Source organism: Alcanivorax sp., from assembly GCF_040118815.1.
In the GTDB taxonomy this organism is placed as follows: domain Bacteria; phylum Pseudomonadota; class Gammaproteobacteria; order Pseudomonadales; family Alcanivoracaceae; genus Alcanivorax.
Genome location: NZ_JBEDTC010000019.1, coordinates 172,592 through 229,016, shown reverse-complemented (window position 1 = coordinate 229,016; position 56,425 = coordinate 172,592). Strand labels below are relative to the sequence as shown.

Annotated in this window: 54 protein-coding genes (2 of these 54 cut by a window edge); 24 read left to right on the top strand and 30 right to left on the bottom strand. The window is 57.6% G+C overall.

All coding sequences use genetic code 11. The features are described from left to right. Both ABNH18_RS14925 and ABNH18_RS14920 read left to right on the top strand, forming a co-directional pair. Positions 1-381, top strand: partial view of an ATP-binding protein gene (locus tag ABNH18_RS14925; protein ID WP_349383600.1) — the 3' end only. 939 nt of this gene lie to the left of the window's left edge; only the last 381 of its 1,320 coding nucleotides appear in the window; its start codon lies beyond the left edge, outside the window; its stop codon occupies positions 379-381. 653 nt (positions 382-1,034) lie between these two features. After that, positions 1,035-1,607, top strand: coding sequence for an outer membrane beta-barrel protein (locus tag ABNH18_RS14920; protein WP_349383599.1), 573 nt, complete (start codon positions 1,035-1,037; stop codon positions 1,605-1,607). Here ABNH18_RS14920 and ABNH18_RS14915 read toward each other — a convergent pair. Together ABNH18_RS14915 and ABNH18_RS14910 are read right to left on the bottom strand one after the other, a co-directional pair. After that, positions 1,601-2,803: an MFS transporter gene (locus ABNH18_RS14915; protein ID WP_349383598.1), complete on the bottom strand. Its 1,203-nt coding sequence runs from the start codon at positions 2,801-2,803 to the stop codon at positions 1,601-1,603. The two genes, ABNH18_RS14920 and ABNH18_RS14915, sit on opposite strands and share 7 nt — an antisense overlap. 304 nt (positions 2,804-3,107) lie before the next feature. Then, the gene (locus ABNH18_RS14910; protein WP_349383597.1) at positions 3,108-5,078 is read right to left on the bottom strand and encodes a CocE/NonD family hydrolase; all 1,971 of its coding nucleotides are present in this window, start codon (positions 5,076-5,078) and stop codon (positions 3,108-3,110) included. Positions 5,079-5,371: 293 nt separating this feature from the next. On the opposite strand from ABNH18_RS14910, the gene ABNH18_RS14905 reads away from it, so the two are divergent. Then, positions 5,372-8,125 carry a hypothetical protein gene (locus tag ABNH18_RS14905; protein WP_349383596.1) on the top strand — a complete coding sequence of 918 codons (2,754 nt, stop codon included), beginning with the start codon at positions 5,372-5,374 and terminating at the stop codon, positions 8,123-8,125. Between the two features lie 131 nt (positions 8,126-8,256). Here the strand turns inward: ABNH18_RS14905 and ABNH18_RS14900 are convergent, their stop codons facing one another. The 4 genes from ABNH18_RS14900 to ABNH18_RS14890 form a co-directional block, all read right to left on the bottom strand. Further along, the gene (locus ABNH18_RS14900; RefSeq protein WP_349383595.1) at positions 8,257-9,492 is read right to left on the bottom strand and encodes a PQQ-dependent sugar dehydrogenase; all 1,236 of its coding nucleotides are present in this window, start codon (positions 9,490-9,492) and stop codon (positions 8,257-8,259) included. A 134-nt stretch (positions 9,493-9,626) separates the two neighbouring features. After that, positions 9,627-9,854, bottom strand: coding sequence for a TMEM175 family protein (locus ABNH18_RS16935; protein WP_502876791.1), 228 nt, complete (start codon positions 9,852-9,854; stop codon positions 9,627-9,629). Between the two features lie 116 nt (positions 9,855-9,970). Beyond that, on the bottom strand, positions 9,971-10,225 hold the full coding sequence (locus tag ABNH18_RS14895) for a hypothetical protein (RefSeq protein WP_349383594.1): 255 nt from the start codon (positions 10,223-10,225) through the stop codon (positions 9,971-9,973). A gap of 77 nt (positions 10,226-10,302) precedes the next feature. After that, positions 10,303-11,058 carry an SDR family oxidoreductase gene (locus ABNH18_RS14890; protein ID WP_349383593.1) on the bottom strand — a complete coding sequence of 252 codons (756 nt, stop codon included), beginning with the start codon at positions 11,056-11,058 and terminating at the stop codon, positions 10,303-10,305. Between the two features lie 110 nt (positions 11,059-11,168). Here ABNH18_RS14890 and ABNH18_RS14885 point away from each other — a divergent pair, with 110 nt between their 5' ends. Both ABNH18_RS14885 and ABNH18_RS14880 read left to right on the top strand, forming a co-directional pair. Continuing rightward, positions 11,169-11,285, top strand: a complete 117-nt coding sequence (locus ABNH18_RS14885; RefSeq protein ID WP_349383592.1) for a helix-turn-helix domain-containing protein — start codon at positions 11,169-11,171, stop codon at positions 11,283-11,285. A gap of 12 nt (positions 11,286-11,297) precedes the next feature. Further along, the gene (locus ABNH18_RS14880) at positions 11,298-12,080 is read left to right on the top strand and encodes a LysR substrate-binding domain-containing protein (RefSeq protein ID WP_349383591.1); all 783 of its coding nucleotides are present in this window, start codon (positions 11,298-11,300) and stop codon (positions 12,078-12,080) included. A 15-nt stretch (positions 12,081-12,095) separates the two neighbouring features. Here the strand turns inward: ABNH18_RS14880 and ABNH18_RS14875 are convergent, their stop codons facing one another. Beyond that, a complete protein-coding gene (locus ABNH18_RS14875; protein WP_349383590.1) occupies positions 12,096-12,533 on the bottom strand; it encodes a carboxymuconolactone decarboxylase family protein in 438 nt (145 codons plus the stop codon). A 162-nt stretch (positions 12,534-12,695) separates the two neighbouring features. Then, positions 12,696-13,397: a DJ-1/PfpI family protein gene (locus ABNH18_RS14870; RefSeq protein ID WP_349383589.1), complete on the bottom strand. Its 702-nt coding sequence runs from the start codon at positions 13,395-13,397 to the stop codon at positions 12,696-12,698. 208 nt (positions 13,398-13,605) lie between these two features. On the opposite strand from ABNH18_RS14870, the gene pdxR reads away from it, so the two are divergent. Continuing rightward, the gene (gene pdxR, locus ABNH18_RS14865) at positions 13,606-14,997 is read left to right on the top strand and encodes a MocR-like pyridoxine biosynthesis transcription factor PdxR (protein WP_349383588.1); all 1,392 of its coding nucleotides are present in this window, start codon (positions 13,606-13,608) and stop codon (positions 14,995-14,997) included. A 149-nt stretch (positions 14,998-15,146) separates the two neighbouring features. Here pdxR and ABNH18_RS14860 read toward each other — a convergent pair whose 3' ends face one another. From ABNH18_RS14860 to yrfG, 8 genes are all read right to left on the bottom strand, one after another. After that, positions 15,147-16,343, bottom strand: a complete 1,197-nt coding sequence (locus ABNH18_RS14860; protein WP_349383587.1) for a lytic murein transglycosylase — start codon at positions 16,341-16,343, stop codon at positions 15,147-15,149. A gap of 135 nt (positions 16,344-16,478) precedes the next feature. Continuing rightward, on the bottom strand, positions 16,479-17,396 hold the full coding sequence (locus ABNH18_RS14855; protein ID WP_502876790.1) for a YihY/virulence factor BrkB family protein: 918 nt from the start codon (positions 17,394-17,396) through the stop codon (positions 16,479-16,481). A 63-nt stretch (positions 17,397-17,459) separates the two neighbouring features. Then, the gene (locus ABNH18_RS14850; RefSeq protein WP_349383586.1) at positions 17,460-17,855 is read right to left on the bottom strand and encodes a 3D domain-containing protein; all 396 of its coding nucleotides are present in this window, start codon (positions 17,853-17,855) and stop codon (positions 17,460-17,462) included. A gap of 192 nt (positions 17,856-18,047) precedes the next feature. Beyond that, a complete protein-coding gene (locus tag ABNH18_RS14845; RefSeq protein WP_349383585.1) occupies positions 18,048-19,340 on the bottom strand; it encodes an NAD(P)/FAD-dependent oxidoreductase in 1,293 nt (430 codons plus the stop codon). 217 nt (positions 19,341-19,557) lie between these two features. Beyond that, the gene (locus tag ABNH18_RS14840; RefSeq protein WP_349383584.1) at positions 19,558-21,102 is read right to left on the bottom strand and encodes a phosphoenolpyruvate carboxykinase; all 1,545 of its coding nucleotides are present in this window, start codon (positions 21,100-21,102) and stop codon (positions 19,558-19,560) included. A gap of 278 nt (positions 21,103-21,380) precedes the next feature. Continuing rightward, positions 21,381-22,235, bottom strand: a complete 855-nt coding sequence (hslO, locus tag ABNH18_RS14835; protein ID WP_349383583.1) for an Hsp33 family molecular chaperone HslO — start codon at positions 22,233-22,235, stop codon at positions 21,381-21,383. 68 nt (positions 22,236-22,303) lie between these two features. Then, positions 22,304-22,690 carry an RNA-binding S4 domain-containing protein gene (locus tag ABNH18_RS14830; RefSeq protein ID WP_349383582.1) on the bottom strand — a complete coding sequence of 129 codons (387 nt, stop codon included), beginning with the start codon at positions 22,688-22,690 and terminating at the stop codon, positions 22,304-22,306. Between the two features lie 21 nt (positions 22,691-22,711). Further along, a complete protein-coding gene (yrfG, locus tag ABNH18_RS14825; RefSeq protein WP_349383581.1) occupies positions 22,712-23,365 on the bottom strand; it encodes a GMP/IMP nucleotidase in 654 nt (217 codons plus the stop codon). Positions 23,366-23,421: 56 nt separating this feature from the next. Between yrfG and nudE the strand changes: the two genes are divergently transcribed. From nudE to ABNH18_RS14810, 3 genes are all read left to right on the top strand, one after another. Continuing rightward, complete coding sequence (nudE, locus tag ABNH18_RS14820; protein ID WP_349383580.1) at positions 23,422-23,967, top strand: ADP compounds hydrolase NudE; 546 nt, start codon at positions 23,422-23,424, stop codon at positions 23,965-23,967. A 197-nt stretch (positions 23,968-24,164) separates the two neighbouring features. After that, positions 24,165-24,980, top strand: a complete 816-nt coding sequence (cysQ, locus tag ABNH18_RS14815) for a 3'(2'),5'-bisphosphate nucleotidase CysQ (protein WP_349383579.1) — start codon at positions 24,165-24,167, stop codon at positions 24,978-24,980. Positions 24,981-25,129: 149 nt separating this feature from the next. Then, complete coding sequence (locus tag ABNH18_RS14810) at positions 25,130-26,014, top strand: alpha/beta hydrolase (RefSeq protein ID WP_349383578.1); 885 nt, start codon at positions 25,130-25,132, stop codon at positions 26,012-26,014. An 87-nt stretch (positions 26,015-26,101) separates the two neighbouring features. Here the strand turns inward: ABNH18_RS14810 and ABNH18_RS14805 are convergent, their stop codons facing one another. After that, positions 26,102-26,344 (bottom strand): hypothetical protein, encoded by a 243-nt coding sequence (locus tag ABNH18_RS14805; protein ID WP_349383577.1) that lies wholly within the window; start codon positions 26,342-26,344, stop codon positions 26,102-26,104. A 194-nt stretch (positions 26,345-26,538) separates the two neighbouring features. On the opposite strand from ABNH18_RS14805, the gene ABNH18_RS14800 reads away from it, so the two are divergent. Then, positions 26,539-26,919, top strand: coding sequence for a hypothetical protein (locus ABNH18_RS14800; protein ID WP_349383576.1), 381 nt, complete (start codon positions 26,539-26,541; stop codon positions 26,917-26,919). A gap of 236 nt (positions 26,920-27,155) precedes the next feature. Continuing rightward, entirely contained in the window at positions 27,156-28,655 is a 1,500-nt protein-coding gene (locus tag ABNH18_RS14795) for a flavin-containing monooxygenase (RefSeq protein WP_349383575.1), read from the top strand. A 195-nt stretch (positions 28,656-28,850) separates the two neighbouring features. On the opposite strand, the gene ABNH18_RS14790 is transcribed toward ABNH18_RS14795, so the two are convergent. The 3 genes from ABNH18_RS14790 to ABNH18_RS14780 all read right to left on the bottom strand — a co-directional run bounded on the left by ABNH18_RS14790 (position 28,851) and on the right by ABNH18_RS14780 (position 31,170). Next, complete coding sequence (locus ABNH18_RS14790; protein WP_349383574.1) at positions 28,851-29,816, bottom strand: NAD(P)H-dependent flavin oxidoreductase; 966 nt, start codon at positions 29,814-29,816, stop codon at positions 28,851-28,853. Between the two features lie 126 nt (positions 29,817-29,942). Next, positions 29,943-30,431 (bottom strand): DUF4282 domain-containing protein, encoded by a 489-nt coding sequence (locus ABNH18_RS14785; RefSeq protein ID WP_349383573.1) that lies wholly within the window; start codon positions 30,429-30,431, stop codon positions 29,943-29,945. A gap of 124 nt (positions 30,432-30,555) precedes the next feature. Further along, complete coding sequence (locus tag ABNH18_RS14780; RefSeq protein ID WP_349383572.1) at positions 30,556-31,170, bottom strand: TetR/AcrR family transcriptional regulator; 615 nt, start codon at positions 31,168-31,170, stop codon at positions 30,556-30,558. Between the two features lie 185 nt (positions 31,171-31,355). Between ABNH18_RS14780 and ABNH18_RS14775 the strand changes: the two genes are divergently transcribed. From ABNH18_RS14775 to ABNH18_RS14765, 3 genes are all read left to right on the top strand, one after another. Continuing rightward, positions 31,356-32,282 (top strand): ferritin-like domain-containing protein, encoded by a 927-nt coding sequence (locus ABNH18_RS14775; protein ID WP_349383571.1) that lies wholly within the window; start codon positions 31,356-31,358, stop codon positions 32,280-32,282. 73 nt (positions 32,283-32,355) lie between these two features. Next, positions 32,356-33,924, top strand: a complete 1,569-nt coding sequence (locus tag ABNH18_RS14770; RefSeq protein ID WP_349383570.1) for a flavin-containing monooxygenase — start codon at positions 32,356-32,358, stop codon at positions 33,922-33,924. Positions 33,925-34,105: 181 nt separating this feature from the next. After that, positions 34,106-36,010 (top strand): choice-of-anchor I family protein, encoded by a 1,905-nt coding sequence (locus tag ABNH18_RS14765; protein WP_349383569.1) that lies wholly within the window; start codon positions 34,106-34,108, stop codon positions 36,008-36,010. Between the two features lie 146 nt (positions 36,011-36,156). On the opposite strand, the gene ABNH18_RS14760 is transcribed toward ABNH18_RS14765, so the two are convergent. Together ABNH18_RS14760 and ABNH18_RS14755 are read right to left on the bottom strand one after the other, a co-directional pair. Beyond that, positions 36,157-36,465 carry a DUF1244 domain-containing protein gene (locus tag ABNH18_RS14760; RefSeq protein ID WP_349383568.1) on the bottom strand — a complete coding sequence of 103 codons (309 nt, stop codon included), beginning with the start codon at positions 36,463-36,465 and terminating at the stop codon, positions 36,157-36,159. A 197-nt stretch (positions 36,466-36,662) separates the two neighbouring features. Continuing rightward, the gene (locus ABNH18_RS14755; RefSeq protein ID WP_349383567.1) at positions 36,663-38,246 is read right to left on the bottom strand and encodes an ABC-F family ATPase; all 1,584 of its coding nucleotides are present in this window, start codon (positions 38,244-38,246) and stop codon (positions 36,663-36,665) included. Between the two features lie 200 nt (positions 38,247-38,446). Between ABNH18_RS14755 and ABNH18_RS14750 the strand changes: the two genes are divergently transcribed. The 4 genes from ABNH18_RS14750 (at position 38,447) to ABNH18_RS14735 (ending at position 42,756) form a co-directional block, all read left to right on the top strand. Beyond that, the gene (locus ABNH18_RS14750; RefSeq protein ID WP_349383566.1) at positions 38,447-39,220 is read left to right on the top strand and encodes a hypothetical protein; all 774 of its coding nucleotides are present in this window, start codon (positions 38,447-38,449) and stop codon (positions 39,218-39,220) included. 114 nt (positions 39,221-39,334) lie between these two features. Next, complete coding sequence (locus ABNH18_RS14745) at positions 39,335-39,739, top strand: acyl-CoA thioesterase (protein WP_349383565.1); 405 nt, start codon at positions 39,335-39,337, stop codon at positions 39,737-39,739. Positions 39,740-39,828: 89 nt separating this feature from the next. After that, positions 39,829-40,848 (top strand): ferrochelatase, encoded by a 1,020-nt coding sequence (hemH, locus tag ABNH18_RS14740; RefSeq protein WP_349383564.1) that lies wholly within the window; start codon positions 39,829-39,831, stop codon positions 40,846-40,848. A 462-nt stretch (positions 40,849-41,310) separates the two neighbouring features. After that, complete coding sequence (locus ABNH18_RS14735) at positions 41,311-42,756, top strand: MORN repeat-containing protein (protein ID WP_349383563.1); 1,446 nt, start codon at positions 41,311-41,313, stop codon at positions 42,754-42,756. Positions 42,757-42,856: 100 nt separating this feature from the next. Here the strand turns inward: ABNH18_RS14735 and ABNH18_RS14730 are convergent, their stop codons facing one another. Next, a complete protein-coding gene (locus ABNH18_RS14730; protein WP_349383562.1) occupies positions 42,857-43,873 on the bottom strand; it encodes an isocitrate dehydrogenase in 1,017 nt (338 codons plus the stop codon). Positions 43,874-44,202: 329 nt separating this feature from the next. On the opposite strand from ABNH18_RS14730, the gene ABNH18_RS14725 reads away from it, so the two are divergent. Both ABNH18_RS14725 and ABNH18_RS14720 read left to right on the top strand, forming a co-directional pair. Further along, entirely contained in the window at positions 44,203-45,174 is a 972-nt protein-coding gene (locus tag ABNH18_RS14725) for an ABC transporter ATP-binding protein (protein ID WP_349383561.1), read from the top strand. After that, entirely contained in the window at positions 45,171-45,932 is a 762-nt protein-coding gene (locus ABNH18_RS14720; protein ID WP_349383560.1) for an ABC transporter permease, read from the top strand. Before ABNH18_RS14725 ends, ABNH18_RS14720 begins: the two co-directional genes overlap by 4 nt. An 83-nt stretch (positions 45,933-46,015) precedes the next feature. Here ABNH18_RS14720 and ABNH18_RS14715 read toward each other — a convergent pair whose 3' ends face one another. Further along, positions 46,016-47,245, bottom strand: coding sequence for a saccharopine dehydrogenase family protein (locus ABNH18_RS14715; RefSeq protein ID WP_349383559.1), 1,230 nt, complete (start codon positions 47,243-47,245; stop codon positions 46,016-46,018). Between the two features lie 164 nt (positions 47,246-47,409). Beyond that, positions 47,410-48,609: an alkane 1-monooxygenase gene (locus tag ABNH18_RS14710; RefSeq protein WP_349383558.1), complete on the bottom strand. Its 1,200-nt coding sequence runs from the start codon at positions 48,607-48,609 to the stop codon at positions 47,410-47,412. A 167-nt stretch (positions 48,610-48,776) separates the two neighbouring features. Here ABNH18_RS14710 and ABNH18_RS14705 point away from each other — a divergent pair, with 167 nt between their 5' ends. Beyond that, positions 48,777-49,859, top strand: coding sequence for an AraC family transcriptional regulator (locus ABNH18_RS14705; protein ID WP_349383557.1), 1,083 nt, complete (start codon positions 48,777-48,779; stop codon positions 49,857-49,859). 151 nt (positions 49,860-50,010) lie between these two features. On the opposite strand, the gene ABNH18_RS14700 is transcribed toward ABNH18_RS14705, so the two are convergent. The 3 genes from ABNH18_RS14700 to ABNH18_RS14690 form a co-directional block, all read right to left on the bottom strand. Then, a complete protein-coding gene (locus ABNH18_RS14700) occupies positions 50,011-51,432 on the bottom strand; it encodes a fatty acid desaturase (RefSeq protein ID WP_349383556.1) in 1,422 nt (473 codons plus the stop codon). Between the two features lie 125 nt (positions 51,433-51,557). Next, positions 51,558-52,010, bottom strand: coding sequence for a YchJ family protein (locus tag ABNH18_RS14695; protein WP_349383555.1), 453 nt, complete (start codon positions 52,008-52,010; stop codon positions 51,558-51,560). Further along, positions 52,007-52,591 carry a TetR/AcrR family transcriptional regulator gene (locus tag ABNH18_RS14690; RefSeq protein ID WP_349383554.1) on the bottom strand — a complete coding sequence of 195 codons (585 nt, stop codon included), beginning with the start codon at positions 52,589-52,591 and terminating at the stop codon, positions 52,007-52,009. The genes ABNH18_RS14695 and ABNH18_RS14690 overlap by 4 nt, the downstream gene beginning before the upstream one ends. 93 nt (positions 52,592-52,684) lie before the next feature. Between ABNH18_RS14690 and ABNH18_RS14685 the strand changes: the two genes are divergently transcribed. Beyond that, entirely contained in the window at positions 52,685-53,122 is a 438-nt protein-coding gene (locus ABNH18_RS14685) for a VOC family protein (RefSeq protein ID WP_349383553.1), read from the top strand. Between the two features lie 5 nt (positions 53,123-53,127). Here the strand turns inward: ABNH18_RS14685 and ABNH18_RS14680 are convergent, their stop codons facing one another. Further along, positions 53,128-53,715 (bottom strand): gamma-glutamylcyclotransferase, encoded by a 588-nt coding sequence (locus ABNH18_RS14680; protein ID WP_349383552.1) that lies wholly within the window; start codon positions 53,713-53,715, stop codon positions 53,128-53,130. A gap of 110 nt (positions 53,716-53,825) precedes the next feature. On the opposite strand from ABNH18_RS14680, the gene pdxH reads away from it, so the two are divergent. Both pdxH and ABNH18_RS14670 read left to right on the top strand, forming a co-directional pair. Beyond that, a complete protein-coding gene (gene pdxH / locus ABNH18_RS14675; protein ID WP_349383551.1) occupies positions 53,826-54,455 on the top strand; it encodes a pyridoxamine 5'-phosphate oxidase in 630 nt (209 codons plus the stop codon). Between the two features lie 151 nt (positions 54,456-54,606). Further along, positions 54,607-55,218 (top strand): response regulator transcription factor, encoded by a 612-nt coding sequence (locus ABNH18_RS14670; RefSeq protein ID WP_349383550.1) that lies wholly within the window; start codon positions 54,607-54,609, stop codon positions 55,216-55,218. Here ABNH18_RS14670 and ABNH18_RS14665 read toward each other — a convergent pair. Continuing rightward, positions 55,215-56,425 carry the 3' portion of an ATP-binding response regulator gene (locus ABNH18_RS14665; RefSeq protein WP_349383549.1) on the bottom strand. 529 nt of this gene lie beyond the right edge of the window, so only the last 1,211 of its 1,740 coding nucleotides appear in the window; its start codon lies beyond the right edge, outside the window; its stop codon occupies positions 55,215-55,217. The genes ABNH18_RS14670 and ABNH18_RS14665 overlap by 4 nt on opposite strands.

Here is a 56,425-nt window from a genome sequence, read left to right as displayed (position 1 = left end):
CCCCGGTTGATGCTCAAACGGCTGACGGTAAAGCGGATGTTGGCCAACCTGGTGGGCAATGCCTTGAAATATGGCGCCTCACCGGTGGAGATTCGCACCGTGGTTGCCGAAAACAAGGTGGTGCTGACAGTGCGTGATCACGGCCGCGGTGTGCGTGAAGAAGATATCCCGTTGCTGTTGCAGCCGTTTTCCCGGGGGGAAAAGGCGCGCACCCTTAGTGGCAGTGGCCTGGGCTTGGCCATCGTGAAACGGATTGTGGATATGCACCATGGTGAAATTGAGTTGGCGAATCACCCGCACGGTGGGCTGTTGGTTGAGGTGCGTTTTCCGGTAACCGGTAAATTTGTGCAACCCGAGCCCTTATCCGCCGGTGTGAGATAGACCCGACGGTAACAAAAAACCACATTCTGTGGGCTGGAATGTGCGCTGGCGCAAGGTTTGCGGCGTGGGGGGGCGGTGCATGCTAGTACGCAGTTACTGGCATGGGTAACTGGCACAAAGAACGACAGACAGCGAACAATAACGATGAAAAACTGAGTCCTGTTGCGAGATATGCTGTTGATGCCATTGCCAACCTGTTTAAGGAACACAACCGTGAGCAGGTGAATGGGACAAGAAGCGGGCACGACATGCATGCAGCGGGGCCAACCAAATGGACTTGGGAGAGCGCCTTATGAATATCCTCACCGCGTGGCGGCCGCCACGATGACCTGTATTTCCAGTCAGATGCTATCCGCTGATTCTCACGCGTGTTAACCGTGCTCGGTTAATGTTTGTGTGGTGAATGCCGATAACCTGTCGCTGCCTATGTGCCGCGAGGGGTTTTGGGCCGTACGCCTGTGCGGCCCTTTTTTCGTTTGGGAGGTCCTGTTGGATGCCAGACGCCAGACGCTTCATGCTCGACGCCAGAAAGAAAATGCCTGAAGCCGGAAGCGATATCATCGCTGCTCTTTTTGCGGTTTTGATCTAAGCTTTCAGGCGTGAGGCGTCTAACTTCTAGCGTCGGGCGTCCAGCGTTAATCCAGGGAGCGGTAATGACAACAAACAAACGAAGAGTCTTCGGAGTGCGCATGGGGATGGCCATGCTGGGCGCAATGGGTGTCATTGTCAGTGCGCCGCTGCGGGCCAGTGATGATCCGTTGCGAACCGGCTATGTGGGCGTGCAGTACAACCTGCTCGACCAGCAGATCGCCACCGGTGACGATGCGCAGCCACGCAGTGCGCAGGCGGTGTGGGGCTGGCAGTACAGTACCTTGATCGCGCTGGAGGCGCGTCTCGGTTATGGCATCAGCGATGATGAAGGCGGCCGTGATGGCGCCCGGGTAACGGTAGACCCACAGTGGCTGGTGGGGGGGTATCTGAAAATGGGGCTAAGCTACCGTTTGCCGGTGTCCCCCTATGTGTTGCTGGGGCACTCCTCGGTGAAGCGGGAGATTACCGTGGCCGGCGGCGACACTGAAGAAGACACCGCCAGCGATCCGTCCTACGGCATGGGGGCGTCCATCAAGCTCAATGAGCGCAATGCGCTGACCGTGGAATGGCTGCAGCTGGATGACGACGACAATGACCTGACCACCGTTAACGTGGGTTACCTGTTCCGTTATTGAGCGTCAGTCTGCGTCGGCAGCCCGGTAGCGTCGGCATGACGTTTTTCCAGGCTGCGGCCGGCCAGAAAAATCAGTAATCCGCCGATGGCCAGGGCGGCCCCTACCAGGCCGGTGGCGGACCACTGTGCGCCCATTTTGATGGTGACGCCGGCCAGCCAGGCGCCCAGCGCATTAGCCAGGTTGAACGCGGCATGATTCATGGAGGCGGCCATGGTCTGGGCGTCTTCGGCAACATCCATCAATCGGGTCTGCAATGCCGGGCCCAGCGCCATGCTGGTGCCTACCAGCCCCACGAAGAGGATAGCGGGCAAGGGCCAATCAGCGGCAAAGTAGAAGCCGGCCTGAATCAGCGCACACCAGATCAGAATGCGCGGTATGGCGCGCAGCAGATTGCCGTCCGCGGCGCGGGCGCCGGCAAAGTTACCGATGATCGTACCGATGCCGAAAATCATCAGCACCATGGGGCCCCAGCTTTCCGCCATGCCGGATTGTTCGGTGAGGGTCGGCATCACATAACTGAATACCGAGAACATGCCCCCGAAACCGATGCTGGCAACCCCCAGTGTGAACAGCACCCGCTGCTTGACCAGGGCGGAGAGCTCGCGGCGCGGGCTGGCGTTCGGGTCCGGCGCCTGGGCGGGCACCCACAGGCGGATGAGCAGGGCGGTACACAGGGCAATCACACCCACACCGATAAAAGCCACTTCCCAGCCGAACAGGTTGCCCGCCCAGGTGGCGAGTGGGGCGCCGACCACGATGGCGATGGTCAGCCCGCTCATTACCCGGGCCACTGCCCGGGCGCGCATGTGATACGGCACCGCCGAGGCGGCTACCAGTGCCGCCACGCCAAAGTAGGCGCCATGGGGCAGCCCGGCGAGAAAGCGCAGGCCCACGAAGGCCCAGAAATCGGTGGCCAGGGCGCTGGCCATGTTGCCCACGGCAAACACCACCATCAGGACAATTAATAGACCTCGTCGGGGCACTCGTGCGGCCAGGGCGGAAATTAACGGGGCGCCAACCACCACTCCCAGTGCATAGCTGCTGATGGCGTAACCCACATCGGGTACCGGCACGTGCAGGTCGGTGGCGACGCGCTGCATTAACCCCATGATGACGAACTCACCGCTGCCAATACCGAAACCGCCCAGGGCGAGAGCGAGAGACAGGCGAAGCAGGCGACCAGAGTCGGAGGGCATACAAGTATCCTGGAAATGAAAGCGTGGCTGGAGACGAATGGGTAGGCTGAGACTGTCGAATTTGAACAGGGTTCATTCTAGCATGGCAGGAAACAGCTCAGGGACCGGAGTGCGAATAAAAAGGGTTCTTCGCGGATTTGAGGGAATATCACGTTTCCAGCAGTTGACCTGGTTTGTCGCGCATGCCTCGCACGTTGCCGTACGCTGGACGCCGAATGCCTGCCTGCAAGCCTGCAGGCAGGCTTGCCGTGCAATCCGGTTTTGAATGAAAGCGTCAGGCGTTAGGCATTTTGCGTCCAGCAGCTTAGAGCACGCTTGCCGGCACCAGCGGAATATTCACCCGCGATGGCATGGCGGGGGCGCTGTAGACGGTCATGACGCCCAGCAGGCTGGTGAGCAGATCCGGGATCGGGCTCAGGCCATGGGGCAGGTCGCTGGTCCCCACGCTGATGCGCAGCTTTTCCCCGGCCTTGATCAGGGCGCTGGTGGGGAACACTTCCACATCGGCCCGGAAGGCGGTCAGCGGGGAGATGCTGCGCTTGGATTCGGCGGTGAACGGGTGCCAGGGCTGGATCAGCTTGCCGTTCATGAAGCGGGATTTGTTGGCATCAAAGGCACTCATGGAGGCCATTTGAATGCCGTGGGTCAGCGGCCGGGCAATGCCGTTGTCACCCACCACGCTGACGCGCACGGTGACATTGGTATCCAGCGCCGTGGTGGACGCCCAGATCTGCCCGGTGATCGGCCCATTGATGGCCATGTCTTCTTCCAGCGGTTCGCTGGTGTACACCGCTTCCAGCAGGTTGACCACGTTGTCTTGTGCTGAACAGGGCGGCAGGATCAGGCCGAGCACGCCGGCAGTCCACTGGCTGGCGCTGGCGGAACACAAGCCGTTAACCGGGGTTTGCAGCAGGCTGGTCTGTTTATTGGTGGTTGGTGCGCTGTGCGAAATGCTGCCGAACAAGGGGGCGCCGGGCTGGCCGTGGAGATAAAAGGTTTCCGCTTGCGCGTCCGGATGCGGCCAGTCGGCGGCGGTGACGAAGCGTTCTTCGCCGGTGTAGTACTGGGTCACCGGCGGGTAATCCCCCGCGCCGGTGTCCATGCCTTTCAGGTACTGATCAAACCAGGCCAGGCGGATAGGGCCCAGAGCCGGCACACCATCGGCGGGCAAGCCGGCACCGGAGGAGCCATCCAGATGTTCCCAGGGGCCGATCAGCAGCTTGGCGGTGGTGTGGTCTTTCAGGCCTTCATAAATCAGAGGCTCGCCGCGCTGGAAAATATCATTCAACCCGCCCACCACAAAGGTCGGCGCGGTGATCTTGTCGATCTGTTCCAGCGGTGAGCGAATGCGCCAGAATTCGGTGTCGTATTTGTTTTCGTCGCCGATTAGTGCACCGCCCACCACGGGGACCTGAAAGTCCGTGACCGCCCCCTGCAGATGTTGCAGCAGTGTGGTCAGGTAATAGCCCGGTTCGCCGTTATCCAGGCCGGCGGGGGTGGGGATAATGCCCAGCCCGGTGACCAGGGTAACCCACAGGGGAATAAAGCCTGCGTTGATCTGCCCGCCAGTGAAGACGATATCCCGGTAAGCATCGCCCATGGGCACGATGGCAAAAATGGCTTTCACCGCCGGGTCTTCCTGGGCGCCGGCCAGCAGGCCGGTGATGCCCATGTAAGACGCGCCGTTCATGCCAATGCTGCCATTGCTCCAGGGCTGCACCTTGATGTAGTCCAGCAACTCACCGATATCGTCCTGGTCAATCTGGCTGAATGCCTGCCAGCTGCCTTCCGCTGCCCCGGTGCCACGCAGATCCACAATGATGTAGGCGTAACCTCTTTTCACCAGCGCCGGGTCGGCGGCGCCGATGGCCCCCAGGGCCTGGTTATAACCGGTGAAGGTGGCGACCACCGGAAATGGGCCGTCGATGGCATTGCCGTTTTCGTCCGCGGGCAGGGTGACGGTGGCGGCCAGACGAATGCCGTCGCGCATGGTGATCAGCTGCTGGGGCAGGTTGACGGTGTTCGGGTATTCCTCGTCGCGCTGGTAGGGCTCGCTCCAGGCCAGGTTCACCGGTGTGCTCTCCTCCTCGCCAGCATCGTTACCGGTATCGTCATCGCTGTTGCCGCCCGTGTTGGCGTTGGGGGTGTTGGGCGTATTGGCAACGGTCGGGGCGCTGCCGCTTCCTCCGCCGCAAGCGGTCAGCTGCAGTGTCAGGCCAAGGAGAATAACGATCAGGGTGCGGCCATTCAGGCGTGCTGAGGGTGAAGCGGGCATGGTGCGGTCCCTGTGTTGTTATGATGGTGGCTCGCCACGGAGCGAGACATTTTTTTATAGGTGTATCAGAGTAAGCGGGACGGCAGTGCAAATCTGTGGGTGCCTTGGTGCCCAAGCGTGAAAGAAACTGGGGCTTTTGTGACGGACTGTAATCGGGCTTGCCTGTGGTGCCGCGGGGTGATTCGTTTGCGGTGCGGTGCGTGACGGGGGTGCTGGTGAAGAGGAAGACAAGCCGGGCACAATGGCAAGGCGAATAACAACCAGACTGGCGATAACAACAGGGAAGAGCGTTGATGAACAAGCGGGGCGAGTGGTGGTTGGTTGGGGTGGTTGTCGGGGCGGCCATGTCAGCAGGGGCCGTGGCGGAACCACTGGTACAGCGTAACCCCACGGTGGTTCCTCATGATCAGCCTTACTACAAGGCGTCGGTGCGTAATACCGAACTGATTTTCACCGAAAAAAATCAGGCGTTTGCCGAACACGTCGCCGGTGTGGAGCGGCAACTGCAACCACAATATGAAGCCAGCTTTGGCTATCGGATGGATGCGCCCTTGTATGTGGGGCTGATCTCCGACAACAATCAAATCGCCAACGGTTTCTCCACCCAGTTTCCTCTTAATCGCCAGATCAACTATGTGGGCGGCGCGTCTGCCGTGGATTATTTTTCTACCACCTCCTGGCTCGATACCTTGCTGTTTCACGAGACTGCGCATAACTACCAGCTCAACGCCAAGGACAACCGGGTGTCCAGCGCGCTGCATTCGGTGCTGGGCAATGGCACCCTGGTGACGCCCTTTTTTCCGGCGATTGTCCCTAATGTGTTCGAGTCATCGTTCATGCTGGAAGGCAATGCGGTGCTTAATGAGTCCCGTCATGGTAATGGCGGGCGTCTCTACAGTGGCCGGTTTGATGCGTTGGTCCTTGCCCAGGCAAAAGCCGGGTACCTGACCCCGGAACGGGCCTATAACCAGACGCTGTATTTCCCCTATGGCGAAAGCAGCTATGTGCTGGGCGGCCACTACCAGTATTTCCTCGCCGATCAGTACGGACTGGATGCCACCAACCGGTACTTCAAGGCGCGCTCGCGGTACTGGTACTTTCCCTTCGTCACCAATGCGCCGCTGCAAAAGGCCATCGGTAACAATTTCGACAACACCTTTGCTGACTGGGCAGAGCATGAGGCGCAGCAGGCAGACAGGGCAGTCATGTCCGCGGGCGAGCCTTTGCTGACCTCGAAATATTTTACGGCGCTGAACAGTGACGATAACGATATATTTTTTCTAGCGAGCCCGCAGGATGTTCGGGCTCCACACCATGTGGTGCTGGATCGAGAGACAGGCGAAGTAGACAAGCAGCGTTCTACCTTTCGAGGCGGCGAACTGTTTCGCCGCGACGGCGAGACCTGGTCCATGGCGAGTGCCTACAGCACACCGTGGCGAATCTACCAGGGGCTCTACAGTGAAAGTGCCCACCTGAAAGAGGACACCCGTGGCCGGATTGTTCAGGGTTTTATGTCATCCGGAGAGCCGGTGTATTTTGATGTGGCCAGCTCCTATGACCAGCCGCAACTCTATGTAGGCGATGATTTTTATGGCCAGGTGAACTCCTCCGTGGAGGTTCACGGAGACGATCTTTATTACTTCGTGCAGGAAGGGGCGAAACGTATTCTCTATCGCAATCGCACGGCGCTGTATCGTTATCCGGGGTACTACGGCGTGGTGGCGGATGTGGACAGCCAGGGGCGCGTGTTGTTCGTGGCCAACAGTGAGCATGGCTCTGCCCTCTACCGCACGCAAGCGGGAGGCGGGGTTAGCCGGGTGCTGGCGGAAGATGACATCGTGGCGGCACGGTTGCTGGATGATGAGCGGGTGCTGGCGGCGGTCATTCAGGCGGACCATTACGGCTATTACCTGAAGCCGTTGCAACCTCGCTCCGGTGAGCCTCATGTGCGCCAGTTACGTTGGGACTTGCCCGCTGGGCAGGCCGATAACCTGGCCACTAACAGTGAGCCTCAATCGTTGTCGCTGGATCGCCCTTATCACTCCTGGAGTGCCATGCGCTATAGCGGCACGGATCTGTCACTGTCGTTTCTGTCTGAGGACGACGACTCAGGGGAAGACGAAACGCAGTTGCACACCCTGTACAACGTGCAGGTCCGTTTTAGCGATCCGCTGGAGCAGAACGAAGTGTCACTGTTCAGCTACCGCGATCAAGACCTGAGCGAACTGGCGGGGCTGGGGTATAGCAACAACCAGTTTTTCCTTATCGGTGGGGTGAAACAATACTGGGTGCTGGATGATCAGCTGGATCGGGACACGCCCACGCAGGAAACACGAAACCACGGACTGAGTGCCGAGCTGCGTCTGCCCTTGTTGCAGTCCGGCTATTGGTACAGCGAACTGGCAAGTACCTGGTATCAGGACTATCAGCTGGATGAGCGTGAGCCCCTGGCCGGGCAGTGGAGCCTGAGTCGCACCACTCGTTTTGGCAACAGTTTCCTGCCCAACAAGCATGTGGGCATCAGCGGTTATCAGGTGGGGGATCGTGATGACACCAGCTATGGCGGCACCTTGAGCGTGATGACGGATCTGCCCGCGGAATTTTATCTGGGTGCCCGTGGCCAGTTCTCGCGCAGTGATGCTGCGGTGAATCAGGGAATGCGGCGCGGGGTAGAGCTGGAAGAGGCGCAGGATTTTATCGCCAACGACCCGTCGCGGATCGTGATTCCGGCCCTGGATAATAGCTACTATGCGCAACAAGTGACCGCGGGCGAAGCCAGTGTGTCAAAGGTGATCAACCTGCCGTGGTATTCCTTCAAGGTGCCGCTGTCTCTGCGCCGTGAGGCGTTGCACCTGCGCTATCGTCGTTACGATATCGACTTCGGTGCCGCCGAGCTGGAACTGAATCAGGCCATTGTCGGCATGGATCTGGAATTGCTGTTGTTCCACCGTGCGCCGCTGCGTTTCGCCTTTGAATATGCCTACACCGATGATGACCGCATCACCAGTGAACACAGTTTTCAGGCGGTAACGTCGCTGGCTTTTTAGTGGGGTGCAGGAAAGCCGGACGCTGGACGCTCCACGCCTGATGCAACAGGGGTGGGGCAGGCTGCGTGGTGTTTAGCGTCAGGCGTACAACTCCGGCCTGGGCATGTTTTACCCTGATGGGCGAGGTGTCGTTATTCTGCCGGGTTTAGCTTCAACAGCTGTCCATCATTGCTGTCAGTGAGTAGATACAGGTAGCCGTCTGGCCCTTGGCGCACATCGCGGATGCGCTGCTCGCGGTCCCCGAGTAGCCGGGTTTCGCTGACCGGTTTTTCCCCGTCAAATGCCACCAAGTTCAGGTGCTGAAGCTTGAGCGCCCCGTTTGCCGTGTGACCTCTCCAGCCGGGGTAGCGGTCGCTGGTAATGAAGGCCATGCCGGCAGGAGCGATGGAAGGCGTCCAGTGCAGCAGCGGTTGGGCGTAGCCTTGTTTCTCGGTGTCACCAATACCGGGGCCGTAATATTCCCGCCCGTAGGTGATCACCGGCCAGCCGTAATTGATGCCCGGTTTCACCGCATTGATTTCGTCACCACCGCGGGGGCCGTGCTCGTTCAGCCAGGGGCTGCCAGTTTGCGGATGCAGGGTCAGTCCTTGGGGGTTGCGGTGGCCCCAGCTCCAGATTTCGGTGGCCTTGTCAGCTTGGCCAACCAGTGGGTTGTCTTCCGGGATGCGGCCATCGTCGTGCAGGCGCACGACGCTACCAGCGGGGTCCTGCGTATTCTGGGCGCGCTCGCGCTCACCGCGGTCGCCAATGGTGAGAAACAGGTAGCCGTCGTTATCGAACAAGATGCGGCCACCAAAATGCTTGGCAGTATTGGTGCAGGATTTCTCTGCCACATACACCGCACGGAAGTCGCTCAGGGTGCCGGCTTTGTAGGTGCCGTAGCCCACGGCGGTGGTGCCCCCCTCGTCGCCACAGGGTTTGGCATAGCTCAGGTATAACCGCTGGTTCTGGGCAAAGTCCGGGTGGGGGAGTACATCGAACAACCCACCCTGACCGGAGGCCACGACTTTCGGTACACCGTCCACGGGGGTGTCTTGCAGCTCGCCTTCCACAACCCGCTGCAGGGTGCCGCGCCGTTCCGTAATCAGCCATTCGTCGTCAGACACAAAGGCCAGCGACCAAGGGTGGTTCAGGCCGCTGGTGATTTCGGTGGCGGTAATACGGCTGTTAACTTGAGGTTCCAGGGTGGCGGCGGTGTCAGCGCAGGCAGTAAGGACAAGGCTGGACAGAACGGCGGTAGTGGCAGGGCGCATGGCGGCAGGCTCCGGGTTGAGTATGCTCCAAAGCATGCCATGGGGCTGTGACAGATAAAACCGGCAGTGGTCCGGCCGGACACTGGCACGGTCCAGTGTGGTGATGTCCGCCACCGCCTCGTCGGGCTGAATAATGCGTTGGCTCCAGAGCCGGAATGCTGCCTGAGCGGGGCAGAGTCTGGATAGGTGGCTAGCATACAGCGCAGCAGAAGAATGTAGGCAACGGCGGCCATGAATAACACGAAACCCTAAGTCGCGGAGGCTGGGCTGGCAAAGTGACTGATACCAAGCCAATCCGTTGCTAGCGGACGCAGCGACAGCCGGAACAGTAGGTGCATGCTTGGCCCACACACGGGGGCTGTGACCCTTCGGCAGACCATGAAAAGATGGTGGTGGTTATTCCAGTGAATTTCCAGATAAATAAAGCTGAGGATATAGGAGAGAAAGATTGGAGCAACGGAAAGTAAGCCCGCCAAGCCAGGTTAGTCTGGGGTTTTTAGCTCCAACACCATGATGGTAACGTAATGGCAATGGCCAGTACGCCATCGCTCAGGGTTTCAAGCCGATGTGTATCTATGGCGAATATTTCGCCTCAGGGCAGTTTTCTTTTTATCAGGCCGGCGACAATCACCGGCACCAGGAACACCACAAAAAAGATTGGTAGCTCAGCCATAAATGAATAGCCGGCATGGGCAATGCCGACGCCCATGTTAATGGCTGCCCCGACAAACCAAAGGACAGTAAAAGCAAAAAAATAATGGGGGCGGAGCGGCTCTATTTTTCTGGTCATGAGAGCCAGAATGGCAAAAAGGATCAGGCCGGCAGTAATGATCATCACTGTATGCATATGAACCTCGTCTAGGGTATTTTCTAGCACTTGAATATCATTGCATGGGCGACTGGCATAGGCCAGCCGCCCATGGGTTATCGGGTGGTATAGCCGCCATTGGCGAAGATGGTCTGGCCGGTGATCCACCAGCCGTCTGTTGCCAGAAAACGGATAATGGGGGCAATGTCCTCGATTTTAGTCAGGTCCCCGTTCATGGCTTGGGATTTGTGGAATTCCACTCGCTCCGGGGTTTCCTGGCCGTAGAAGAACGGCGTATCCATGGGGCCCGGGCCCACGGCTGTCACGGAAATGCCTCGCTCGGCGAATTCCTTGGCGGCTGCTCGAGTGAAGTGCTCTACCGGTGATTTCCCGCCTGCGTAGGTAGAGTAGCCATCGGTAAAGGCTGCCAGCAGGGCGGTGACAACGGTGACGATCTTGCCGTTGTCGTTCAAATGTTGGCCGGCTTCCTTGATAAAGAAATAGGCTGATTTGGCGTTGATGTCGAACATGGAATCGTATTCATCTTCACTGGTTTCCACGATCGGTTTGCGTAACACTTTGCCCACGGTATTGATGGCGATATCAATGCCGCCGAATTTTTCTTTGGCTTCCAGAAAAAGTGCTTCCACATTGGCTGGTCGGGTTAGGTCACCCTGGGTCATGTAAGCATCGCCGCCCAGATCTTTCACCGCCTTGACGGTGTCTTCTGCATCGGAACGGGTGGCATCGCTGTTGTAGTGCACCACCACTTTGGCCCCTTCGCGGCCGACTTCCCGGCTCAACAGGCCGCCCAGGTTCTTGGCCCCGCCGGCAATCAGCACTACCTTGTCCTTGAATCTGTAGTCCGTCATCAGTCTTGCTCCTGTTTGTTTAGGGTCCGGGTATTGTCGGCAGGTTCTGCTGCGGCATAAACCGGTGTAATCTGACAGCATATGTCGAAAATAACGAACAATAGGAAGTTATGGATCGTCTCGAAAGACTGAATATTTTCGTCCGGGTAGTGGATTGCATGAGCTTTACCCGGGCAGCGGGAAGCCTGGAAATTCCCCGTTCTACGGTGTCTACGGCCATCAAGTAGCTGGAGGTCGAGATGGGTGCGCGGCTGTTGAACCGCACCACTCGGGCAATCAAGGTCACTGAGGAGGGCCGTTTCCTGTACCAGAAGGGCCTGTCACTGTTGCAGGATTATGAACAGTTGCAGGGGGCATTTGTGGCCAACGATCGTCGCCCTCAAGGCAAGTTGCGGGTCAATGTGCCTGGGCGTCTGGGGCGGCGTATTCTGGCCCCGGCGTTGCCGGATTTCCTGGATCGTTACCCGGATATTGATATCCAGATGGGGGCCACCGACCGCGCAGTGGATCTGGTAAGCGAGGGTGTGGATTGTGTGATTCGGGTGGGGGAGCTGACGGACAGCAACCTGATTGCCCGCCCGCTGGGGAGTTTGTCATTGTGCAATTGCGCCAGCCCGGCCTACCTGGCCCGTTATGGCCGACCGGCAACGATAAAGGATCTGTCATCCCAACCCATAGTGGCGTTTGCGTCGTCAATGACAGGCAGGGTGGAGAGCTGGGAATGCCGCAAGGGAGAGCAGTTGGATAGCCTGGCACTCCCCGCCCGTGTCACGGTGAATACGGCGGAGGGCATGATTGCCTGTGCACTGGCTGGACTGGGGATGATTCAGGTGCCGCACTACGATGTGCGCCACCATCTGGATTCAGGGCGCCTGGTCAGCGTGCTGCCGGATACTGTGCCGCCACCTATGCCCATTACTCTGCTGTATCCCCACCGCGAACATATGACCCGGCGTCTGGAGGTTTTTATCGACTGGATCATCCCGGTGCTGGAAGACAAGGTGTTGGGCATGGCGCAGTGAGCCCGGCGCTGCCGTTTACTCCGGGTGCGTCTGGAAGCCGACGCTGAAACGGTTCCACATATTGATCACGCCGATGACGTAGCTCAGGTCGCTGCGTTCTTTCTCACTGAAGTGTTCCGCCAGGGCCTCATAGGCGGCGTCGCCATCGCCGCCCTGGCTGAGGCGGGTCAGGTATTCGGTCCAGCCCAGCGCAGCCTGCTCCTGTTCGCTGAACCAGTCGGTGTCCCGCCAGCCAGCGACAGTATCAATGCGTGCGTTGTCCTCCCCCAGTTTACGTGCCTGGGCGGCGTGCATGTGCATGCAAAAGGCACAGCCGTTGATCTGCGAAGCCCGCAGTTCCACCAGGGCAATCAGTCGCTTGTCGAGCCCGGTGGCGTCGATGACCGCCTGGGTGTTGAACATGGCTTTCATGGTGTCCGGTGAGGCGGTGTAGTAATTGAATCGGGCTTTCATGATGATGCAGTCCTTTTGTCAATGTTCCGACTCGGGAACGGTCGGCGTCATGTGCTCTGTGCCGTCGTAAAGGCGTGGCGGCGGGAGACGTGTTTCGGGCAGCCATGTGCTGGGAGGCGGGCACGCTGCAATTCGATGACAAGGCCCCGTCACAAGACAGGGTCACTCTTCAGGTAAATATTGGGTTATGTCGGTCCACGGGATCAGGCGGTTCAACTGGATGGTTTCAAAGACTTCCTTGGCCTTTCTCTTGCTGCTCATTTGAGCCAGCAAGACTAGCGCGCCCTGGTAGGATGGGACGCCTCCATTGCTGGATACCCTGTTGCGGTCAACGACAACATTGCGATCTTCGATCACATTGATCCTGGGGAACTCTCGCTGTAACTGGGGCTCGCCACCTGCCCAAGTGGTAGCGGTGTAGCCATCAAGCAAGCCTGCGTGGGCGTACAAAAAAGCCCCGGAGCAATTGCTGGCCAGCCATGACGCGGTTTTTGCCTGTTCCGTAAGAAATGTTGTTAGATCAGCGTTTTTAAACAGCGAATCCATGACATAGGAGCTGGTTACGATTAGTGCATCCAGTTTGGGGCTGTCGTAAATGGTGTTGTCGACCGTCAAGCGTATCCCTTCCTCGGTAGTGACAACGGTTGCGTCTTTCTCTACGCCAATCAAAAGTACCTCATAGTTTGAAAACCACGACTTTCTCGTCGCGACACCAAACACTTCCGCTGGTGCCGTGACATCACTCGTTAGCACCTTGTCATAAACCAGAATCCCAATTCGCTGGTCTGCGGCAATGGAGGGTAATGAATACAGCGCCACGACAATCAGTATCGTGATTCTCACTATTCGCTTTTTGCTATTCATTGGGTTTGCCTTTTGATGGAAACAGTTCATTCGTATTCGTCAATATTGATGATGGCATGATGGCATGATGGCATGATGGCACGATGGCACGATGGCTAAACGGGCGAGGCCGTAGCGCAAAGTCGATGAGTCGTGTTCATCCTGATGCTAATCTACCGCCATATGGTTTGGTAAAAAGGACCAGTTTTCTATTATTAAGGAGACCAATTTGCAGCTGCATCTGGTGCTGAATGGCGAAGGGTCGTTGCAGACTCAGCTTTACCGTGAGCTGCGCCAGGCTATGCAGGATGGCCGCTTGCAGGTGGGGGAGCGGATGCCGCCAAGCCGGGTGTTGTCCCGTGAACTGGCGTTGTCGCGGCAACTGGTGGTGGTGGCGTATGAACGGCTGATCGCAGAAGGCTTTCTTTGCGCGCGGCCGGGTAGCGGTACCTTTGTTGCCTGTTTGCCTGCCAGTGAAGCGGTGGCGAGATTGCCGGCAGGCGTGAGCCCTGGACCCCACTGGGTGATGCATCCGGTGTGGGGGAACGCGCGCCCTCGGCGTTTCAATTTTGCGGGTGGGGTGACCGAGCGGGAACAGCTTCCGTGGCAGGCGTGGCGGCGCTGTCTGAACCGGGCGGTACGGGATCAGCAGGCGGAGACTTTGCTTTATGGCGAGGTGCAGGGGGATCTGCGTCTGCGCCTGGGGCTGGTCGATTATCTGCGCTACAGCCGTGGGCTGCCATGCAGCGTGGATCAATTGCTGATTACGCAAGGCGCGCAGCAGGGACTGGATCTGTTGGCGCGGGTGCGCCTGGCCCCGGGGGATTGCGTGGCGATGGAAGAGCCGGGCTATCCTCCTGCCCGGGCAGTGTTCGAGGCCGTTGGGGCAAAAGTGATACCTGTGCCGGTGGATGAGGAGGGGCTGTGTGTTGATCGCATTCCAGATCAGGCACGCCTGGTCTATTTGACCCCATCCCATCAGTTTCCGTTGGGCATGCCGATGAGCCTTTCCCGGCGTTTGGCATTACTGGAGCGGGCCCGTGCTACCGAGATGTTGATAGTGGAAGATGACTACGACGGCGAGTTTCGTTTTGAAGGGCGACCACTGGAGGCGCTCAAACGGTTGGATCATCATCAGCAGGTGGCGTATCTGGGCAGCTTTTCAAAAGTGCTCCATGCCAGTTTTCGTATGGGGTACATAGTGATGCCGGGCGGTTTGCAGGCTGCGTTGTTGCAGGCCAAGTCGCTGACCGACTCGAGCAGTAACGACCTGACCCAGCGTGCGTTGGGCTATCTGATTGAGCAGGGTGACTTTGCCCGTCACTTGAAGCGGATGCAGCGCCGCTACGCATCACGCCGTGAAAAACTGCTTGCTGCATTGCGGGGGCAATCGGCGCTGACGGTTCTGCCACAGATGGCCGGGTTGCATATTGCAGTGCGCACGCCGCCGGTGAGGGACTTGGCTGACGCCTTGATCAGAGAGGGCGTTACCGCCATGTCGCTGGAGAGTTTATATATGGCAGAACCGGCGATGCCGGGCGTGCTGCTGGGGTTCGGTGCCTTGCCGGACGACACCATCGAGGATGGGGTCAGTGCCCTGGCCCGGGCACTGGCCCGATAAAATTGTTTCGAGGTACGAGTTTCGCGTTATGAAAACCTGACATTTTCGCTCTTTCAGGTTTTGCCTTTCGAAACTCGCTTCTCGCGGCTGCGGTTGTTTCGCCGCCGGCGACGTCTTCGCTGTGCCGCTTCTGTGGCAGAGCTGACCGGTTAAGGTAGAACGCCGATGTGGGTGAGCACTTCCTGATCCGGGAAACCGTCCGCCACCATGCCGTTGGCCTGCTGGTAACGGGCCAGGGCCTGGCGGGTGCCGGGGCCGAGCAGGCCGTCTTCCGCGCCCGCATCATGACCCTGTTCATTCAGTGTCTGCTGAAGCCGGGTGACCTGCTCGCGATTCAGTTTGGGGGCAGGAACGGGCGCCTGGTGAAGCGCTCCGCCGCCGGCAATGCGGTCCGCCAGCCGACCCACCGCAATGGCGTAGGATTCTGACCGGTTCCAGCCCATGATCACGCGGAAATTCTGGTAGGCGAGAAAGGCCGGGCCGTTATGGCCGGACGGGACCACCAGTGCCGCTTCCATGTCTGCCTGGGGCAGGGGCTGACCATTGGGCATGCGCACACCCAGCTTGGCCCAGTCGCTGAGGCTGCGCTGATGGGTGAAACCGGTGAGCTGGAAATCGAAATTGTCAGGCAGCGTGACTTCCCTTCCCCAGCGCTGTTCCCGTTGCCAGCCCAGCCCTTGCAGGAAATTGGCTGCGGAGGCGAGAGCGTCGTCCTCGCTTTTCCACAGATTGCGGCGGCCGTCACCATCGTGATCGATCGCGTACTTGAGAAAGATGGCGGGCATGAACTGGGTCTGGCCCATGGCGCCGGCCCAGGAGCCTTCCATCTGGCTGGCCTCCACATCGCCGGACTGAATGATGCGCAGGGCGTTCATCAGCTCGCCGGAAAAATATTCTCCACGACGTCCTTCGCAGGCCAGGGTGCTGAGTGCATCCAGCACCGGGATGCTGCCCAGGAAACCGCCGTAGTTGGTTTCCAGTCCCCAGAAGGCGACCAGGTAATGACCAGGGATGCCGTACTCGCGGGTGAGTGCCTGCAGCAGAGGTTGCTGTTCGCGGTATTTTTTACGGCCGGTTTCGATGCGGGTTTCGCTGACCCGGCGGGTGTAGTAATCAGAAAAGCTGCTGGTGAATTCCGGCTGGCTGCGATCCAGTTCGATGACTCGCTCGTTCAGTTTAACGGTATTCAGGCTGCGGCTGATTACCTGGGCCGGGATGTCGGCCTCAGCGGCCTGCGCGCGTAATTGCGCCATGCACTGTTCGAACTCGGCATTATCCAGAGCATAACTGGTGTGGCTGGCAAGCAGAATGACACTGGCAAACAGGGTGGCGCGAATCGAGGGCATGAGGTCTCCACCGTCATAGGGAATCAGTCAGGATAATGCGTCATAAAGCATAACGTTGTTGTTGCAGACGTGTCGCAAAAAAATCGCAAAAAAGAGCAAAACGCCGCTTTTATTATCAGGGTTATCCGTAGTGGGTTATTGGGCGGGCAGATCGATCTGCTGGCGCTTTACCCGAATGGCGCTGCTACGCGCGACGATTATCATGCCTCGAGCTTCGCAATGGGCGCGGGTGAAAGCTGCGCCGAACAGCAGAATCATGGAAGAGTAGTACACCCACATCAGCAGCACTACCAAAGAGCCGGCCGCACCATAAGTGGAGGCGGTGGCCGTGTGGGCAAGGTACAAACCGATCAGGGCGCGGCCCACGGAGAACAGAATAGCGGTGACCAGTGCGGCGGGCATTACCGCTTTCCAATTGAGTACCACATCGGGGAGCACCCGGAACATGGTGCCGAACAGCAGTCCGATTACCACCAGCGAGACTCCCATTTCAATCACCACCACCACGGCGCCGTTAATCGGCAGCCAGCTTTCCGCATAAACAATAATCGCCTGTACTACCACGTTCAAAAGCAGCGATACCAGTAGTACGAAGCCCAGAGCAAGCACCACTGTCAGTGAAAGCAGACGGCTCTTTATTAGTGCGGCGATGGTGTTGCGAGAGGGTCGGGGCATTACTTCCCAGATGGCATTCATGGAGCGTTGCATCTGGGCAAAGACAGTGGTCGCGCCAATGATCATCACTAGCAAGCTAAGCATGCCGGCAAGGAGGCCCTTGCTGGGTGCTTGAGTGTTGGCGATGGCATTGCGGATTTCGTTGACGGCCTCAGGCCCCACGGTGGACTCCAGTTGGCCTAATATTTCTGCCATGGCCGCCTCGCTGGTCATCACCAGGGATATCACTTTTACGGCCAGAATGATGACGGGGGCTAGAGAGAACAAGGTGAAAAAAGCGAGAGAGCCGGCGTAGCTTGCAGCGTTGCCGTCCAGCCATAGCCGCACCGTGTTTTTTAGAATGCCAAACCAGTAGAGTGCGGTCGCTTTCATTGTCATCCCGGCGTCAGTGTCCTTTCGGCAGTGTAACGGCTGGTGTCGTGGCTGGCGAATGTTGAGGGTTTATTCAGCGGGAACCTCCCAGGAAATAGTGACCCCTTGCCTGCCCCAGCTTCGAGCTGCCTGCGGGTCTTCCATCAGAATATCGATATGATCGGTCCAGCGTTTATTCATTTTATCGAGTACGAGATAAGTGCCGGGCAGGCCTTCAATGCGAACTTCCGTTTCGTGGGTGAGGCCTGCTTTGATCAGGTCCCGGGAGACGGCAATGGCTTTCATGCCGGGTTCGAGTTGATCGCCCCAGGCGGCGAGTCCTACGTTCCCTTTTTTTGTTTCGGATTCGGCAATGGTGTACGCAGAGGCGCTGACTTCACGGGTGACTTCGGTGGTGTTATCGCAACCGATTAACATCAGTGACAGGCTGCCTAGCAGTGTGATGGAAGAGAGTGTTTGGTGCATGCTTTCCCCATTTCAGTGTCGTCTCAAACACCTTCGCAGGGCGCGTGTGAAAATGCCATCAAAGGGGGGGGGATGGTGAATTGAGGCTAGAAGGGCCTTCTCGTCATGCATTCTCCCATCTGCGTAGCGGCTTGAAGGGAGTGGACAGGGCGCCGGCGGCGGGCGCCCTGAAGAGGGGTTGAGGCGCTCGTGTTAGTGCAACTTGAGTCGCGGGCGTACCAGCTTGTTAAAACGACCGGCGATGAGCAGCATGATGGTGCGTGGCCAGCCGTAGAGCGCGGCCTGGTGCATGCGATACAGGCTGATGTACATCATCCGGGCTAGCCAGCCTTCGACAAAGAAGTTGCCGCCTTTCAAGTTGCCCATCAGCATGCCCACCGAGCTGTAGTTGGATAGTGATACCAGTGAGCCGTGGTCCTTGTATTCGAAGGGTTTCGGCTCGCGATTCATCAGCAGCCGTTGCAGGCTGCGGGCAGTGTGCTGCGCCATTTGCTGGGCGGACTGGGCCCGCGGCGGGATCGGACGTTCCGCGCCTTCCGGGATCAGGAAGGCCGCATCACCGATGATGAAGACATTCTTTTGGCCCTTGGCCTGCAGGGTCGGCTCCACTTCTACCTGGTTGATACGGTTGGTGGTCAGTCCGTCGATCTGACTCAGCCATTCCGGGCATTTCACCCCGGCGGCCCAGACCAGCAGGTCGGCCTTGATGGGATCGCCATCTTTGGGTACCAACGCGTCGGGCGTGGCTTCGGCCACCATAACGCCGGTGCGCACTTTCACGCCCAAGCCTTCCAGGCGCTTGGTGGCGGTGGCGGAGACCCGCTCACTGAGTACCGGCAGGATGCGCGGTGCGGCTTCAATGATATCCACCTGCAAGTGTTTGCGATCCAGATGCTCATGGCCATAGAAATTGAGCATGCTCACGGCATGGTGCAATTCCGCCGCTAGCTCAACCCCGGTGGCGCCGCCGCCGACGATGGCCACGGAGACCGGTTTGTTTTCGTAGTTGGCGTGCAGGCAAGCGTTAAGGAAGCGTTCGCGAAAACGTTCCGCCTGGGCGCGGCTGTCCATGAATAGGCAGTTGTCGCGCACGCCGGGGGTGCCGAAGTCGTTGCTCTGGCTGCCGGTGGCCAGTACCAGGTAGTCGTAGCTCAGCTGGCGTTCCGGGAGCACTTCACTGCCGTGGGCATCGTGCAGGGGCGCCAGCGTCAGGGTCTTTGCGGTGGTGTCTACCTGGGTCATGGTGCCCGGTTCAAACCGGTAATGGTTGAGTTGGGCGTGGGCGCGGTAATCCACCGCATCCAGGTCAGCATCAATGGCGCCGGTGGCCACTTCGTGAAAGCGCGGTTTCCAGACGTGGATGCTGGACGAGTCCACCAGGGTGATATCGGCATTGCCGTACTTGCCTAGCTTGGCGCCGAGTTTGGTCACCAGTGGAAGACCACCGGCCCCACCGCCGACAACAACAATTCTGGGTTTGCTCATGGGAAGTCCTTTATCTAAGACGGCAAGTCTAGCCTTTGGACATGTCATGTCCAATTGTCGCATGGTATTACGACTTGTCGGGGGCAGAGCGGTACTTCTGTCTGCTTTTTCGGCGAATGTGTAAGAGCGCGGGCGTTGCTATCGCGTCTATAAACAGCGAAGGCGCCCATAAGGCGCCTTCTGCGTGTTGCCTGCAGCGTGAAGCGTGCTGCGTTGGTTATGCCTTGGGGCCAGCTGCGCGAATGTCGTCGGACACATCCGCGTACTTGTCAGCGAAGTTCTTCTGGAACTGTTCTGCCAAGTCGCGGGCGCGTGCTTCGTAGTTCTCCGGGTTGGCCCAGGTTTTCTTGGGCTGCAGCAGGTCGCTGTCGACACCGGTAACGGCTTTGGGCACGTCCAGGTTGATGATGTCCAGGTGCTCGGTTTCCGCGTTGTCCAGTTCGCCGGACAGGATCGCGTTGACCACGCCACGGGTAGTGGGGATGCTGAAACGCTCGCCTTCACCGAAGGGACCACCGGTCCAGCCGGTGTTCACCAGGTACACCTGGGAGCCGAACTCTTTCATCCGCTTGATCAGCAACTCGGCGTATTCGCCGGCACGACGGGGGAAGAAAGGCGCGCCGAAGCAGGTGGAGAAGGTGCTCTTGATGCCGCCACCGGAGCCCATTTCGGTGGAGCCCACCAGTGCGGTGTAACCACTCAGGAAGTGGTAGGCCGCAGCTTCATTGGACAGCTTGGACACGGGCGGCAGGACGCCGGTCAGGTCGCAGGTCAGGAAGATGATGTGCTTAGGCTCACCGGCACGGTTTTCGTCGACTTTCTTGTCGATGTTTTCCAGCGGGTAGGCGGCACGGGTGTTCTGGGTGAGAGACACATCGGCGTAGTCGGCGGTGCGGGTTTCGTCATTGATGATGACGTTTTCCAGTACCGCGCCGAACTTGATGGCGTCCCAGATTACCGGTTCGTTCTTTTTGCTCAGGTCGATGCACTTGGCGTAACAGCCGCCTTCGATGTTGAAGACTACGTCTTTGCCCCAGCCGTGCTCGTCGTCACCGATCAGGTAGCGGTGCGGGTCGGCGGACAGGGTGGTTTTGCCGGTGCCGGACAGGCCGAAGAACAGGGCCACATCGCCGTCTTCGCCTACGTTGGCGGAGCAGTGCATGGGCAGCACGTCTTTTTCCGGCAGCAGGAAATTCTGCACGGAGAACATGGCTTTCTTCATTTCACCGGCGTAACGCATGCCGGCGATAAGAATTTTGCGCTGGGCAAAATTGAGGATCACGCAGCCGTCGGAATTGGTGCCGTCGCGCTCCGGGTCGCACTGGAAGTGAGGGGCATGCAGGATCTGCCACTCTTCCTTGTTGCGCGAATTGTATTTTTCCGGGCGGATGAACATGGTGTTGGCGAACAGGTTGTGCCACGCGGTTTGCGCGGTCACTTTAACGGCCAGGTAATGGTCAGCGTCGGCACCGACGTGCAGGTGGGAAATAAAGGCGTCGCTTTCAGCAACGGCCGCGGTTACGCGGTCCCACAGGGCGTCGAATTTATCACTGTCGATGGGACGGTTAATGGCGCCCCAGTGGATGTGCTCGCTGGTGCTCGGCTCGTCAACGATGTAACGGTCCATCGGTGAGCGGCCGGTGCGATGACCGGTTTCCACTACCAGGGCGCCGTTATCGGCCAGGCGGCCTTCGTTACGCTGAACAGCCAGCTCTACCAGCTGGGCCGGGCTGAGGTCGTTATAAACAATCGGATCGGTCATGGTTATTCCTGGGCTTGTGGCCGTGCGGTTACAGCGGGTATGGCCGTGCAACCTTCAAGTTCGCATTGCGGATACACAGTGCCGGTCTCGTGCCCGAATCAGGGATCGGACAAGACCAATAAGGGACCAGTAGTGGCGCCACTGATCAGCACAGGCGCGCGATTATGCCAGAAAAGAGAATCAGTGGCGATTCCCCTTCGGACCGGACAGTCACGGCGTCAGGGCCACCCCGAGGTCGGCAGGCGCCCCGGGAGCCATTCTTTCTTTCAGGGCGAGGCTTAGCGGTTTTCGCGGATCATCTCTGCCAGGTCCACGGCATCAAAGTGTTCCTGATTCAGACAGAAGTCGCAGGTCAGGGTCACTTCCCCGTCCTCGTCCAGCAATTGCTGCAGCTCCTGATTCCCCAGCGACACCAGTGCATTGCGGTTACGGTCTCGGGAGCAAGTGCAGCCAAACTGCAAGGGCTGGGCCTCGGGGAGCTGAGGCGGGGTGTCGTGGAACAGCCGGTGCAGGATGGTTTGGTCGTCCAGGTTCAGCAGTTCTTCCATTTGCAGGGTGCTGGCCAGTGCGTCCAGATGTTCCCACATCTGGTTGTTGCCGTCGGTGGTGGCCAGTTGATTGGGGAGGCGCTGCAGTAAGAGCCCGGCCGCGCGGTTGTTGCCGCTGGCCAGCCACAGGCGAGTGGGCAGCTGTTCGGATTGCTGGAAATAGCCTTGCAGGCATTCGGCCAGGGTGTCGCCACTGAGCGGCACGATGCCTTGATATTGTCGGCCTTGCTCCGGGGTGATGGTAATCACCATGGTGCCCTCGCCGATCAGGGTTTGGATGTCCCCGTGGCTCCAGTCCTGGCCATCGCTGTGGCGGGCCAGGGCGCGCAGGTCGCCATCATGGGTGCATTCGGCGAGCAGCAAAGACACCGGGCCTTTGCCCTGGGCCTGCAGTGCCAGTCGCCCTTTGAACTTCAGGGTGCTGGCCATTAATGCCACGGCTGCTACGGCTTCGCCAATCAGGCCCTGCACCGGCAGTGGGTAATTGTGCGCTTCGGTAATGCGGGCAACGCTGCTTTCCAGTTGCACCAGTTCCCCGCGAATGTCGGAGTCGGGAAACAGAAAGCGTTGTTTATGATCGTGCATGCTGATGGTCCTGAAAGTCGGGGCTCGGCCGGAGGGCAGAGGATGTCGGTTTGGGCGTCACGCTCGGGCTATATATCGTTGTCTCTTTTGAAGCGCTGAATGTCGCGGCGCTCCTTTTTGCTGGGGCGATGGTCCGGTGCGGCGGTGGCGGCCCGGGCCAGTTTGCGTTGCTCGCTGGTCTGCTCCCGCTTGGCCACGCTGGCGGCGGTTTCTTCGTACAGGGCCTGGGCCGCCGGCGCCGGCCCGCGCTTGTTGCTCAGGCCGAGCACTTCCACTTCAAAGTGCTCGGTGCCCTTGGTGATGGTTATCGTTTGGCCCGGCTGAATGGTTCGGCTGGGTTTGGCCTTGCTGCCATCCACGTGCACTTTGCCGCCTTCGATGGCGGTTTTGGCCAAGGTCCGGGTCTTGAAGAACCGTGCGGCCCACAGCCAGGAATCTATGCGTACGCTTTCCATCGCCTTCTCCAGGGCTTGCCGTCAGGGCAGTACGGCCAAGAAGTCATCAATGGCCGGGAACGGGGCCGTATCCGATCGTTTTGGCAGGCTGGAATCCGGGTGCAGAATACTCACCGGCTGGCCAATGCCGTACTGCCGGGCGCTATGCAATACCGGCAGGGAGTCGTCCACCAGCAGAGCGCGAGCCCGATCAAACGGCAGGTGCCGTTGCAGGTGCTGCCAGAACGCCTGGGCCTCCTTGGGATGGCCGTAATCGTGGCTGGACACCAGTTCGTCGAAATACTGGTCGATGCCGGTGCGTTCTATCTTTAAGTGCAGGGCATCGCGGTGGGCATTGGTTACCATGATGACCTGCTTGTCCGACGCTTTCAGTTGCTGCAAGAAAGCCTCGGCCCCGGGTCGCACGGAGATGCGGTCGCCGGCGGCTCTTTTCAAGCCGGCGATTTCCAGGCCCAGTTCGGCGGTCCAGAAATCCAGGCAGTACCAGTTCAGGGTGCCCTGATGGCTGGTGATCCAGTCGTGGATAATGCGGTTGGCCTCGGCCTGCTCCAAGCCCAGCTGCCGGGCGTAGCACTCGGGCACATGCTGTTGCCAGAACCAGTTGTCGAATTGCAGGTCTAGCAGCGTGCCGTCCATATCCAGCAGCACGGTGTCGACGGAATGCCAGTCAATCATGAATTTCCTGCGTGTTCGGGTTAGTCTTGCCTGCAATAGCGGGCTCAGAGGTAATTATGGATGAGAAACCGGAGATTCTCGACACCCGGCTGATCGCAAAGAGCCGGTTGTTCGGGATTGAAGAGCTTCACCTGCGCTTTACCAATGGTGTGGAGCGCACTTATGAGCGCCTGCGCACGCCGCCGATTGCGGCGGTGATGATGGTGCCGCTGCTGGACGACGACACTGTGGTGATGATTCGTGAATACGGCGCCGGCACCGAAAGCTACGAGCTGACTTTGCCCAAGGGGGCCTGCGAACACGGTGAAGATTGGCGCGATTCTGCCAACCGGGAGTTAAAGGAAGAAGCCGGTTATGGTGCGCGGCGGTTGACCTTGTTGAAAGAAATGACCTTGTCACCCGGTTACATGGGGCACCGCATCAAGGTGGTGCTTGCCGAAGGCCTTTATGAAGAATCCCTGCCCGGGGATGAGCCGGAGGAGCTGGAAGTGGTGACCTGGAAGCTATCTGATCTAGATCGCCTTATCGAGCGCGATGATGTGACCGAAGCCCGGGTGATCGCGGCGCTGTTGATGACAAAGCGGTTGCTGGAAGAGAGGTAGTTGAAAGTTCAAAGTGTAAAGTTGAAAAGCGCGAAATGGGCTCATCATTGATGGCGATTTTGGTGTTTCGCGCTGCTACACCAACAATATGAAGCGCGGGGCAGGGCATATATCGCATGGCACAAACCTTCCTCCGCGCTTTTAACTTTAAACTTTCAACTTATCCCGGAATTTAACCAAGTGAAATGGAATAACCGATGACCGATTTTAATGCCCTGCTGGACCCGCTCGCTGAGATTGCCCGTGACGCGGGGGACGCCATCCTGGCTGTCTATGAGCGTGATGACCTGGGCGTGGAAACCAAGGACGACAAATCACCCATTACGGAGGCTGACCTGGCGGCGCACAAAATTATTGAAGCGCGCTTGCAGGCGTTGACGCCGGAGATTCCGGTCTTTTCCGAAGAGTCCGGCGGCATCGCCTATGCGGACCGCAAGGACTGGCCCCGTTTTTGGCTGGTGGACCCGTTGGACGGCACCAAGGAGTTCATCAAGCGCAATGGTGAGTTCACCGTCAATATCGCTCTGGTGGAAGGTGATACCCCGGTGCTCGGTGTGGTGCATGTGCCGGTAACGGCGGTGACCTACCTGGGTGGCCGTGGTGTGGGTGCCTATAAAGAAGAAGGCGGTGAGCGCAAACCAATCCAGTGTCGCGCCCGCACTACTCCGGTGGTGATGGTCGCCAGCCGTAGTCATGGCGGCGAGGCAGTGGAAAAGCTGGAAGCCTTTATCCGTGAAGAGGTGGGTGAGGTGGAGCGCGCCTCCATGGGCTCATCGCTGAAACTGTGCCTGGTGGCCGAAGGCAGTGCCGATATTTATCCTCGCCTGGCGCCCACCAGCGAATGGGATACTGCCGCGGCCCATGCGGTGGTCACTGCCGCCGGCGGGGTGGTGGTGAACACGGCGTTCGAACCGTTACAGTACAACAAGGAAGACATTCTTAACCCGTTCTTCCTGGTGCTGGGGCAGAGCATTGAAGAGTGGCGCTTTATTGCACCGGCGATTGCCGGTTAAGAGCGGCGCTATTATCGAAGCCCCGTAGCAGTGCTGCTCTCTGTGCCCTGCAGGCAGGCGGTGCGATAACCCCATTATCGGGCCGCGAGAGACGCTCCTGCGGTGGCTGTAAACAAGTTGGCCGTACGGCATACAACCAAGGAGTTTTCATGAGCACCATGCGCGAATTACGTTTTGTCAGTGCCGGGCAGTCTTGCCGGGGAGACCTGTATTTGCCGGAAGGGGACGGTCCTTTCCTGACGGTGGTCATGGGCCATGGTTTTGGTCTCACCAAGGAATGTGGGCTGGCGCCTTTTCGGGACGCCTTTGTGCAGGCCGGTTATGCCGTGTTTATGTTCGATTACCGGCATTTCGGTGAAAGCGAAGGTATGCCTCGCCAGGTGTTACTGCCCAACCGGGAAGTGGCCGACTGGCAGGCGGCTTTGGCCTGTGTGCGCAAGCTCGAAGAAGTGGATAACCAGCGCATCGTGCTGTGGGGCACCTCCTTTGGCGGTGGCCTGGTCACGGCGGTGGCTGCCCGTGAATCGGTTGCCGGGATTATTGCCCAGTGCCCGATGATGGACGGCATGGCGTCGGTGCTGGAAGTGATTCGTTACGCTGGCATCGGTCAGGCCCTGAAAATGACCGGCGTGGGTCTGTGGGATGTGGGCAGCAGTGCGCTGGGGCTGGGGCCGAAAATGTTGCCCTCGGCAGGACGTCCCGGTGAGCTGGCGGCCATGTCCAGTGATGATGCCTATGACGGTTATACCGCGCTAATGCCCGATCATGTGCCCAATGAAGTGGCCGGGCGAATCGCTCTGGTGTTGCCGTTGTTTCGCCCTGTGGCTCAGGCCAGTAAGGTGACCTGCCCGGCGCTGATCCTGATTTGTGAAACCGATACCGTGGCTCCCGCCCAGGCGGCGGAAAAGGCCGCTGCGGCTATGTCTCAGCCGACGGTAAAGCGTTACCCGGTGGGGCATTTCGATGTGTATCAGGGTGAGGCACTGAAAGTCAGTGTGGCGGATCAGTTGGCGTTTTTGCAGGGGCTGAGCTGAACGCTACACGCTGAAAGTGATAGCGCACGGGATTGGCGGTGTGCCATAGGATGTATGCCTTGCCCGTGCTTTCCTTTCACCTTGCACTCAAAACGGCAGCAGGGTCACCACATCCAGAGACAGTTGATTGGAGACCATCAGGGCGCTGGTGGCGACCAAGCTCACGTTGATGGCGGGCAGCACCAGGCCAATGGCCAGCAGGTTAATGGCGCTGGGCTGCCGGATGCGGCCGCTCCACAGCACCAGGCTGATCAATGCTGCACAAGAGAGGGGTATCCATAGCCAAGGATGCTCGGTGGCGGTGAGCCACAGGTTTTCAAGATTCAGCATGCCAGTACCCGTTTCGTTATTGTCATTGGTGGGTGCCGATTCACCGGCGCTCGCGAGGCCTCCCCCGAGGCCAGGCTGGCAGTATGCACATCCGCTTATGTAACCAGTGTGTTAAAGGTCACAAAAAAATAATGGCACTTTGACATTGGTTCTGACGTGCCAGATTTCTATGAAAATCAATGAGTAACGGCGATATGCATATAAATGAACCGGAGAACATGGTGAGGCAACAAGGTCGTAACGGCGTGACCTGTTGGTTGGGGGGAGTGTTGCTGCTGAGCCTGGTGGCAACGGTGCGCGCCGATGATTTCAACTATTCTGCCGAGCAGTTCGCCTTGATCGCCGGTTACGAGTCCTGTGTGCGTCAGCTGGCCTCGAATCTGGGCAGTGATCAACGTGATGCGCTCACCGACAAGTTATTGCGCAGTAAAGGCATCAGTTACCAGCCGCGCCGGGTAGAGAATGACCGGCGGCTGTGGGCCTACCCGGAGTATGCCACTCAGCGTCGGACCCAGAGTTACATGATTCAGGCTTTCAAGCAGGATTGTCTGGAACAGAACGCCGGGCGTTACTGACGGCCTGCGTTGCCTGCCCCCGGTCTGCGATCGACGTCAATGTTTCTGCAGGTTGCGCCCTTTCTGCGTCTGTAGCGGCACTTTTTCCGGGCTCCACAGCCAATTAACGGCCCATTTTGGCCTTTTCTCATACCCTGCAGTACGGCTATTCTGTCATCCATTGAATCGTGCCATTGAGTAATGTCAAAGTTGGCACTGCGAGGATCAGGCAGCCTGAGAGGCTGGAGGTAAAGAATATGTCCAATAAACACGTTGATGTACTGATTATTGGTGCCGGCCTTTCCGGTATTGGTGCCGCTTGTCATTTAACCCGCAAGGCGCCGAATCGCACCTACGCGATTCTCGAGCGCCGTGAGCGTATTGGCGGGACCTGGGATCTGTTCAAGTATCCTGGCATTCGTTCTGACTCCGACATGTTTACCCTGGGATACAGCTTCCGCCCCTGGACCGAGCCCAAGGTGCTGGCGGACGGCAACTCGATTCGTCAGTACGTGGAAGACACCGCGGAAGAATACGGCGTCAAAAAACATATCCGTTTTGGCCGTAAGGTGGTTAAGGCGAACTGGTCCAGTGCTGACAATCATTGGGCGGTGGAAACTACCAATGAGAAAACCGGCGAACAGGAAACCTTTACCGCCAACTTCCTGTTCTCCTGCAGCGGCTACTACAACTATGACGAAGGCTATAAGCCGGACTTCCCCGGTGAGAAGGACTTCAAGGGCCAGGTGATCCATCCGCAACATTGGCCGGAAAACCTGGACTACAAAGGCAAGAAAGTGGTGGTGATCGGCTCCGGCGCCACCGCCGTAACGCTGGTGCCGGCCATGGCCAAAGAGGGCGCCCAAGTCACTATGCTGCAGCGTTCACCGACCTATATTGCCACGGTGCCGGAAGTGGATCCGATTTCTGTCGGTATGCGCCGTTTCATGCCGGAAATGATGGTTTATCGGTTGGCCCGTGCGCGCAATATCGGCCTTCAGCGGCTGGTATACAAGCTGTCAAAACAACGGCCCAAGCTAGTGCGTCGCGCTTTGTTGGCAGCGGCCAAACGCCAGCTGGGTGATGATGTGGACATGACCCATTTCCGCCCCAGTTATAACCCCTGGGACGAGCGCCTGTGCGCGGTACCTAACGGTGATTTGTTCAAGACCTTGCGTCGCGGCGAAGCCGATATTGTCACTGACCATATTGAGCGTTTCACCGACACCGGCATTCTGCTCAAGTCGGGCAAGGAGCTGGAGGCGGACATCATTATCACCGCCACGGGGCTGAATGTTCAGATGCTGGGTGGCGTGGAAGGAACCATCGATGGCAAGCCGGTGGAGCCACGTGAGTCGTTGGTCTATAAAGGTATGATGTTGCGCGATGTGCCCAACATGGCGCTGGTGTTTGGTTATACCAATTCATCCTGGACCCTGAAAGCGGACCTGGTATGTGAATATGTGTGCCGTTTGCTAAACCATATGGAAAAGACCGGCGCTCAGACGGTGATTCCCCGCGACAAGGATAACTGTATCACCGACGAAAACTTCCTTGGCTTGCAGTCCGGGTACATTCAGCGCGCGAATGATCGTTTGCCTCGCCAGGGGTCCAAACAGCCTTGGATGGTCGTGCAGAACTACATTGTGGATATGCCCAAGCTACGCTACGGCGCGATCGATGACGGCATTCTGGAGTTCGATAACTACCAGCAAGGCAAGAAGAAAGGGTTGGTGGCGTCTCTGCTGGGAGCCTGATGCCTGAGTTGAAAGTTGAAAGGGAATAACGCGATTACGTGAGTACTGCCCGGTCCGGGTGATGCCTCGCGCCCGCCACAAAAAAAGGCCGCATCCAGTAGAGGGTGCGGCCTTTTTTATTCATCAGTCTACTTGCGCGGGCAGAGCCAGAGACGGTTAGTCACCCGGCGCTGCCCGCGCTTTTCAACTTTTAACTCACTTCCAGGGCAGCGCGTCCATGCGCTGGCGTGCGGCTGAGTATTCTTTCTTCAGGCGCGCGATCAGATCGGCTGCCGGGCCGACTTTCTTCACCGCACCGATGCCTTGGCCGCTGCCCCAGATGTCTTTCCAGGCTTTGGAGCTGCCATCACCGAAATCCATTTTCGACGGGTCGCTTTCAGGCAAGTCTTCCGGGTCCAGCCCGGCGGCTTCGATGGAGCTGCGCAGGTAGTTACCGTGCACCCCGGTGAACAGGTTGGAATAAATAATGTCGTTGGCGCTGCTGTCTACGATGGATTGCTTGTAGCGCTCGTCGGCATTGGCTTCATCGGTGGCGATAAAGGCGGAGCCGATGTAGCCCAGATCCGCGCCCATGGCCTGGGCGGCGAGGATGGAATCGCCGGTGGCAATAGAGCCGGACAGCAACAAGGGGCCGTCGAACCACTCACGAATTTCCTGCACCAGAGCCAGTGGCGATAACGTGCCAGCATGACCACCTGCGCCGGAGGCCACGGCGATCAGGCCATCGGCGCCTTTCTCGATGGCTTTCTTGGCAAAGAAGTTGTTGATGATGTCGTGGAACACCAGGCCGCCATAACTGTGAATGGCTTCGTTCACGTCCACCCGTGCGCCCAGGGAGGTGATCACGATGGGCACCTTGTACTTCACGCACATTTCCAAATCGTGTTCCAGGCGGTTGTTGGATTTGTGCACGATCTGGTTCACCGCGAACGGGGCGGCGGGGCTGTCCGGGTTGGCTTGATTGTGGGCATCCAGCTCTTCGGTGATGCGCTTGAGCCACACATCCAGCTCTTCAGCCGGGCGGGCATTCAGGGCCGGGAACGATCCGACAATGCCGGCTTTGCACTGGGCAATCACCAGGTCCGGGTTGGAAACAATGAACATGGGGGACGCCACAACGGGTAGCTGCAGGCTGTTCTGCAGGAAGGCGGGTAGAGCCATGGGTACTCCTCATTTTTACGGTGAGCGCGACCGGGAAAAGGCGGGGCGCTTTCAGGCTGACAATAGTGAGGGATGCTCCGGGGGATGTCAGCACCGGGAAACGACAATATTGGCGCGGATCCGGACTTATTTTTCCGGGTGCCCCCGGAACGCATTGAGCAACCGGCCAGGCAGGCCGGCGGAGCGAAGGAAGGGCCGGACATGCATCAGCGTTTCGTGGATGTCATTCACATGGCCAGTTAATCCATCCACATGGTCGGTGATGCCGTCCACTCGCACGGACAGGTCTGCGACCTGACCGGGCAGGGCGTCCATGCGCTCGATGATACGCATGATCCGGTGGGCCATGATCAGGTATTCCAGCGCGGCCCGAATGACCGCCACGATCACTAAAAGCGCCAGTGGTGCAATCACCGCCGCGATGATGCCGGCCAGGGTGGAGAACCAGAAGCACAGGCCGACGACGCTCACCACGACCACTAGTGCCCCGACAATCAGCAGCAGGTAGAACAGCGGCATCAGCTGCATGGTCAGGTAGCGGTTAAAGCGCCAGTCCGCCAAGTTGGGGATGCGCGATTCGCCGGGTGTTGGCGTACCTGGGTTGGGCGTTTGCATGTTGGCTCCTGTTGTTATTTTGGCGGCCAGCGTCGTGTTTTAGTGTCTCTTACCGTCGCTATGGCTGTGTATGCATGAAGCGTGGTGCCCCGGTTGGACGTCGGTAGCGCGTACTTGAAACGGGTTAGGCTTCAGTGAGGCCGAGCTTGTGTTCCGCGTAACTGGCCAGAATGTCGCCAAACACGGTGACCAGCTCATCGAACCCTTGTGTCGGCTCTTTCTCGGAAAGGTGACGAACCACGGTAAAAACCCCGCCGTTGATATAGAAGTAGGCCAGTGCGGGGATATTGGGCAGGCGCAGCATGTCCGGGTGGTGCATCAGATACTGGGTGAACAGGTCCATCAGTGCCCGGTTGATGGGCTGCTGGTAGATCACCATGTCCAGGCTGAAGGCGTGGCGGGCGCAGTGCAGATACAGCTGATCGTTTTCCTCCAGGAAATCCCGAAAGGTGAAGAGGAGCTTGGCTACCGCATCGCGGATGTTTAGCTGCACCAGTGTTGGGATCAGTGGTTTGATCATCGCCACAGTATCGTCCACAAACCGTGCGCCAGCGGCCTCAAAGACGGCGTCTTTATCTTCGAAATATTCATACATTGAGCCCACGCCGATGCCGGCGATGTCGGCAATTTGCCGGGCTGTGGTGGCAGCAGGCCCCTGCCGGGCAATGGCGATCAGGGCGGCCTCGACAATGGCGTCGACGGTGGCTTTTGAGCGTTGTTGCTTGGGTTTACGAGCCATGATGATTTCCGAATTGAATCCGAACAAGCATTCGATTTATTGTTACACCGGGCAATGTAACAGTAAAGCCTTGCGTGGCGATACAGGGTGCAGGCAGGGCATAAGCTTCAAGAAGGTGAGGCCCCGTCACCAGGCCTCCCTTTTCACCGGCAGACAATAATGTACCGCGATAACAGGAGAGCATCATGGCGTCTATCGATCTGGACAAAATGCTGGCAAAAATCAAATCCACCCAGTGGGCCCTGTCAGATATCGACTGGGATGCACCTGGCGCGGAACTGATTACTGAAGAACAGTGGCCAAAGCTGAAAGATTTCATGGCCGACCTGATGTGGATTGAGCATGTAGGCGCGCGGGCGTTTGCGGCCATGGCCAAGAAAGCCCCCACCGAAACATTGCGTCAAATCTATACCTACTTCCATGCGGAAGAGCAGCGCCACGCCAATGCCGAAATGGCGTTGATGAAGCGTTGGGGCATGCTGGAAGGCGATGAAATTCCCGAGCCTAACATCAACCTGCGGTTGGTGATTGAGTGGCTGGATCGCTACAGCGATGAAATGCCGGTGTATGTGTTAGGCACGGTGGTGCCGATGCTGGAAATCGCCCTGGACGGCGCGCTGTGTACCTTCCTGCTGGAGACGGTGAAGGATCCGGTCTGCCATCAGGCCTTTGAAAAGATCAATGACGATGAATCGCGCCATCTGGGTGTGGGTTTCAGCGTCATGGAGATGCAAGGCCGGGGAAAAACCTTTATCGGCGCTACCAAAATGTTGGCACCGCTGCTGGACCCGCGGCTGATGCTGGGCATCGCCTCCTACGTGCCGCTACTCAACAAGATGCGTGACAACATTATTACCATGGGGCTGTCGGAAGAACGCTTGTATGCGGCCATGGCCAAGTTCGAAAAAATTGGTGGGCGCACGGAAGATGGTCGCCGCAATCCCTGGTACCAGGTGATTCGCCAGCACGCCAAGCTTGTGGTTAACCGCAAAAACCGTGCTTATCACGTGCCAGTGGATGGCATGGTCAAACTGACTGGCCTGATTCCGCGCCGGGCGCTCCCCGCAGTGCCTTCCTGGGTCAAAGAGCTGACCTACGAACCTACCGCCTGATATTGCCGATAACGGCCCGCCATGTGGCTTGTGCCCATGGCGAGGCTACCCTGCTTGTTGAAGAGATTCTGTTATGACTACGTCTTCTGCTACTCCGGAAAAGGCCTCCCCGAAAAAGGCCCCGCGCAAGGCGGCGACCCGTAAGCGCGCTGCCACGGCGAAACGTCCTGCCGCAAAGAAAAAACCCGCGGTAAAACCGGCATCCGTGTTGATTGTGGGGGCGGGGTTTGCCGGCCTGGGGATGGCCATTCGTCTCAAGCAGGCGGGCATTGAGGATTTCGTAATTCTGGAGCGCGCCAATGCGGTGGGCGGCACCTGGCGTGATAATCAGTATCCGGGGGCGGCCTGCGATATTCCTTCCAACCTGTATTCGTACTCTTTTGCGCCCAATCCGAACTGGTCGCGAAGCTTCTCGGGCAGCGAAGAAATCCTCGGTTATATCCATCACTTGGTGGCTGAGTTCCAACTGGAATCCCATATTCGTTTCGAGAAGAACGTGGAAGACCTGACGTTTGATGAAAAGAAAGGCATGTGGACCGCCACCACCGACAAGGGTGAACAGTTTGCTGGCCGCGCCGCTGTCATGGCTCAGGGGCCGTTGTCCAATTGCAGCTTCCCGGCGATTACCGGTATCGATGATTTCAAGGGCCACAAGATACACAGTGCCCGCTGGGACCACGATTATGATTTCACCGGCAAGAAAGTGGCCGTTATTGGCACCGGTGCCAGCGGTATCCAGATTATTCCGGAACTGGTTAAAAAAGCTGGCCATGTCAAAGTGTTTCAACGTACGCCTGGCTGGGTGATGCCGCGCCCGGATTTTGCGACGCCTGCATGGAACAAGGTCTTGTTCGAGAAACTGCCAGCCAGCCAGCAGGCCATGCGTAATCTGCTTTACTGGACCCACGAGAGTATGGCGCTGGCCGTCATCTGGAACTCGCCGTTGACTCGCATTGCCGAGCGCGTTGCGCGGTTACATTTACGTCGCCAAGTGAAAGACCGCTGGTTGCGTCGACAGCTGACGCCCAACTTCACCATCGGTTGTAAGCGTGTGCTGGTGTCCAACGATTACTACCCGGCGTTGCAGAAAGATAACGCGAAACTGATCACCTGGCCGATCGCGCGCCTCAGTGAAAAAGGTATTCGCACGGTGGAGGGGATTGAACATCAGGCCGATTGCATCGTTTTTGCTACCGGTTTTGACGTCAGTCATTCCGGTACACCCTTCCCGGTGAACGGTCGCAAGGGTCGGGTGCTGGGAAATGAATGGCAGGGCGGTGCGCAGGCTTACAAGAGCATCAATGTGTCCGGCTTTCCGAACCTGTACCTGACTTTTGGTCCGAACTCCGGACCCGGGCATAACTCTGCGTTGGTGTATATGGAGTCCCAGTTGGATTACGCCGTGAAAGGTGTGCAGAAAATTCTTCAGGGCGACCTCAAAATACTGGACGTGAAAGAAGGCGTGCAGCGCAGGCACAACAAGGCCCTGCAGAAACGCCTGGCTAAAACCAACTGGAACTCAGGTTGCAAGAGTTGGTATCTCACCGAAGACGGTTTCAACGCCACTATGTACCCGGGGTTCGCCACCCAGTACGCGGCACAGATGGCCGACTTCGAGGAGAGCGATTACGAAACCGCCTGATGTGAATCAGCCTGGTTTCATCCGGTGAACGCGGCCCTGCCTGGCAGGTGCCGCGTTTTTTTATGCCAGCTAAAAAGCACAGACACAATTTCGTCACCTGTCTGTCTCCTCGTTTTCATGAGCGGCCTGTAAAACCCTGAAAGCAATTCGTTTGGGGAAAATAATCAATAGGGGTAGTTCAATGAAGTCTTTGTACCTGGGGGCCAGCGTGGTGCTGGCAGCGGCACTGACCGCTTGTGGTGGCGACAGCAATGAATCTGACACTGCAGTCGATGACGCTGTACGCACACCGGACAGTGTCGCGCTGTCCTATGTCAGCCGTTACTCCACTGGCAGTTTTGATACCTCTGCTGCAGAAATTCCTGCCTACGATGCCGGTAGCCAGCGCCTGTTCGTGGTGAATGCCGAGCAGGGCGAGCTGGATGTGCTGGATCTGAGCGATCCGGAGAACCCGGTCAAAATTGATGCAATTAGCGCTGCAGGCATTGCCCCCGGTGCAGAAGTGAACAGCGTAGCCGCCAGCCATGGTCTGGTGGCCGTGGCCATTGAAGCCGATCCGAAAACGGACAACGGTTTTGTTGCCCTGTATAAGGCCAGTGACCTGACCTTGTTGGGTAGCCAGGAAGTGGGCGCCCAGCCGGACATGGTGGCGTTTACCCCGGACGGTACCCGCGTGCTCACCGCCAATGAGGGCGAGCCCAGCGACGATTACCAGACGGACCCGGACGGTTCCATCAGCATTGTGGATTTCAGTGACCCGGCCAACCCGGTGGTCAGCACCGCGGATTTCACTGCCTATAACGGTGAAGAAGAGACCCTGCGTAGCCAGGGTGTTCGCATTTATGGCCCGGACGCCTCGGCGTCTCAGGATCTGGAGCCGGAATACATTGCGGTATCCGCGGATGGCAATACAGCGTGGGTTACGCTGCAAGAGAACAATGCGCTGGCAATCATTGATATCGCCACCGCGTCAGTGACTGACATTGTTACCCTCGGTGAGACGGATCGCAGCATCGCTGGCAACGGCATCGATGCCAGCGATGACGATGAAGTTATCAATATCAAGACCTTTGCGGGTGTGGTGGGGCTTTACCTGCCGGATGCCATTCATGCTTATACCGTGAATGGTTCTACCTATCTGGTGACTGCCAATGAAGGCGATGCCCGCGCCTGGGGTGAAGATAACGATGCCTACTGGGGCGAAGAAGCGGACGACGATGCGGTGCCGCCAGTAGCGTGTATGCCGGATGCCAGCGAGGGGTTTGTCGAAGAATTCCGTGTTAAACATCTGGTGCATAACAGTGGGTTTGCGCGCCGCTGTGGCGATGATTTGCCCCCTCAGCTGAGCGCGTTGGCCGATGGTGCTTTGCTGGACCCGGCGGTATTTGATTACTGTGGTGCTGAAGCGGGAGACTCCGGTGATTGCCGAGACGATGACGTCCTGGGCCGGCTGAATATCACCTGGACGCTGGGGTACAAAACCAACGCCGATGGTTCACCGACGATGTATAACGACGCCGGCCAAGAGGATGCCGCCGCCGGTGATCGCATTATGTATGACACGCTATATAGCTATGGCGGTCGTTCCTTCTCTATCCGTGATGAAGATGGTGAGCTGGTGTTCGACAGTGCGGATGCCATTGAGCAGTTCCTGGCCAGTGACGACTGCAAGCTGGCTACCGACCGCTCCATCGACTGTGCCGACTACTTCAACACCGGTCACGATGAAGGCGATGCCATGGACAGCCGCAGTGATGCCAAAGGCCCGGAGCCGGAAGGACTGACCATCGGCCAGATCGGCGACAAGCATTTCCTGTTCCTGGGCCTGGAGCGCATGGGGGGCGTGCTGGTATATGACATTACCGACCCGGCGGCCCCGGTGTATCAGGATTATCTGAACAGCCGTGAAACCTGGGATGTGGACCCGGATGCGGGGAATCTGGAGGGGTATGGGGATCTGGGCCCGGAAGGGCTGGTCTTTATCCCGGCTGCGGATTCCGCCAACGGCAAGGCACTGTTAGTGGTGGGCCATGAAGTGAGCGGCACCACGGCAATCTATGAAGTGCAGAGTGTTTTTAACGAGTAAAAAAACAATAAAACGCAGAAAATCTTGTGTTTTCAGGCGGCCAGATGGCCGCCTTTTTTGTGGCCCGCCATGGGAGTGGATAATGCCCCAGTGTCCGGTGCCGGGATCCGTTTAGGCGGCCAGCGTCGGGCTTTGTGCGTTAAACGCTAGCCCTTGCGGGCCTGTCTGGCTTCAAACGCCGCCAGCTGTGCTTCGCTGGCGGGTTGTTGGTAGAGCGCTTTCCATTCAGCAAATGGCATGCCGTACACGTATTCCCGCGCGGCGTCATAATCCAGGTCCACGCCTTGCTCGGTGGCCGCTTCCATCAACCATTTGGCCAGGCAGTTACGGCAGAAATCCGCCAGGATCATTAGGTCGATATTCTGCACGTCCTTGTTGGCGTCTAGGTGGGCCAGCAAATGCCGAAAAGCGGCCGCTTCCATTTCGGTGCGAACGCTTTGGTCTAAGTCGGTCATTGGGTTCTCCGGGTTCTGGACTGGCGAGGCGTTGAGGTCACTGTAGGCGCTTGCTTGCCAGCGAACCTCGGTGATTGGCCTGCACCCTGTTCGGCTGCAAGCGGCTTCCTACAGGTGCGGTTGCCTCACAAAACGGCGGAGATGCCTTGCCGGCATTTCCGCCCTACGATTTTCTTTTCGGCTTCAGGCGTCAGGCGTTAAACCTCGATGCTTTTCAGGTAATCATCGTAGTTGCCGCTGAAGTCGCGCACGCCATCCGGGGTGATTTCCAGAATGCGGGTGGCCAGCGAGCTGACGAATTCCCGGTCGTGGCTGACAAAGAACAGCGTACCTGGATAATTCTCCAGCGCCAGGTTCAGCGCTTCAATGGATTCCATGTCCAGGTGGTTGGTGGGCTCATCCAGCAGCAGCACATTGGGCTGGGTCAGGGTCAGTTTGCCGAACAGCATGCGGCCCTGTTCGCCCCCGGAAATCACCTTCACAGATTTCAGCACTTCGTCATTGGAAAACAACATGCGGCCGAGCGCCGCACGGACGGCCTGCTCTCCATCGCTGGTCCACTGAGCCATCCAGTCGAACAGGATCATGTCTTGTGCAAAGTCGTGGCTGTGATCCTGGGCGAAGTAGCCGAGTTCGGCGGCCTCGGCCCATTTTACCGTGCCGTTATCTGCGGTGAGATCACCGGCCAGGCAGCGCAGCAGGGTGGTTTTGCCGATGCCGTTGGGGCCGATGATGGCCACCCGCTCGCCGGCTTCCACTTGCAGGTTCAGGTCCTTGAACAGGGTCAGGTCGTCGTAATGTTTGCCCAGCTCTTTTAACGTCACCGCCTGGCGGTGCAGTTTTTTGGTTTGCTCGAAGCGGATATAGGGGCTGATCCGGCTGGAGGGCTTCACTTCTTCCAGCTGGATCTTGTCGATCTGTTTGGCCCGGCTGGTGGCCTGCTTGGCTTTGGACGCGTTGGCCGAGAAGCGGCTGACGAAGCTTTGCAGGTCCGCGATTTCCTTTTTCTTCTTGGCGTTGTCCGCATACAGGCGGTCACGGGCGGCGGTGGCTGCGGTCATGTACTCGTCATAGTTGCCCGGGAACAGGCGCAACTCACCGTAGTCCAAATCCGCGATGTGAGTACACACGCTGTTCAGGAAGTGGCGGTCGTGGGAAATGATGATCATGGTGCTGGAGCGGGCCACCAGAATATCTTCCAGCCAACGGATAGTGTGAATATCCAAGTGGTTAGTAGGCTCATCCAGCAGCAGCACGTCCGGGTCGGAGAACAGCGCCTGGGCCAGCAAGACTCGCAGCTTCCAACCGGGAGCCACGGCGGTCATCGGGCCGCCGTGCTGTTCTTCGGGAATGCCCAGCCCTAGCAGTAAGTCGCCGGCGCGAGCCTCGGCAGTGTAGCCATCCATTTCCGCGAACTGCATTTCCAGATCCGCCACGCGCATGCCATCTTCTTCGCTCATTTCCGGCAGGCTATAGATGCGGTCACGCTCGGCTTTCACCTTGGCCAGCTCGGCATGCCCCATGATCACGGTGTCCAATACCGTGTATTCCTCAAAGGCAAACTGATCCTGGCTCAGCTTGCCAAGGCGGTCGTTGGGATCAAGCATCACTTGGCCATTGCTGGGTTGCAGCTCGCCACCGAGGATTTTCATGAAGGTGGACTTGCCGCACCCGTTGGCGCCGATCAGGCCGTAACGGTTGCCGTTGCCGAATTTGGCGGAGACGTTTTCAAAGAGCGGCTTGGCGCCGAACTGCATGGTGAGGTTCGCGGTAGAAATCAAAAGACTGTCCTGTAACGAGAGGGCGGCCGGGGCGCGCCATCGCCGACTGCGCAGTGCTATCGGCAGGCGGCGGGAAGAAAGAGGCGGCATTGTACCGGCTTGCCGGGCAAATGGCAGTCCCGCCCGGCGGTCCGCTCGGGGTTGAAAAATGGGGCAAAAAGGCGCGTATTAGAGATCAATGGCAGGATAGCGAGGGGATCATGACAATAAAAACGACCCTGACAGGGGTAGCGGTGGGGCTGTTGGCCCTGATGGGTGCGGGCTGCAGTAATAATGCCAATCATGAGTATCTGGAGCAGCAGGTCCAGCGGACCCTGCAGGACAATAACCTGGGGGTTTGGCAGGTTGAGTCACTGGAGATGCAGGCACCGCAAAAGCGCGCGGACAAAGGCAGTCCGGCAACGACGTATCAGCTCAAGGTGGCGCTGGCGCTCCAGGAGGACCTGCAGCTGGTCCGCTATGCCGACGCGGATGCCCGTGAATTGGTGGTAACGCCGGGGCCTCGGGCCGGTGAGCAGGTAACCTTGCCTGCGGTGGCCCGGGTAGAGGGGGCGTTGGGGGAGGCCACCACCCGAACCCATATCAGTCTGCCAATCACGGATTTGCCTCCGGGGTTGCCGGCGTCGCTATTGCGTGACCGGTTTGCGGACTGGCAGCAGATCACCGTGGGGAGCGAGTCGTATCAGGCCATGCTGGAGCGATTGCGCCGCCAGTTGCTGGACGAACAGCGCGCCCTTACCGAGACTTCCGACCGGTTGCGCCGTGGGCGCATGCAGCTGGCCGACAAGGATGAAGAGCTAAAGGCGCTGGAAGACAGTGCCGGCCAGTCCAGCGGCATGGGGGAGCCCATGGAGCGGGTCAGTGAGGATATGCAGGACCTGATGGCACGGGTGGAGCAGTTGCAGGTGGAGCAATATACCCGCGAAGAAACCGTCGAAAAGCTGCGCGCGGATCTGGACCATCTGCAGAATTGAGCGGGTTCGTGGCTGTGCAATAGGGGCACAAAGAGGGCGGCGAGTCCGTAGTATTCGACTTGTGCGGCACCATGAGTATCATGACAGCCCCGCTTTAACGACCGGACCTCTGCCATGTTTGAGCTAACCGTAACGCCCCGTTTTTATGAAACCGATGCCTTTGGCCATGTGAACAATACTGTGGTGACAGGTTGGTTTGAAACTGCCCGCACGCCGCTGTTTGAGGTGTTTTATAAGGAAGGCGCGGACGCAGCGTCTCTACCTCTCATCCTGGCCCGCATCGAAGTGGATTTCGTCGGCCAGATTTATTACGGCAGCGATGTGGTGTTGCGCACCGGCGTTGAACGTATCGGCAACAGTTCTTTTGTGGTGGTTCACCAGGCTTGGCAGAACGGCAAACTGGTGGCGCGGGGCAAAGCGGTGCAGGTGCATTTCGAGCAAGACAAACAGGCCTCGTCACCGGTCCCGGCGCATTTGCGCACGGAACTGGAGAAGCATATCGGTGAGTTGCCGGAATAATAATCGCTGCTATAGGCAGGGCATCATGGCGCCTTGACGTGGCATCGCTACACTAGCGGTATCGATTGTATTGCTGAGCGAGAATCAGGATGGCCTACAAGGGACAGGATAATCTGGATCACCTCAACGCCGATAAAGTTGGGGTGCTTATCACCAACCTGGGCACACCGGATGCACCTGAAACCGGCGCCGTACGCCGGTATCTGCGGGAATTCCTGTCCGACCCGCGGGTGGTGGAAATCCCCCGCCTTATTTGGTTCTTTATCCTCAATCTGGTGATTCTGGTTGTTCGTCCGCGCAAATCTGCCGAGGCGTACAAAGGGGTGTGGACCGAAGAAGGCTCTCCGCTTTTGGTCTACAGTTTAGCCCAGGGGGAGGGTATCCAGGAGCGGCTGCGCCAGACGTATGGCGAGAAGGTAGTGGTGCGAGTGGGCATGCGCTACGGCAATCCTTCCATCGCTAGTCAGTTGCAGGCGTTTGAGGATGAGGGTATCCGTAAGTTGGTGGTGTTGCCGCTGTATCCGCAATACTCCGGGTCCACCAATGGCTCCACGTTTGATGCGGTGGCCCGAGACTTCCTGAAACGCCGTCTGTTGCCGGACCTGCGCTTTATCAGCCATTACCCGGATTACCCACCGTATATTCAAGCTATGGCAGATCATATTCGCGCCTACCGGGACAAGCATGGCACGGCAGACAAGCTGGTGCTGAGTTTCCACGGGGTGCCGAAACGCTTCCTGCTCAAGGGTGACCCGTATTTTCATGAGTGTCATCAGACCTCACAGTTGCTTGCCAAGGCCTTGGGGTTGGCGGATGACCAATGGATGACCACGTTCCAGTCTCGTTTTGGGGCGGAAGAGTGGTTACAGCCTTATACCGATGAAACGATGAAGTCGCTCCCCGGGCAAGGGGTGAAATCCATACAGGTGTTCTGCCCCGGCTTTTCGTCTGACTGCCTAGAGACGGTGGAAGAAATCGACGAAGAGAATCGTGAGTATTTCGAGGAAGCGGGCGGTGAGTCCTTTGCCTACATTTCGGCCTTGAATGCCGAGCCTGCCCATCTGGACGCCCTGACGCAGCTTATAGAAGATAATCTGCAGGGTTGGTAGCCGGAAGATAAACGGGCTGACCTGATCAAGTCGCTATTTGATTTTCACTCTCCTTGCCAAGCGCCCGTGTAATGCGGGCGTTTCTTATCCTTAGGCTGGCTATGCCCAGCGCATATGAAGTTGCATAGTGGTTATGCCCTTGTATGGGAACATTATGAAATTTTTCTCCAGTGCCGTCTTCAGGCCTGAATACCTAACTTGGGGTATACGAGAAGCTGGATGTCACTGCTATGGTGAAAATAGAGGCTCGATGCTCGGCATGGGGCTGACGATTGCCTGTTGTCCGGGGGAATGATGTCCAAAGCTATTGCCGTAATCCTGATGCTGCCCGCATCACTACTGTTGTGGGGCTGTTCGACCTACCATGAAAACCTTGTGTCTGACCTCCAGAATCAGGGAGCCAACCCTTACATCGTTGAGCCAGAGCTGAAAGATCTGGAGCAAAGAATACGCACCATTGCCATGGCTGAAAGGTCACTGGACGAGTCTTACCGCCTCACCTTTGATCCTCGTAATGACGCCATCATCAGCAACTTCCAGGACCGTTTCAGCAAGCAGGAGATGATGGAGTCCATCAACCTTGTGCGGGGCGGATTTGACGCGGCTGTGGCAGCCCGCTATCCGAATATCGGTTCAGGGACGGACTGTGCTTTGGTGGACAGCGGTGCTTATGTGGTGACTAAGGAGGCACCTGTCGAGCAGTTTGAATGGCAGTTTGTTCAGGGCGATTGTGTTGACGGCTTTGCCCATGGCATTGGCAAGGCGGTGGATAAAGCGCTGAGTGCACACTTTGTCGGGCGATTTGATCGCGGAGTCATGGTTGAGGGTGTATTTGGTCTGCGCCAACAAAATGGCCGGGAGGTTGTTCAGTTTGGCGAGGCTCCGGCTAAGGACAAGGTCGCCCGCCTGATCGTTACGGAAATCCAAGAAAGTGGCTATCAATGGCTTCGCTATGGTGACTTTATTGATACAGGGGAAATGGACGGTTTTGGTGTCAATATCTGGGGCTACACCAACACCATGGTCGTTAAATCCATTGGCCACTGGAAAGATCACCGGCTCGACGGCTTTGCTGGCAAGCAGGAATTAAAACCCTGGTGGCACGATGGCAAGATCTGGAATACGTGGATTGGCTATTTTATAGACGGCAAGCCCAGTGGCCCGGCGGCGTGGACTAATGGTTTGGCGAATTTGAGCGTTGGTTACTGGAAGGACGGTAAACGTAACGGCAAGACCTATGGGGAGTACGCCAAGTCTGACGACAATAATGAAAGCTACGCGGGTATCTATGTTAATGGCAAGCGCGAAGGGGCTTTCAGGGTACAGAGACGGGCCATGATGGGAAGCAGAAAAGGCGAGTTTATTGAGGTTTACGCCGATGGCGAAATGATTGATGACGGCATCGAGAAGAAAGCAAACAGTGGTGATGGATTTGGAAAATTTGTTGCACTCGCTGGTGGTGCAGCCGTGATTGGCTCATCGGGGATTACAGATACGGCCAAGGTGGATATTGGCAGTGCCTTTGCAGCGGATGTACTGGCCGGTGGCGATGGCAAGAACGTTAATGCAATGCGTCAGCAGGTTGCTCAGGGTGGTGGGTCAGCGGGTCATGCTGGTGGTGATGATGACAAAGGGGTCTTTCAGTTCAGTTGTTACGACCCCGGCAACTTTATCTGCGTTGACTATACCCTTTATAGTCGAACCAAGAGTGAGCAGTTCAAGGCGCAATGTTCTCAGGGGCGCAATAAAGTGGTTGCCAGTTGTGACAGTTCGACCCGCCAGGCTGTCTGTCATCACAAAAGCGACGTTGGCGATACGGATACCCGTGATTACCTCTATGGTTCGGAGCCGGAGGAAGTGAAGCAGGCCTGCTTGTCCACCGGCGGCCAGTTCCGAATGGTGGAATGACAGAGGTGTCCGCCTGGTGTCGCGTGGACCTGAATCCGTGTGTTCTGCGCTAGCGCGTTAAAGAAGCAAAGAAAAAGGGAGCCATGGCTCCCTTTTGCCTTTACTGGTTGGCTAAATGGCGAATCAGCTCGTCGGTAAACTCGGTGGTACTGGCGCGGCCCCCCAGATCCGGGGTAACCACCTCGCCCTGACCCACCACATGGCGCACGGCACGACGAAGCTGTTTGGCCTTGTCGTGCTGCTCCATGTAATCGAGCATCATGGCCCCGGCCAGAATGATGGCGGTGGGGTTAGCGACGCCTTTGCCTGCGATGTCCGGGGCGCTGCCGTGAACGGCTTCGAACAGGCCGCCGTGTTCACCGATGTTGGCACCCGGTGCGACACCGAGCCCGCCGATAAGGCCGGCGCAGAGGTCGGAAAGAATGTCGCCAAACAGGTTGGTGGTAACCAGCACATCGAAGCGGTGAGGGTTCATAGCCAGCTGCATGGCGCAGGCGTCCACGATCATTTCCTCGTGTTCCAGATCCGGATAGTCCTCGCGCACCTTGCGAGCCACATCGAGAAATAACCCGGAGGTAGACTTCATGATGTTGGCTTTGTGCACCACGGTGACTTTCTTGCGGCCCTGCTTCATGGCCGTTTCATAGGCAAAGCGTAGCAGGCGCTCGGATTCCGTGCGGGTAATGCGGCTACGCAGTTCGGCGGTTTCGCCGTCTTCACTGACGGTTTGACCCAGCCCCGAATAGATCCCCTCGATGTTTTCCCGAATGGTCATGATATCCACGTTGTCATAACGGGATTTCACACCGGGAATGGAGAGCGCCGGGCGCACGTTGGCAAACAGGTCGAAGGTTTTACGCAGGGTCACGTTGACGGAGGTAAAGCCGCCGCCCACCGGGGTAGTGATGGGGCCTTTAAGGGCCAGCCGGTTGCGCTTGAGAATGGTAAGAGTCTCTTCCGGCACTAGCTCTAGGCCCTTGTCCAGTGCGGTTTGCCCGGCAATGGCGTATTCAAAATTCAGGCCGCAATCCAGTGCTTCCAGTACTCGTACCGTGGCATCCACGATATCCGGGCCGATCCCGTCCCCGGGGATAACGGTTACGGTGTTCTCGTTCATACTGCCTCCTGATTGCGATTGATAACACGTGACGGTGCTTGGCGCTGCCGCTCTGGGTAAAGAGCAGGGACCCTATTCTGCCACGCGCAGGCCCGAAAAATGAATGCCGACCAAGGTCGCAGCGCTGCTGCCTTCATCAAGCCGCTGTGGGCTGGCCTCTGTTTTGAGCATGCAGATCCCGGTCATTGGGCCAATGAAGATCGCTGCATTGATGCCCCAATGGCGTGTCGGTTGTGCATAATGGGCACCCTGCGCGAACCCGCGCAGTAAAGTGGTGTCTCTCGATCCGACCAGAGTGCGGCGAGGGTCTGCCTTGAAGGAGAAAGAACGTGGATGCAGTGATTTCTGTTAGTCGCCTGCACAAGACTTATGAATCCGGATTTCAGGCGTTAAAAGGCGTGGATCTGGATATTCGCAGCGGTGAAATTTTTGCTCTGCTGGGGCCTAATGGCGCCGGCAAGACCACCCTGATCAGCATCATATGCGGCATTGTTAACCCCACGTCGGGAACGGTGCTGGCGGACGGCCACGACATCATTCGCGATTTTCGTGCGGCCCGCAGTGCCATAGGACTGGTTCCCCAGGAGATTTCCACCGACGCCTTTGAAACGGTCTGGGCAACAGTGAGTTTCAGTCGGGGTCTGTTCGGCAAGCCACGAAATGATGAGCATATTGAAAAAGTGCTCAAGGCGTTGTCGTTGTGGGACAAGAAAGACAGCAAGATCATGATGTTGTCCGGCGGCATGAAACGCCGGGTAATGATTGCCAAGGCGCTGTCCCATGAACCCAAGATTCTGTTTCTGGATGAGCCCACGGCCGGTGTGGACGTGGAGCTGCGACGGGAAATGTGGGAAATGGTGCGGCAGCTTCGTGAGCAGGGTGTCACGATTATTCTCACGACCCACTACATCGAGGAAGCCGAAGAAATGGCGGATCGGGTGGGCATTATCAGCCAGGGCGAAATTATTCTGGTGGATGAAAAATCCCGGTTGATGGAGCAGTTGGGCCGCAAGCAGCTGACCGTGCATCTGGCGGAACCGTTAACGAGCGTGCCGTCAGCGCTGGCGGGCGAGGATCTGGCATTGGCCGATGAAGGCTTTTCGCTGGTCTATAGCTATGACGCTAACCAGGAAAATACCGGGATTGCTGAGCTACTGCGTAGCCTGAATGAGCAGGGCATCGACTTTAAAGATCTGCATTCCCGGCAAAGCTCGCTGGAAGATATTTTTGTGGATCTGGTGCACAACGGAAACCCCGACAAGGGTCGTGATATGCAGGGTAAGCAGGGAGACGCGGGATGAATATTCATTCGATTCGAGCTATCTACAAGTTTGAAATGGCCCGTACCTGGCGCACCTTGATGCAAAGTGTTGCTTCGCCAGTGATTTCCACATCGCTATATTTTGTCGTGTTCGGTTCTGCCATTGGTTCGCGCATGGTGGAGATCGATGGAGTCAGCTACGGGGCTTTTATTATCCCCGGCCTGATCATGCTCTCGTTGATGACGCAGAGTATTTCCAATGCCTCTTTCGGCATCTACATGCCGACGTTTTCCGGGACCATTTATGAAGTGCTGTCGGCACCGGTTTCCTATGTGGAGATTGTGATTGGCTATGTGGGCGCTGCGGCGACCAAGTCCACGATTCTTGGGCTACTGATTCTGCTGACGGCACGGTTGTTCGTGGATTATGAGGTTCAGCACCCGGTGCTGATGCTGAGTTTTCTGTTGTTGACGGCGATCACGTTCAGCCTGTTCGGTTTTATTATTGGCGTGTGGGCCGATACCTTTGAAAAACTACAGATCATTCCTTTGATGATCATTACCCCGCTGACCTTTCTGGGTGGCAGCTTTTATTCCATCGATATGCTGCCTCCAGTTTGGCAGACCGTGACGCTGTTTAATCCGGTGGTGTATTTGATCAGTGGATTCCGCTACAGCTTCTTTGGTGTGGCGGATGTGCACATTGGTATCAGCCTGGGAATGACGTTGCTGTTTTTGACCCTGTGCATGGGACTGGTGTGGTGGATATTTAAAACCGGGTATAAGTTGAAGAGCTAAAAAAAGGGCGCTTAATGCGCCCCTTTTTTGTTGTGGTTCGTGCTCTTAGCCCCCCTTAACGGGGGGCGTAAACCGGACGTTTTTTACTCGATAACGGTAAACGTCATGCCGGCCTTTTCCTGCAGCCGTTTCAATAGCGGCTCACCTAGCAAGGTGGCGGTGGTCCAGAAGCCTCCGGGCGCGTCTTCTACCACATCCTGTGCCAGACAGGCGGCAGCCTGGCCGAGCAATTTAGCGGTGGAACCGTAGCCAGGATCCGCATCACCGGTGACTTTCACCTTGAGGGTTTCCTGATTGTCGGTGTGACCGACAAAACGGATGTCGTAGAAACCGGCCTTCTGGGCTTCCGGGCTGGGTCCTTCACCGGGCTGCGGAACCACAAACTTGTTCAGCGCCCAGCGTGTCGGTTTGATGGCGGCGGCGGTAAAGAACAGGCCGATGCCGGCACCAATGCCGAAGGCCTTCATGCGCCCACTCATGCCATCGCCAGTGAGCATGGCTTCGTTGTAGGTGAAATGATCGGTGTACGCTTGGCCGGACAGGGCGTTGGAGCGATGCACCACGCGGCTGTTAATTGCGTCCATCACAAAGGGGCCAACCCAGGCATTGAAGTCGTTGTCATAGCTGGCCAGGCCGATGCTGTCCTGGCGGCTCTTGAAGCCGTGATTCGGCGGGCAGATCAGGTAAGGGTTGGCCAGTTTTTTGCGAAGTGCAGGATCTTTGCCAGCCTCCTCCGCAATATTCATCATGCTGGCAACGGTGCCGCCGGAGACGCCGCCCTTGGCGACTTTAACCCGCATGTGCACGGTGCTGGCGGGGGCGTTGAAACGGGCCTGGGATTGTTGCTGGAGGAAATAGACGCCCATGTCCGAGGGGATAGAATCAAACCCGCAGCAGTGCACGATGCGCGCTCCGGTCTTTTTCGCGGCGGCTTCGTGACGCTCAAGCATTTCGGCAATCCACTGGGCTTCACCGGTGAGATCACAGTAATCGGTGCCGCTGTCGACACAGGCCTTGATCATGGGCTCGCCGTATAAGGCATAGGGGCCCACGGTAGAAACCACAACACGGGTCTGGGCGCACAGGGCGTTCAGGCTGCTGGCATCGTTAGCATCTGCGGTGATCAGGGGCAGAGCGCTGGCGGAGCCACCGAGTCCGGCTTTGACCTGTTCCAGCTTGCTCTTGGAGCGCCCGGCAGCGGCCCACTTCAATTCACCATCGATCCCGTAGGTGTCAAAAAGGTACTGGCAGAGAATCTGCCCAACAAAACTGGTGGCACCGAACACCACCACATCAAATTGTGAATCGCTCATGGAGACTCCTTGAAGAATCAGCGAAATGGATCAGCGCAATGGAAAGTCTGACTGTGCACGTATCCTAAGCCATTGGAGGGTTGATACGTAACCGGTGAGATAGGACATATGCAGGGCAAAAAAGAACGCGCCCGCAGGGCGGGCGCGCGAAAGGGGAAGAGGGGCTACGCGGCCTGTTGTGCCGGGGTGGACTCCTTAATGGCGTATTTGCGGATCAGAGCGGCGCGTTTGGCAGGGTCGAAGTTGATATTGGCGGCGTTGTAATCCGCATTCTCCAGCAAGCGCTTGTCCATCACACGAAACCACAGCGGGGGAACGTAGCTGATCAGGAACATGCCAAAGTAGCCATTGGGCAGGGTTGGCAGGTCGTCGAAATGGCGCAGGCTCTGGTAGCGACGTGCCGGATGGGCATGGTGGTCGGAATGGCGCTGCAGGTGGAACGACGCCCAGTTGGAAAACATATGGTTGCTGTTCCAGCTGTGGTGAGGTTGGGTGCGTTCATAGCGGCCATTGGCGAGCTTGTGACGTAGCAGGCCATAGTGCTCTACGTAGTTGGCCGAGGTCAGTTGCAGGTAGGACCAGAGCGTGACGGCAGCAATAAACGGCACCATTTTCCAGCCGAACAGGGCGATGATACTGCCCCAGATGATCAGGCTGAGCAGGCCCGGCTGGAGAATTTCATTGTGCATGGACCACACCGGTTTACCGGCTTTTTGCAGGCGGGCCTTCTCCAGGTGCCAGGCGCGCTTGAAGGTGCCGGGAATTTCCCGCACGGCAAACTTCCAGATGCTTTCTCCCAGCCGTGATGAGGCCGGATCTTCGGGGGTCGCCACATCCCGGTGGTGGCCCTTGTTATGTTCGATCGGGAAGTGGCCATAGCCCAGCGGCGACAGAACCAGTTTTGCCAGCCAGCGTTCAATACGGGTTTTCTTGTGGCCCAATTCGTGACCCAGATTAAGGCCTGCAGCCCCGCAAATAGTGCCGGTCAACAGCACCATGGCGATGACACCGTGCACAGGAAGTGAGTGGGTGCCCACAAACCACATGCCGAACAGGTAGGCGCCGAGCAGGATTGGCACTAGGGCGTAGGTCATTCGGCGATAGAAGTGATCGGCCTCCAGCTGTGGCACCACTTCTTCTGGCGGGTTGCTCTGGTCTTCACCGATGAGCATGTCGAGCAGCGGAACGGTGATGTAATAGAACGCCAGCGGTAGCCAGAGCAACAGGGCGTTGCCGGTGGCCAGATACAGCAAAGGGCCAAGGAACACACTGGCCGGGACAAACAGGGAAACCATCCACAGGGGACGTTTGCGGTCTCGGTACTCGACGCCAGAGGGGCCGATAAATACGCCTGCCTTATTCATAAAAGGCCTCATTGTTGTTGTGGGGAAATCTATGTGTTGTTGCCATGTTGCGCCGTGGCTGCCAGCAAGAGCACCGCAGAAGGTGGCAATAAATCGTCATAAAGTGACAGGTTAAACAGTCTGTTTCAGGGTAAGGTGGGTGTTACCCAGCAAACGTGAGGATGGCGATGGCAGAGGAGCAAGGCGGGGTCATGCTGGAGCGGCTGCGCCCGGCTATTCACCCAACCTACAGTCGGCTGTTGTGTGCTCATCTGCACGGGCAGGGATTTACCGATGCGGATATTTTTGCCGGCACCCGGTTGGAATGGCAGCAGCTACTTAGCGAACACCGCTATCTCAGCCAGGAGCAGCTGACGCGGCTCATCCGCCGGGCTGTGGCGCTGACCGGCCAGCCCTGGATCGGGCTGAATATTGCCAGCGCCACCTCGGTTTCTGCCCATGGGGCGCTGGGGTATGCGGTGGTGTCAGCGCCGGACCTGCGAGCCCTGCATCAGGTGGTTGCCCGTTACGCCTCGGTGCGCCTGCAATTGACGGCGTTAGCTTTTGTGGAAACCGGGCCTGAAGGCGGTGAAGGGGGTGAAGATACAGAGGGGCGCCTGATTATCACCGAGCGGCAGCCTTTGGGGGAAACGAGAGAGTTTCTCTACGGCTCCTTGCTGGGGACCTATTTTCAGATACTCGATGCGGTGTCGCCCCAGCGCATTCGCGATATTCAGGTGTCGTTACCGCTGCCGCGCCCGGCGTGGGCGCAGGAGTATGAGCAGCAGCTGGGGTGTCGGGTGACGTTCGGCACGGAGCAATTTGAGGTTGTGATACCCGGTCATTATTTGGACCGCCGTTGCCTTACGGCAGACCCGGCCATGCATCGGACTGCGGTACGGGATTGTGAGCATCAGCGAAAGCAATTAGAGCACGGTGGGCCGTTTAGCCGGCAGGTGGGGTTGGTGTTATTGGATAAGCCTGGCGCCTTTCCGACACTGGAAACAATGGCGAGTGCGTTCGCCATGTCACCGCGAACACTGATTCGTAAACTCAAAGCAGAAGACACCAGCTATCAGCAATTACTGGATGATGTGCGCCGCGAGCTTGGCTGCTGGCTACTGATGGAAACTGGCGATTCGGTGGAGCGTATCGCCGAGCAGTTGGGTTACCAGGATACCTCCAATTTTAGCCGTACTTTTCGACGTTGGTTTGGCATCACGCCGTTGGCCATGCGCAAAGATGGCGGCAAAGGGAGCGGCAGTCGTTAGGGGTGAAAGGAGGTATTGCAGAGTAGGCTGAACATGATCGTGAGTTCCTTCCCCGTTGCCGCGTCTGGCTTCGGGTTCACCGATATCGCTCCTAAGCTTGCGAATAAAAAAGCCCTCCGGCTATAGGGGGGAAGTTGCCGGAGGGTGTCCGTCAGTGTTGCTTGAGGACGAAATCAACTTTTTCACGGACTGCACAGTCCGGGCAGGGCCAGTCGTTGGGGATTTGTAGCCAGCGGGTTCCTGGTGGGAACCCTTCATTTTCTTCACCACGACTCTCGTCGTAGGTGTACCCGCAGTTGGGACACTCGAATTGATGGGCGGTGTCGATATCCTGTTCAGCTTGCCTTGCGGCCTCCACTCCGCCCTGCTGAATGCTGGGTTCAGAATCCGCGCTTTGGTAGCTGACCACTGGGCGTTGCCATTTTTCCAGGAGCGCTTCGCGCTTGCCGGGCTGCAGGTTGGCCTGCGTCAGGTCGCCGTTGTAATGCTGCACCACCAGCGGGTCCATTTTGCGAAACCAGACAAACGGCAGATACGCGGGAATCAACATGGAGGCATAGCCGGAAGGCAGTTGCGGACTATCGTCGAAATGCCGAAGTGCCTGGAAACGCCGGGTCGGATTGGCGTGATGATCGGAATGGCGCTGCAGCTGATAAAGAAAAAGGTTGGTCACGATGTGGTTGCTGTTCCAGGAATGCTTTGGTTCGCAGCGCTCGTAGCGACCATCACTTTTTTTCTGACGCCGTAACCCGTAATGCTCCATGTAGTTAATGACTTCGAGCAGGGAGGCACCATAAAAAGCCTGCAAAAGAAGAAAGGGTAAAACGATCCATCCCAGCCAAAGTGTTATTAGACCGAACAGGGCGACCGTCATTAGCCAGCTGTGCAGGTTTTCATTTTTTAGCGACCAAAGCGGCTGGTCGCAACGCTGTAATCGCATGGCTTCGATATGCCAGGCGGATTTCACACTACCAATCATGGTGCGCGGCAAAAATGCCCAGAACGATTCCCCCATCCGCGAGCTGGCAGGATCATCCGGCGTTGCCACATTTTTGTGGTGACCCTTGTTGTGTTCCACAAAGAAATGGCCGTAGGCAACCGGTGCCAGAGTGATTTTCGCCAGCCAGCGTTCGGTTCGGGTTTTTTTGTGGCCCAGTTCATGGGCGGTGTTAATGGCAATGCCGTTAACCGCGCCGACACTGAACACCAGTCCGACCAGGCCCCACCAAGGGATGCCGCCGCCGGCGACCAACCAGGCTCCCAGGATCGTTGCCAGGTATTGGGCCGGAATGTAGGCATAGACAATAAGTCGGTAGTAGGTGTCGCTCTCCAATTGCGAAACAGCGGATTCCGGCGGATTGCTGGTGTCGGCACCAACCACCCAATCGGCAAAGGGAATCAGCCCATAGACCAGGAAAGGGCCACCCCAGAGCAGCACGGGTGATGACCAGATAAATAAATAAATGAGAAGAAACGAAACAGCCAGCAAAGGGATTGCCGGGCTTAGTAACCAAAGATAACGTTTGCCGTCGTGCCAGTCAGCGAGTGCGGCGCTTGGGTCTGTTGAAGCCATGATGCCACCTTTGTTCTGCTTTTTATTTAACGCTATACCTCTTGTGATGTTGGGCCAAGGGCTGCTTTGTATAGACTTGGCAACGACCGATGAACAATATTTGAGAATGAAAAAAGCGCTGGCCCTTAGCCACAACACTTCTTAAATTTTTTTCCACTGCCGCACGGGCATGGATCATTTCTTCCGGGTTTTAACGGGGTGCTGCTGGGCGTGCCGTCAAGATAGAACCAATGGCCGTTTTCTTTCACGAAACGTGAGTGTTCCTCCAATACGTTGAGGCCCTGGCGGTCTTTGCTGGTTGCCTGAAAATGGACGCTGCCGGTATCACCGTCGGTCTCGCTGTGAAGAATCTTCAGCGCCAGCCATTTTTCCTCCGGGTCCAGTGTCAGTGCCGAGGGGCGCTGGCTGTGATGCCAGCTGGAGGACAGGTAGGCGGTATTGTTCAGCGCAAAGGCACAGAACCGCGAACGCATTAAAGCCTGGGGAGAGGCGGCAGGTTCGCCCTGATGCAGCGGTTGGCAGCATTCGCTGTATTTCAGCCCGGACTGGCACGGGCACGATGATGTAGATGGTGTCATGGTGTCTCTCCGCAAAAGCAGTCAAACAGCGCCAGAAGGTCCTGTCGTAACCGTTGAGGATTGGCCGCCCCAGCGTGACGCAATACCAAGGCATTCATAGCGCCATTCAGCAATATCGCCAGCCCATTGGCACTGCCAGAAAATTGCAGGCTGCCGTCTGCCATGGCTTCCTGAATACCTTCCCGAAGCAGGGTAAAACTGTAGCGTTCATCCAGGGCGTTCCACCGTGCCTGGCCAAGCACGGTGGGCGCTTCGATCACCAGAATACGCTGAACATCCTGCCGGGACATGAAATCGACCCAGGCCAGGCTACCCGCTTTGAGGGTGGATAAGCTGCCGTGCTGCCCGGCAACCGCCTGTTCGATGGCGGCCATGGCTTCCTGACTGAGTAGCTCGCACACGGCTTCGAACAGTTCCGCCTTGTTGCGGAAATGGTGATACATGGCTCCGCGAGTGACGCCAGCACCATTGAGAATGGCTTCGGTGCGGGTGTCCGCATAACCCTGTATCGCGAACAAATGGCGTGCCGCATTGATCAGGCAGCCACGGGTTTGAGCGCGACGTTGAACGTTGGTCGCCATAGAATCCTCTTTTGGTTGACAAACAAACTAGCAGTTTGTTTTTATTTAATCAAAGCAGACAGGCTGTCTGTTTAATTCCGCCAGGAGGGCATCATGGATATTCGTGACCGTTACCCCATTGTTGTTACCGAGCACAAAGCGGCCTGCCAGGCGTTCTGGCAACGCTATTTCGGGTTGGTGATTGTGTTTGATAGTGACTGGTTTGTGCTGCTGGGGAATGAGACTCAGGGGAGTGTGGTGGCCTTTATGACACCGGATCACCCATCCGCTCCGCCGGGACCACAAACGTATTCTGGGCAGGGAATGTGTCTGGAGTTGGAAGTGGATGATGCCGAGCAGGCTCTGGCAACCTTGCAACAGCGTGGAGGAGCGGCGGACTACCCGCTGACCCGCGAGCCTTTTGGGCAATGCCGGTTTGGGGTCCGTGACCCTAGTGGCTTGTGGGTCGATGTGGTCGAGCAGGTCACCCCAGAGGAAGGCTATTGGGACAAATACATGAAGGCGGCGGCGAGATTTTCCGAATCCGACTAAGGCTGTCAGGGGCTATTTTTTGTCGGGTGGGGCTGGCCTGTACGTAACAGCGCGGCCTCAATGTGAAACACATGGGCATCGTGCGCGCCCAGCTCGCGGAGGGCCTCAGCCAGCTGCAGCAGATAGTCCGCGTTACTGCCGCTGGGGCCATGGCTGGCAGCAATATGATGGGCAATGTGTTGCTCGCTGGCTTCGCCCAGAAAGGCCCCGTTGTCTGCGGTGGCGATATACACCAGCCCGTTCTCCTGTTCCCCGGTGTGGAACGTCATGGGTGTCGAAAAACGCAGATAGCCATTTTTTTCCCGGTGATCCAGGTGTTCGAAAACGTCCGGGGTGATGCGATAGGCCATGCCGGCACACAGGGTGCCCGGCGATTCAATCAAGGTGACCACTCGACCCGGATTTTTCGGCGTGCCGCGATGATCGTGGGAGCCTTGCCAGAAACGCCGGGTCCAGCCGCTAATCGATGCCGGAGCGCGCTCCAGATAGGGGAAGTCGGCTTTGTAAATCAACGAGCCATAGCCAAAAAGCCACACCGGATGGTCCGGATGAAGAGGGTGACGGCGTCGGTTTTCCTCGGTGGTATTCAGCATGGTTAACGGGTCGGTTGATTGATACAGGTTCGTGGTTGTCGGCGCGTGGGCGTTATACTGGCGCCATTGTATGATTCTACACAGGCCCTTACCGCCCAGCTGGGGATTTCATGAAAGATGTGCGCGAAGAGTATCATGCTGACGGCCTCACTGACGCCAGCCTTCACGATGACCCATTGGAGCAGGCGCGCCGCTGGGTAGATGAGGCGATTGAAGCCGGTTTGCCGCTGCCCAATGCGATGACACTGGCCACCGTGAATGCGTCGGGCCAGCCTTCCAGTCGGGTGGTGTTGCTCAAGGGGGTGGAAGGCGGTGGCTTTACCTTTTTCACCCATTACGACAGTCGCAAGGGAGAGGACATCGCGGCCAACCCGAAGGTGTCGTTCACCATGTTCTGGCAGCCGTTTGATCGACAGATGATTGTTATCGGCGAAGCGCACAAAGTCGACCGGGAAGAATCCGACAGTTACTTCGCCTCCCGACCCTATGCCAGCCAGGTGAGTGCGGCCATTTCTCCGCAGAGTCAGCCCGCCAGCCGGGAGTGGCTGGAAGAGGAAGTAGAAAGACTGGAGCGGGAATTTCCTTCTGCGCCGGTGCCTTGTCCGGAGCAGTGGGGCGGCTACCGGATTATCCCCACGGAAATCCAGTTCTGGCATGGCCGGCCTAGCCGTTTGCATGACCGGTTTCGGTATGTGAAGCAAGGTGATGGGAGCTGGCAGCGTAAACGGCTGGCGCCATAAATGACGTTCGCAAGGCTTGTCAGGGTCCGTTGCTGAGCTGACGGCGCGCCCTTATGAGCGGGGCTGCGCTCGCTATATGCAAGGACTTGCCGTAGAAATAATTTTCACTGTCTTATAAGCTTATAACCAGGATCGGGATAAGGCAGTACCGTTGAAGATTTTGATTGTGGACGATCATCAGCTATTTGCTGATGCGTTAAGCATTACGCTCAAGAATGCCTATGCAGAGGCGAGTATTACCACTTGCGAGCAGCCAAAGTGGTTGCTGGATAATCGCCAATTATTACCAGCGTATGATCTCGTGATTCTTGATCAGGCCATGCCTGATCTGGATGGGCTTACCCTGTGGAGCCTGATTGGCCGCCTGATGGGCGAGGCTAAAGTGCTGGTGTGTTCTGGCTCTGCCACAGAAACCACTGTGCGCCGTGCAGTGCAGTTGAAGGTCAATGGCTTCGTGGACAAAAGTGAGTCGGTAGAACAGATCCTGTTTGCCATTCGTGAAGTGATGACCGGCCGTAGTTATTTTTCTGAATCCTTCCGGCTGATGGCCGGCTCTGCTCCGGAAGAAGCGCTCACCCTCACTCGTCAGCAACTTGCCATTCTGGCCATGCTTCAAGAAGGCCATGGCAACAAGGAAATCGCCCGCCAGCTGTTTGTCAGCGTGAACACCATCAAGACCCACCTGCGCCTGCTCTACGAAAAACTGGATGTGCCCAACCGCACCGCCTGTATTGAGAAGGCACGGCAGATGGGCCTGCTTTAGCCTGCGCTGCTGGGAGCCAGCATCTCCTCCAGTTTTGCGGTCAGCGTATCTGCTGCCACAGGCTTGAAAAGCACATCGATGTCATCCGGCAGAGTCTGGATGAAATCCGGATTGGTGTTGCCGGTAATGATGAGTGTTGGCACGGGCTGACGAAACAAAGCGGTGACGGCTTCGATTACCGAGCCAGCATTAGTATGCGGCCCAATCTGATCATCGGTAATCACCACTGAGGGCGGTGCACCGCGCTCTTTCAAGGCCTGCATGGCCGGTTCCAATGCGTGGTGAGCAGATACCGTTGCGCCCAGGCTGCCGAGCAGGCCGCTGAGGGCTTCTGTGACTCTTTTATCATCATCTATCAACAGCACCGTCAGCGTTTCAAACAGCGGCAGCGCATTGACCACGTTGTCGGCGGGCTGAGTCTGGCTGATGGCCGCTGCTGGTAACGTTAAGGTGAAAGTCGTGCCTTCCCCCTTACGTGACTGCATCTGCACGGGAATCTCGCACAGCGCCCCCAGCCTGCTGACAATGGCCAATCCCAATCCCAATCCGTTCTGGATCGAGCGTTGGTCATTGTCTATCTGCATGAATTCATCAAACACTTCAGTCTGGTAAATGTCGTCAATGCCGATGCCGGTGTCTTCGATGTCCAGCAACAATTGTTTGTCTTGCTGCCGGGCGACGATACGAATATGCCCCTGTTCGGTGTACTTGAGGGCGTTGCTGACCAGGTTGCGAACAATCCGGGCGAACATGATGCCGTCGGTGAAAATGTACTGACCGGCCAGGTTTTCGGTGATCACTGTCAGTTGCTTGGCGCTCGCCTGGGGACGTACTTCATCAAGGATCGGTTGCAGGGTATCGAGCAGATTGATAATACGCTTACGCGGTTTCAGTCGCTGTGACTGCAAGCGTGACAGCATCAGCAAGTGCCCCAGCAGTTCATTGCAGGAGGCAATGGCGGTATCCAGCTTGTCGACGATCTCGGGTTGTGGGGCGGCATTGTTTTTCAGCATGGCGGCATACAAGGTGGCCGCCTGCAGCGGTTGCCTCAGGTCGTGGCTGGCCGCGGCGAGAAAGCGGGTCTTGCTTTCGCTGGCCTTGCTGGCGCGTTCACTGGCCTGCTCGGCTTCAATGCGCAGGGCAATGGTGCTGATTTGTGAGCGGTGGATGTAAAGGCTGAACAGCACCATGAAAATCAGATTGATTA

Coding starts and splice junctions, on each gene's coding strand:
- ABNH18_RS14920 (WP_349383599.1), top strand. CDS start 1,035: ATGACAACAAACAAACGAAGAGTCTTCGGAGTGCGCATGGGGATGGCC.
- ABNH18_RS14915 (WP_349383598.1), bottom strand. CDS start 2,803: ATGCCCTCCGACTCTGGTCGCCTGCTTCGCCTGTCTCTCGCTCTCGCC.
- ABNH18_RS14910 (WP_349383597.1), bottom strand. CDS start 5,078: ATGCCCGCTTCACCCTCAGCACGCCTGAATGGCCGCACCCTGATCGTT.
- ABNH18_RS14905 (WP_349383596.1), top strand. CDS start 5,372: ATGAACAAGCGGGGCGAGTGGTGGTTGGTTGGGGTGGTTGTCGGGGCG.
- ABNH18_RS14895 (WP_349383594.1), bottom strand. CDS start 10,225: ATGCATACAGTGATGATCATTACTGCCGGCCTGATCCTTTTTGCCATT.
- ABNH18_RS14890 (WP_349383593.1), bottom strand. CDS start 11,058: ATGACGGACTACAGATTCAAGGACAAGGTAGTGCTGATTGCCGGCGGG.
- ABNH18_RS14885 (WP_349383592.1), top strand. CDS start 11,169: ATGGATCGTCTCGAAAGACTGAATATTTTCGTCCGGGTAGTGGATTGC.
- ABNH18_RS14880 (WP_349383591.1), top strand. CDS start 11,298: ATGGGTGCGCGGCTGTTGAACCGCACCACTCGGGCAATCAAGGTCACT.
- ABNH18_RS14875 (WP_349383590.1), bottom strand. CDS start 12,533: ATGAAAGCCCGATTCAATTACTACACCGCCTCACCGGACACCATGAAA.
- ABNH18_RS14870 (WP_349383589.1), bottom strand. CDS start 13,397: ATGAATAGCAAAAAGCGAATAGTGAGAATCACGATACTGATTGTCGTG.
- ABNH18_RS14860 (WP_349383587.1), bottom strand. CDS start 16,343: ATGCCCTCGATTCGCGCCACCCTGTTTGCCAGTGTCATTCTGCTTGCC.
- ABNH18_RS14855 (WP_502876790.1), bottom strand. CDS start 17,396: ATGACAATGAAAGCGACCGCACTCTACTGGTTTGGCATTCTAAAAAAC.
- ABNH18_RS14850 (WP_349383586.1), bottom strand. CDS start 17,855: ATGCACCAAACACTCTCTTCCATCACACTGCTAGGCAGCCTGTCACTG.
- ABNH18_RS14845 (WP_349383585.1), bottom strand. CDS start 19,340: ATGAGCAAACCCAGAATTGTTGTTGTCGGCGGTGGGGCCGGTGGTCTT.
- ABNH18_RS14840 (WP_349383584.1), bottom strand. CDS start 21,102: ATGACCGATCCGATTGTTTATAACGACCTCAGCCCGGCCCAGCTGGTA.
- hslO (WP_349383583.1), bottom strand. CDS start 22,235: ATGCACGATCATAAACAACGCTTTCTGTTTCCCGACTCCGACATTCGC.
- ABNH18_RS14830 (WP_349383582.1), bottom strand. CDS start 22,690: ATGGAAAGCGTACGCATAGATTCCTGGCTGTGGGCCGCACGGTTCTTC.
- yrfG (WP_349383581.1), bottom strand. CDS start 23,365: ATGATTGACTGGCATTCCGTCGACACCGTGCTGCTGGATATGGACGGC.
- nudE (WP_349383580.1), top strand. CDS start 23,422: ATGGATGAGAAACCGGAGATTCTCGACACCCGGCTGATCGCAAAGAGC.
- cysQ (WP_349383579.1), top strand. CDS start 24,165: ATGACCGATTTTAATGCCCTGCTGGACCCGCTCGCTGAGATTGCCCGT.
- ABNH18_RS14810 (WP_349383578.1), top strand. CDS start 25,130: ATGAGCACCATGCGCGAATTACGTTTTGTCAGTGCCGGGCAGTCTTGC.
- ABNH18_RS14805 (WP_349383577.1), bottom strand. CDS start 26,344: ATGCTGAATCTTGAAAACCTGTGGCTCACCGCCACCGAGCATCCTTGG.
- ABNH18_RS14800 (WP_349383576.1), top strand. CDS start 26,539: ATGCATATAAATGAACCGGAGAACATGGTGAGGCAACAAGGTCGTAAC.
- ABNH18_RS14795 (WP_349383575.1), top strand. CDS start 27,156: ATGTCCAATAAACACGTTGATGTACTGATTATTGGTGCCGGCCTTTCC.
- ABNH18_RS14790 (WP_349383574.1), bottom strand. CDS start 29,816: ATGGCTCTACCCGCCTTCCTGCAGAACAGCCTGCAGCTACCCGTTGTG.
- ABNH18_RS14785 (WP_349383573.1), bottom strand. CDS start 30,431: ATGCAAACGCCCAACCCAGGTACGCCAACACCCGGCGAATCGCGCATC.
- ABNH18_RS14780 (WP_349383572.1), bottom strand. CDS start 31,170: ATGGCTCGTAAACCCAAGCAACAACGCTCAAAAGCCACCGTCGACGCC.
- ABNH18_RS14775 (WP_349383571.1), top strand. CDS start 31,356: ATGGCGTCTATCGATCTGGACAAAATGCTGGCAAAAATCAAATCCACC.
- ABNH18_RS14770 (WP_349383570.1), top strand. CDS start 32,356: ATGACTACGTCTTCTGCTACTCCGGAAAAGGCCTCCCCGAAAAAGGCC.
- ABNH18_RS14765 (WP_349383569.1), top strand. CDS start 34,106: ATGAAGTCTTTGTACCTGGGGGCCAGCGTGGTGCTGGCAGCGGCACTG.
- ABNH18_RS14760 (WP_349383568.1), bottom strand. CDS start 36,465: ATGACCGACTTAGACCAAAGCGTTCGCACCGAAATGGAAGCGGCCGCT.
- ABNH18_RS14750 (WP_349383566.1), top strand. CDS start 38,447: ATGACAATAAAAACGACCCTGACAGGGGTAGCGGTGGGGCTGTTGGCC.
- ABNH18_RS14745 (WP_349383565.1), top strand. CDS start 39,335: ATGTTTGAGCTAACCGTAACGCCCCGTTTTTATGAAACCGATGCCTTT.
- hemH (WP_349383564.1), top strand. CDS start 39,829: ATGGCCTACAAGGGACAGGATAATCTGGATCACCTCAACGCCGATAAA.
- ABNH18_RS14735 (WP_349383563.1), top strand. CDS start 41,311: ATGGCTGAAAGGTCACTGGACGAGTCTTACCGCCTCACCTTTGATCCT.
- ABNH18_RS14730 (WP_349383562.1), bottom strand. CDS start 43,873: ATGAACGAGAACACCGTAACCGTTATCCCCGGGGACGGGATCGGCCCG.
- ABNH18_RS14720 (WP_349383560.1), top strand. CDS start 45,171: ATGAATATTCATTCGATTCGAGCTATCTACAAGTTTGAAATGGCCCGT.
- ABNH18_RS14715 (WP_349383559.1), bottom strand. CDS start 47,245: ATGAGCGATTCACAATTTGATGTGGTGGTGTTCGGTGCCACCAGTTTT.
- ABNH18_RS14710 (WP_349383558.1), bottom strand. CDS start 48,609: ATGAATAAGGCAGGCGTATTTATCGGCCCCTCTGGCGTCGAGTACCGA.
- ABNH18_RS14705 (WP_349383557.1), top strand. CDS start 48,777: ATGGCAGAGGAGCAAGGCGGGGTCATGCTGGAGCGGCTGCGCCCGGCT.
- ABNH18_RS14700 (WP_349383556.1), bottom strand. CDS start 51,432: ATGGCTTCAACAGACCCAAGCGCCGCACTCGCTGACTGGCACGACGGC.
- ABNH18_RS14695 (WP_349383555.1), bottom strand. CDS start 52,010: ATGACACCATCTACATCATCGTGCCCGTGCCAGTCCGGGCTGAAATAC.
- ABNH18_RS14690 (WP_349383554.1), bottom strand. CDS start 52,591: ATGGCGACCAACGTTCAACGTCGCGCTCAAACCCGTGGCTGCCTGATC.
- ABNH18_RS14685 (WP_349383553.1), top strand. CDS start 52,685: ATGGATATTCGTGACCGTTACCCCATTGTTGTTACCGAGCACAAAGCG.
- ABNH18_RS14680 (WP_349383552.1), bottom strand. CDS start 53,715: ATGCTGAATACCACCGAGGAAAACCGACGCCGTCACCCTCTTCATCCG.
- pdxH (WP_349383551.1), top strand. CDS start 53,826: ATGAAAGATGTGCGCGAAGAGTATCATGCTGACGGCCTCACTGACGCC.